The sequence below is a fragment of the Zestomonas carbonaria genome (assembly GCF_904061905.1).
In the GTDB taxonomy this organism is placed as follows: domain Bacteria; phylum Pseudomonadota; class Gammaproteobacteria; order Pseudomonadales; family Pseudomonadaceae; genus Aquipseudomonas; species Aquipseudomonas carbonaria.
Map to the genome: position 1 here is coordinate 55,474 of NZ_CAJFCI010000037.1, position 49,125 is coordinate 104,598.

Annotated in this window: 42 protein-coding genes (1 of these 42 only partly in view); 31 read left to right on the plus strand and 11 right to left on the minus strand. The window is 66.9% G+C overall.

Annotated elements, in window-relative coordinates:
• From PSEWESI4_RS09075 to PSEWESI4_RS09090, 4 genes are all read left to right on the plus strand, one after another.
• A protein-coding gene (locus tag PSEWESI4_RS09075) for a hypothetical protein (RefSeq protein WP_187670875.1) crosses the window boundary here: on the plus strand, positions 1-360 show its 3' portion. 192 nt of this gene lie to the left of the window's left edge; only the last 360 of its 552 coding nucleotides appear in the window; the start codon falls outside the window, past its left edge; its stop codon occupies positions 358-360.
• A gap of 20 nt (positions 361-380) precedes the next feature.
• On the plus strand, positions 381-1,670 hold the full coding sequence (locus PSEWESI4_RS09080) for a flavohemoglobin expression-modulating QEGLA motif protein (RefSeq protein WP_187670876.1): 1,290 nt from the start codon (positions 381-383) through the stop codon (positions 1,668-1,670).
• 212 nt (positions 1,671-1,882) lie between these two features.
• Complete coding sequence (locus PSEWESI4_RS09085) at positions 1,883-2,842, plus strand: alpha/beta hydrolase (RefSeq protein WP_328821830.1); 960 nt, start codon at positions 1,883-1,885, stop codon at positions 2,840-2,842.
• On the plus strand, positions 2,839-3,165 hold the full coding sequence (locus PSEWESI4_RS09090; RefSeq protein ID WP_187670878.1) for a hypothetical protein: 327 nt from the start codon (positions 2,839-2,841) through the stop codon (positions 3,163-3,165). The genes PSEWESI4_RS09085 and PSEWESI4_RS09090 overlap by 4 nt, the downstream gene beginning before the upstream one ends.
• 28 nt (positions 3,166-3,193) lie before the next feature.
• Here the strand turns inward: PSEWESI4_RS09090 and PSEWESI4_RS09095 are convergent, their stop codons facing one another.
• Positions 3,194-3,538 (minus strand): pilin assembly protein, encoded by a 345-nt coding sequence (locus PSEWESI4_RS09095; RefSeq protein WP_187670879.1) that lies wholly within the window; start codon positions 3,536-3,538, stop codon positions 3,194-3,196.
• Between the two features lie 251 nt (positions 3,539-3,789).
• Between PSEWESI4_RS09095 and ppc the strand changes: the two genes are divergently transcribed.
• The 8 genes from ppc to PSEWESI4_RS09135 all read left to right on the plus strand — a co-directional run bounded on the left by ppc (position 3,790) and on the right by PSEWESI4_RS09135 (position 12,571).
• Positions 3,790-6,426 carry a phosphoenolpyruvate carboxylase gene (gene ppc / locus PSEWESI4_RS09100; protein ID WP_187670880.1) on the plus strand — a complete coding sequence of 879 codons (2,637 nt, stop codon included), beginning with the start codon at positions 3,790-3,792 and terminating at the stop codon, positions 6,424-6,426.
• A gap of 170 nt (positions 6,427-6,596) precedes the next feature.
• The gene (gene adk, locus PSEWESI4_RS09105; protein ID WP_187670881.1) at positions 6,597-7,244 is read left to right on the plus strand and encodes an adenylate kinase; all 648 of its coding nucleotides are present in this window, start codon (positions 6,597-6,599) and stop codon (positions 7,242-7,244) included.
• A 288-nt stretch (positions 7,245-7,532) separates the two neighbouring features.
• The gene (locus tag PSEWESI4_RS09110) at positions 7,533-8,594 is read left to right on the plus strand and encodes an HAD family hydrolase (RefSeq protein WP_187670882.1); all 1,062 of its coding nucleotides are present in this window, start codon (positions 7,533-7,535) and stop codon (positions 8,592-8,594) included.
• Positions 8,595-8,747: 153 nt separating this feature from the next.
• On the plus strand, positions 8,748-9,425 hold the full coding sequence (tsaB, locus tag PSEWESI4_RS09115) for a tRNA (adenosine(37)-N6)-threonylcarbamoyltransferase complex dimerization subunit type 1 TsaB (protein WP_187670883.1): 678 nt from the start codon (positions 8,748-8,750) through the stop codon (positions 9,423-9,425).
• Between the two features lie 219 nt (positions 9,426-9,644).
• Positions 9,645-9,953, plus strand: a complete 309-nt coding sequence (locus PSEWESI4_RS09120; protein ID WP_187670884.1) for a hypothetical protein — start codon at positions 9,645-9,647, stop codon at positions 9,951-9,953.
• The gene (locus PSEWESI4_RS09125; RefSeq protein WP_187670885.1) at positions 9,916-10,818 is read left to right on the plus strand and encodes a DUF72 domain-containing protein; all 903 of its coding nucleotides are present in this window, start codon (positions 9,916-9,918) and stop codon (positions 10,816-10,818) included. Before PSEWESI4_RS09120 ends, PSEWESI4_RS09125 begins: the two co-directional genes overlap by 38 nt.
• 51 nt (positions 10,819-10,869) lie before the next feature.
• Positions 10,870-11,700, plus strand: coding sequence for an isocitrate lyase/PEP mutase family protein (locus PSEWESI4_RS09130; protein ID WP_187670886.1), 831 nt, complete (start codon positions 10,870-10,872; stop codon positions 11,698-11,700).
• Between the two features lie 97 nt (positions 11,701-11,797).
• Positions 11,798-12,571: a class I SAM-dependent methyltransferase gene (locus PSEWESI4_RS09135; protein WP_187670887.1), complete on the plus strand. Its 774-nt coding sequence runs from the start codon at positions 11,798-11,800 to the stop codon at positions 12,569-12,571.
• A gap of 269 nt (positions 12,572-12,840) precedes the next feature.
• Here PSEWESI4_RS09135 and PSEWESI4_RS09140 read toward each other — a convergent pair whose 3' ends face one another.
• Positions 12,841-13,476, minus strand: coding sequence for a TetR/AcrR family transcriptional regulator (locus tag PSEWESI4_RS09140; RefSeq protein WP_187670888.1), 636 nt, complete (start codon positions 13,474-13,476; stop codon positions 12,841-12,843).
• Positions 13,477-13,580: 104 nt separating this feature from the next.
• On the opposite strand from PSEWESI4_RS09140, the gene PSEWESI4_RS09145 reads away from it, so the two are divergent.
• The 6 genes from PSEWESI4_RS09145 (at position 13,581) to PSEWESI4_RS09170 (ending at position 25,190) form a co-directional block, all read left to right on the plus strand.
• Positions 13,581-14,684, plus strand: coding sequence for an efflux RND transporter periplasmic adaptor subunit (locus tag PSEWESI4_RS09145; RefSeq protein ID WP_187670889.1), 1,104 nt, complete (start codon positions 13,581-13,583; stop codon positions 14,682-14,684).
• A gap of 6 nt (positions 14,685-14,690) precedes the next feature.
• Positions 14,691-17,759 carry an efflux RND transporter permease subunit gene (locus PSEWESI4_RS09150; RefSeq protein WP_187670890.1) on the plus strand — a complete coding sequence of 1,023 codons (3,069 nt, stop codon included), beginning with the start codon at positions 14,691-14,693 and terminating at the stop codon, positions 17,757-17,759.
• 123 nt (positions 17,760-17,882) lie between these two features.
• Entirely contained in the window at positions 17,883-19,034 is a 1,152-nt protein-coding gene (gene wecB / locus PSEWESI4_RS09155; protein ID WP_187670891.1) for a non-hydrolyzing UDP-N-acetylglucosamine 2-epimerase, read from the plus strand.
• Complete coding sequence (gene nfrB, locus PSEWESI4_RS09160; protein WP_187670892.1) at positions 19,031-21,208, plus strand: cyclic di-3',5'-guanylate-activated glycosyltransferase NfrB; 2,178 nt, start codon at positions 19,031-19,033, stop codon at positions 21,206-21,208. Before wecB ends, nfrB begins: the two co-directional genes overlap by 4 nt.
• Positions 21,205-24,354: an NfrA family protein gene (locus PSEWESI4_RS09165; RefSeq protein ID WP_187670893.1), complete on the plus strand. Its 3,150-nt coding sequence runs from the start codon at positions 21,205-21,207 to the stop codon at positions 24,352-24,354. Before nfrB ends, PSEWESI4_RS09165 begins: the two co-directional genes overlap by 4 nt.
• Positions 24,354-25,190 carry a DUF4434 domain-containing protein gene (locus PSEWESI4_RS09170; protein ID WP_187670894.1) on the plus strand — a complete coding sequence of 279 codons (837 nt, stop codon included), beginning with the start codon at positions 24,354-24,356 and terminating at the stop codon, positions 25,188-25,190. The genes PSEWESI4_RS09165 and PSEWESI4_RS09170 overlap by 1 nt, the downstream gene beginning before the upstream one ends.
• A gap of 54 nt (positions 25,191-25,244) precedes the next feature.
• Here PSEWESI4_RS09170 and PSEWESI4_RS09175 read toward each other — a convergent pair whose 3' ends face one another.
• Together PSEWESI4_RS09175 and PSEWESI4_RS09180 are read right to left on the minus strand one after the other, a co-directional pair.
• The gene (locus PSEWESI4_RS09175) at positions 25,245-27,029 is read right to left on the minus strand and encodes an AMP-dependent synthetase/ligase (protein ID WP_187670895.1); all 1,785 of its coding nucleotides are present in this window, start codon (positions 27,027-27,029) and stop codon (positions 25,245-25,247) included.
• A gap of 135 nt (positions 27,030-27,164) precedes the next feature.
• A complete protein-coding gene (locus tag PSEWESI4_RS09180; protein ID WP_187670896.1) occupies positions 27,165-27,998 on the minus strand; it encodes a crotonase/enoyl-CoA hydratase family protein in 834 nt (277 codons plus the stop codon).
• Between the two features lie 105 nt (positions 27,999-28,103).
• Here PSEWESI4_RS09180 and PSEWESI4_RS09185 point away from each other — a divergent pair, with 105 nt between their 5' ends.
• The 4 genes from PSEWESI4_RS09185 (at position 28,104) to PSEWESI4_RS09200 (ending at position 32,260) form a co-directional block, all read left to right on the plus strand.
• Complete coding sequence (locus PSEWESI4_RS09185) at positions 28,104-28,697, plus strand: TetR/AcrR family transcriptional regulator (RefSeq protein ID WP_187670897.1); 594 nt, start codon at positions 28,104-28,106, stop codon at positions 28,695-28,697.
• A 124-nt stretch (positions 28,698-28,821) separates the two neighbouring features.
• A complete protein-coding gene (locus PSEWESI4_RS09190; protein WP_187670898.1) occupies positions 28,822-29,970 on the plus strand; it encodes an aromatic ring-hydroxylating oxygenase subunit alpha in 1,149 nt (382 codons plus the stop codon).
• 405 nt (positions 29,971-30,375) lie between these two features.
• Positions 30,376-31,035, plus strand: a complete 660-nt coding sequence (locus PSEWESI4_RS09195) for a 7-cyano-7-deazaguanine/7-aminomethyl-7-deazaguanine transporter (protein ID WP_187670899.1) — start codon at positions 30,376-30,378, stop codon at positions 31,033-31,035.
• Positions 31,036-31,147: 112 nt separating this feature from the next.
• Entirely contained in the window at positions 31,148-32,260 is a 1,113-nt protein-coding gene (locus PSEWESI4_RS09200) for a polyamine ABC transporter substrate-binding protein (protein WP_187670900.1), read from the plus strand.
• A 43-nt stretch (positions 32,261-32,303) separates the two neighbouring features.
• On the opposite strand, the gene PSEWESI4_RS09205 is transcribed toward PSEWESI4_RS09200, so the two are convergent.
• On the minus strand, positions 32,304-33,056 hold the full coding sequence (locus PSEWESI4_RS09205; RefSeq protein WP_187670901.1) for a 3-oxoacyl-ACP reductase family protein: 753 nt from the start codon (positions 33,054-33,056) through the stop codon (positions 32,304-32,306).
• A 153-nt stretch (positions 33,057-33,209) separates the two neighbouring features.
• On the opposite strand from PSEWESI4_RS09205, the gene PSEWESI4_RS09210 reads away from it, so the two are divergent.
• Both PSEWESI4_RS09210 and PSEWESI4_RS09215 read left to right on the plus strand, forming a co-directional pair.
• Positions 33,210-34,148, plus strand: coding sequence for a LysR family transcriptional regulator (locus PSEWESI4_RS09210; protein WP_187670902.1), 939 nt, complete (start codon positions 33,210-33,212; stop codon positions 34,146-34,148).
• 67 nt (positions 34,149-34,215) lie between these two features.
• A complete protein-coding gene (locus PSEWESI4_RS09215; protein WP_187670903.1) occupies positions 34,216-34,539 on the plus strand; it encodes a hypothetical protein in 324 nt (107 codons plus the stop codon).
• Positions 34,540-34,575: 36 nt separating this feature from the next.
• On the opposite strand, the gene PSEWESI4_RS09220 is transcribed toward PSEWESI4_RS09215, so the two are convergent.
• Positions 34,576-35,283, minus strand: coding sequence for a glutathione S-transferase family protein (locus tag PSEWESI4_RS09220; RefSeq protein ID WP_187670904.1), 708 nt, complete (start codon positions 35,281-35,283; stop codon positions 34,576-34,578).
• A gap of 118 nt (positions 35,284-35,401) precedes the next feature.
• Here PSEWESI4_RS09220 and PSEWESI4_RS09225 point away from each other — a divergent pair, with 118 nt between their 5' ends.
• The 4 genes from PSEWESI4_RS09225 to PSEWESI4_RS09240 all read left to right on the plus strand — a co-directional run bounded on the left by PSEWESI4_RS09225 (position 35,402) and on the right by PSEWESI4_RS09240 (position 39,509).
• Complete coding sequence (locus PSEWESI4_RS09225; protein WP_187670920.1) at positions 35,402-36,286, plus strand: LysR family transcriptional regulator; 885 nt, start codon at positions 35,402-35,404, stop codon at positions 36,284-36,286.
• A 313-nt stretch (positions 36,287-36,599) separates the two neighbouring features.
• On the plus strand, positions 36,600-38,039 hold the full coding sequence (gene ccoN, locus PSEWESI4_RS09230) for a cytochrome-c oxidase, cbb3-type subunit I (protein WP_187670905.1): 1,440 nt from the start codon (positions 36,600-36,602) through the stop codon (positions 38,037-38,039).
• A gap of 10 nt (positions 38,040-38,049) precedes the next feature.
• Positions 38,050-38,256 (plus strand): hypothetical protein, encoded by a 207-nt coding sequence (locus PSEWESI4_RS09235; protein ID WP_408004293.1) that lies wholly within the window; start codon positions 38,050-38,052, stop codon positions 38,254-38,256.
• Between the two features lie 110 nt (positions 38,257-38,366).
• Positions 38,367-39,509 carry an HPP family protein gene (locus PSEWESI4_RS09240; protein ID WP_187670907.1) on the plus strand — a complete coding sequence of 381 codons (1,143 nt, stop codon included), beginning with the start codon at positions 38,367-38,369 and terminating at the stop codon, positions 39,507-39,509.
• 78 nt (positions 39,510-39,587) lie between these two features.
• On the opposite strand, the gene PSEWESI4_RS09245 is transcribed toward PSEWESI4_RS09240, so the two are convergent.
• The gene (locus PSEWESI4_RS09245; protein ID WP_187670908.1) at positions 39,588-40,451 is read right to left on the minus strand and encodes a LysR family transcriptional regulator; all 864 of its coding nucleotides are present in this window, start codon (positions 40,449-40,451) and stop codon (positions 39,588-39,590) included.
• A 50-nt stretch (positions 40,452-40,501) separates the two neighbouring features.
• A complete protein-coding gene (locus PSEWESI4_RS09250; protein WP_187670909.1) occupies positions 40,502-40,906 on the minus strand; it encodes a YbaY family lipoprotein in 405 nt (134 codons plus the stop codon).
• 231 nt (positions 40,907-41,137) lie between these two features.
• On the opposite strand from PSEWESI4_RS09250, the gene PSEWESI4_RS25550 reads away from it, so the two are divergent.
• Positions 41,138-42,763 (plus strand): HAMP domain-containing methyl-accepting chemotaxis protein, encoded by a 1,626-nt coding sequence (locus PSEWESI4_RS25550; RefSeq protein WP_187670910.1) that lies wholly within the window; start codon positions 41,138-41,140, stop codon positions 42,761-42,763.
• Between the two features lie 3 nt (positions 42,764-42,766).
• Here the strand turns inward: PSEWESI4_RS25550 and PSEWESI4_RS09260 are convergent, their stop codons facing one another.
• Complete coding sequence (locus PSEWESI4_RS09260; RefSeq protein WP_187670911.1) at positions 42,767-44,530, minus strand: ABC transporter ATP-binding protein; 1,764 nt, start codon at positions 44,528-44,530, stop codon at positions 42,767-42,769.
• Between the two features lie 96 nt (positions 44,531-44,626).
• Here PSEWESI4_RS09260 and PSEWESI4_RS09265 point away from each other — a divergent pair, with 96 nt between their 5' ends.
• Together PSEWESI4_RS09265 and PSEWESI4_RS09270 are read left to right on the plus strand one after the other, a co-directional pair.
• A complete protein-coding gene (locus PSEWESI4_RS09265) occupies positions 44,627-44,881 on the plus strand; it encodes a YdeI/OmpD-associated family protein (RefSeq protein ID WP_187670912.1) in 255 nt (84 codons plus the stop codon).
• 145 nt (positions 44,882-45,026) lie between these two features.
• A complete protein-coding gene (locus tag PSEWESI4_RS09270; RefSeq protein ID WP_187670913.1) occupies positions 45,027-45,692 on the plus strand; it encodes a hypothetical protein in 666 nt (221 codons plus the stop codon).
• A gap of 24 nt (positions 45,693-45,716) precedes the next feature.
• Here the strand turns inward: PSEWESI4_RS09270 and PSEWESI4_RS09275 are convergent, their stop codons facing one another.
• Together PSEWESI4_RS09275 and plsB are read right to left on the minus strand one after the other, a co-directional pair.
• Positions 45,717-46,163, minus strand: a complete 447-nt coding sequence (locus tag PSEWESI4_RS09275) for a hypothetical protein (protein ID WP_187670914.1) — start codon at positions 46,161-46,163, stop codon at positions 45,717-45,719.
• Between the two features lie 84 nt (positions 46,164-46,247).
• The gene (plsB, locus tag PSEWESI4_RS09280; RefSeq protein ID WP_187670915.1) at positions 46,248-48,728 is read right to left on the minus strand and encodes a glycerol-3-phosphate 1-O-acyltransferase PlsB; all 2,481 of its coding nucleotides are present in this window, start codon (positions 48,726-48,728) and stop codon (positions 46,248-46,250) included.
• Between the last annotated feature and the right edge of the window lie 397 nt (positions 48,729-49,125).

The window sequence follows — 49,125 nt, forward strand, 5'->3', positions numbered from 1 at the left end:
GTCACCTACGTGAACAGCCCGGACGATATCGACAGCCTCAGGGAATACGGTTTCACCGTCGCCCACCACGGCGACCGCTGGTACATCTCCGTCGGCCTGCCGAAGAGCCTCGGGGCCAACTTCGCCCTCGCCGGCTTCGAACTGACCAAGGACAACGAGCTGGTGCTCTACAACATCGATGTCGACCGCATCCACCAGGAGATGGAAGAGGGCGCCTTGCAGGGGCGCCGCTTCGAGACCCCGGAAGGCGACGGCGCGCTGCTCACCAGCCCGCTGGAGCGGGTATTCGACTACCTGGACGACCCGGCCAATGCCGATGTGTTCATCGAGGCGGCGCGCTTCCAGCGCAGTGGCCAGTGACTGGCGAGCGAGGCCGAGGGATGAACGACCATATCGTGCTCGATGAATACCAGTTGACCATCCGCTCGCTGTCCGACCGGCTGGTCGAGGCCCAGGCGCCGATCCGTGTGCTGGATGCGGTGAAGTGGGACGAGAACATCCGCCAGGACTTCTTCAAGCACAAGGGCAAGCAGCCCCCGGCGGTGGACCGCGCCTACTATGAAGGACGCCCGCTGGCCTTCGACCCGGAGGCGAAGAAGCAGGAATTCCAGAACATCGAGCGCGACATCACCCGACGGCTCGGCCAGTTCAACCCGGTCGGGCAGATCATGCGGCGCATGTGCAAGGAATACCGGATGGTCATCCGCATGCTCCAGGCGCGCGGCACATCCGACTTCGGGCTGATCTCCCAGGAGCTCTACGGCGCGGCCTCGGATGCCTTCCACGCCGGCGACCCGACCCTCGCCGACCTCGGCCTGATGCTCTCCGACTACCTGAACAACATCGCTGCCCGTGGCGACCTCGAGGACGAGCCCAAGTCGCTCACCGCCAAGGAAGCCGTGGCCATGCTGCAGAGCCGGCTGAGCGCGGTGTTCGGCGACGACACCATCCGCGTGCTCGAATCCGACGGCATCGTCGCCGACGCGGCGGCCGGCGCCGACTACATCAAGGTGCGCGCCGACGCGCTGTTCAATACGCGCGACGTGCGCGCCCTGGAGGTCCACGAGGGGCTGGTCCACGTCGGCACCACGCTGAACGGCCTGAACCAGCCGATCTGCACCTTCCTTTCCAAGGGCCCACCGTCCTCGACCGTGACCCAGGAAGGCCTGGCCATCCTCATGGAAGTGATCGCCTTCGCCTCCTACCCGACCCGCCTGCGCAAGCTGACCAACCGCACCCGCGCCATCCACATGGCCGAGGAGGGCGCGGACTTCATGGAGGTCTACCGCTTCTACCGCGAGCAGGGCTACGGCCTGGAGGAGAGCTACGGCAGCGCCAGCCGGGTGTTCCGCGGCTCGACGCCGAGCGGCCTGCCGTTCACCAAGGACCTGTCCTACCTGAAGGGCTTCATCCTGATCTACAACTACATCCAGCTCGCGGTGCGCAAGGGCAAGCTGGAGCAGATCCCGCTGCTGTTCTGCGGCAAGACCACCCTGGAAGACATGCGCACCCTGCGCCAACTGGTCGACGAGGGCCTGGTGATCCCGCCGATCTACCTGCCCCCGCAGTTCCGCGACCTCAACGCGCTGTCGGCCTGGATGTGCTTCTCCAACTTCCTCAACCACCTGAGCCTTGACCGCATAGAGGCGGATTACGCCAATATTCTGTAGGTTCTGGCCGTAGGGTGTGCCGTGCGCACCGCTTGCCGGGAGGTGGGGAGGTTCGGGGCATAAGGAGACACCGCCCCTCACCCCAGCCCTGGCTGCGTGCCCCGCTCCAGAGGGAGAGGGGCATTCGGAGCATGGATCAAGCATCGAGCTTGCCGGCCACGCCGAACAAGTCCCCTCTCCCTCCGGGAGAGGGTTAGGGTGAGGGGCGGATCATGAGACCGACTCCGTGGCCAGAATCGAGCACACCCACCCACGCCACCCGGCGAGATAGCCACCCGATGACCAGATCGCTTCTCCACACCTTGCCCCTGCTGCTCGTCATCCTGCTGTCCGGTTGCAGCCGCCTGCTGTTCTACCCCGAGCCTGGCCTGCCGTTCACTCCGGAAAGGGTCGGCCTGGCCTACCGCGACGTCGAGCTGACCGCCGCCGACGGCACCCGCCTGCACGCCTGGTGGCTGCCGGCCAAGTCCGGCGTGGCGGTCAGGGGCACCGTGCTGCACCTGCACGGCAACGGCGGCAATATCGCCAGCCACCTCGGCGGAAGCTGGTGGCTGCCCGAGCAGGGCTACCAGGTGCTGCTGCTGGATTACCGGGGCTACGGGCTTTCCGAGGGCACGCCGGAGCTGCCGGAGCTGTACCAGGACATCGAGGCCGCCTTCGCCTGGCTGGAGCGGGCGCCGGACGTGCGAGGCAAGCCGCTGGTCCTGCTCGGGCAGAGCATCGGCGGTGCCCTGGCGGTGCACTACCTCGCCGAAAACCCACGGCGCTACCGCGCGCTCGAGGCGCTGGTGCTCGATGGCGTGCCGGCCAGCTACCGGGATGTCGCCCGCCACGCGCTGTCCGGCGCCTGGCTGACCTGGCCGCTGCAAGTGCCGCTGAGCTGGCTGGTGCCGGACGGCGACAGCGCCATCCGCTCGATCCACCGGCTGGAAGGCGTGCCGCTGCTGGTCTACCACAGTGCCGAGGATCAGGTGGTCCCCCTTTCCAACGGCGTGCGCTTGTATCAAGCTGCGCCCCCGCCCCGGGCATTCCAGCCGACCCGTGGCGGCCATGTGCAGACCTTCGCCGAGCCGGCCTGGCGCGAAGTGATGCTGCACTTCCTCGATGACCCGAAAGGCTTCATCGACCTGCAACGGCTGGCCGAACTTCCCAATCCCGAGAGTCCGCAATGAGTGCAGAACGCAACGCCATCCCCCTGATCCTCACCGCCATCGCCAGCGTCATCGTCACGGTCGGCTCGCTCTGGTACTACGGCTACCTGCATTTCGCCAAGCCGGAGGACGCCCGCCTGCTGGCCGAGTTCACCATGCTCAAGACGGTGCCGGGCGAAGACGTCAAGCTGTCGCTGGAGCCGGCGCGCCAGGTGGCGATGTGCATCGATGGGGTGCTGGTGCTGTTCGATACCCAGCAGAAAGGTCTTTCCGGCGTGCTGGTGGACGATCGCAAGAAGGCAGTGCGCTGCGCCGGCCAGGAAACCCCGCAGGAAATCAAATGACACGCGCCCTCCGGGGGAGGGCGGAGACTCAGTGCTTGGCGCTGTCGTTCTGCAGGCTCAGTTCGTGCAGGTACTTGCGCGACAGGGCCAGGAAGCGCGGCGTCGGGCCGATGTCCTCGTAGAGCGGGTCGCCCATCTCGTCGGTGGCCACCACCTGGCTGCCCTTGACGTAGGGCAGGCTGGTTTCCAGCTCTTCCAGGGCGGAGCTGACCAGTTCGCCGAGCAGTTCCTCGACATTGCGCTTGGGATACATCTCGGCCAGCGCGGCGAGCCGGGCGGCCGACTCGAGGTCGAGATGGAGCTGGTAGGTGCTGCGTGTCAGGCGTCCCTTGGCGTTCTGTTCCCAATGGCGAATCAGTTCGCGGATTTTCATATACACCTCTTCCGGCGTCCCGCGGTCGGCGGGCGACAATGAGCTTTCCCCGTCCCTTCCGAACGGCGGCGAAGTCCTTCTGGAACCCGCCTGTCTTCAGCCTAGTTCGCTCCCGCGCGGCCAGCGGCCATTCTGTCGCGCGCTTGTAAGAACTTGGCGCGCTGGGCCACTCTAGGGGTTGCCGACGTTTCGCCGTGGCTGTGACGGCGCGGCGGCAGGCCCTGGCCCGAGGCATCGAGGAGAGAACGGACATGGCGGAAATCGACGCGCGCCTGCGCGAAGACGTGCACCTGCTCGGCGAACTGCTTGGAGACACCATACGGGCGCAGCATGGCGAGGCTTTCCTCGACAAGATCGAGCGCATCCGCAAGGGCGCCAAGACCGCCCGGCGCGGTTCCGCGGCCGGCGCCGAGCAGCTTGCCAGCACCCTGAACGGCCTCGCCGAGGACGAACTGCTGCCGGTGGCGCGGGCGTTCAACCAGTTCCTCAACCTGGCCAACATCGCCGAGCAGTATCACCGCGTGCGGCGACTGGCTCCCGGCGAGCCCGAACCGTTCGAGGCGCGGGTGCTGCCCGAGTTGCTCGAGCGCCTGCTCGCCGATGGCCACGACGCCGAAGCCCTGGCCCGGCAACTGGGCCGGCTGGACATCGAACTGGTGCTCACCGCCCATCCCACCGAGGTGGCGCGCCGCACGCTGATCCAGAAATACGACGCCATCGCCGCGCAACTGGCGGCCCAGGACCATGCCGACCTCAGTCCGCGCGAGCGTCAGCAGGGGCGTGAGCGCCTGCGCCGGCTGATCGCCGAGGCCTGGCATACCGAGGAAATCCGCCGCAGCCGTCCGACTCCCGTGGACGAGGCGAAATGGGGCTTCGCGGTGATCGAGCATTCGCTGTGGCAGGCGGTCCCGGCCTTCCTGCGCGGCGTGGATGCCGCGTTGCGGGCCGTCACCGGTCTGCGCCTGCCGTTGCAGGCGGCGCCGGTGCGTTTCGCCTCGTGGATGGGCGGCGACCGCGACGGCAACCCCAACGTCACCTCCAAGGTGACCCGCGAAGTGCTGCTGCTGGCGCGCTGGATGGCCGCCGACCTGTACCTGCGCGACGTCGACGAACTGGCCGCCGGGCTGTCCATGCAGCAGGCCAGCGAGGAACTGCGGTTGCAGGTCGGCGTGCATCCCGAGCCGTATCGCTCCGTGCTCAAGCTATTGCGCGAACGCCTGCGCGCCACCCGCGCCTGGGCCCAGGCGGCGCTGGAGGCGGATATCCCGCCTGGCCCCGAGGTGCTGCACGACAACCGCGAACTGCTCGGGCCGCTGGAGCTCTGCTATCAATCGCTGCATGCCTGCGGCATGGGCGTGATCGCCGATGGGGCGCTGCTCGACTGCCTGCGCCGCGCCGCCACCTTCGGGCTGTTCCTGGTGCGCCTGGACATCCGCCAGGACGCCGCCCGCCACGCCGCGGCGCTCGACGAAATCACCGATTACCTGGGACTCGGCCGTTACGCCGAATGGGACGAGGACACCCGTGTCGCTTTCCTGATGCGCGAGCTGGACAACCGCCGCCCGCTGCTCCCGAGCCAGTACCGGCCTTCGGCGGATACCGCCGAAGTGCTCGCCACCTGCCGGGTGGTGGCAGCGGCGCCGGCGGCCTCGCTGGGTTCCTACGTGATCTCCATGGCCGGCGCGCCCTCCGACGTGCTCGCCGTGCAATTGCTGCTCAAGGAGGCCGGCCTGCAACGGCCGATGCGTGTGGCGCCGCTGTTCGAGACCCTCGACGACCTGGACAACGCCGGCCCGGCGATCGACCGCCTGCTCGGCCTGCCGGGCTACCGGGCGCGCCTGCACGGCCCGCAGGAGGTGATGATCGGCTACTCCGACTCGGCCAAGGACGCCGGCACCACGGCGGCGGCCTGGGCGCAGTACCGCGCCCAGGAAGCGCTGGTGGATATCTGCCGGCGCCACGATGTCGAGCTGCTGCTGTTCCACGGCCGTGGCGGCACGGTCGGGCGTGGTGGCGGGCCGGCCCACGCGGCGATTCTCTCGCAGCCACCGGGTTCGGTGGCCGGGCGTTTCCGCACCACCGAGCAGGGCGAGATGATCCGCTTCAAGTTCGGCCTCCCGGACATCGCCGAACAGAACCTCAACCTCTACCTGGCCGCCGTGCTGGAGGCGACCCTGCTACCGCCACCGGTGCCCCGTCCCGAGTGGCGCGACCTGATGGATCGCCTGGCCGCCGACGGCCTGGACGCCTATCGCTCGGTGGTGCGCGAACACCCGCAGTTCGTCGCCTATTTCCGCCAGGCCACACCGGAACAGGAACTGGCCCGCCTGCCGCTCGGCAGCCGGCCGGCCAAGCGCGGGCAGGGTGGGGTGGAGAGCCTGCGGGCGATCCCCTGGATCTTCGCCTGGACCCAGACCCGCCTGATGCTGCCGGCCTGGCTGGGCTGGGAAAGCGCGCTGGGCAATGCCCTGCAGCGTGGTGACCAGGCGCTGCTGGAGCGCATGCGCGACGACTGGCCGTTCTTCCGCACCCGCATCGACATGCTCGAGATGGTGCTGGCCAAGGCCGACGCGGAAATCGCCGCGCTCTACGACCAGCATCTGGTGGAACCCGCCCTGCAACCGCTGGGCGCGCATCTACGCGACCTATTGTCGCAGGCCTGTGCCGCGGTACTGGGTCTGACCGGCCAGTCGCAACTGCTCGGACACAGTCCGTTGACTCTGGAGTCAATCAGCGTTCGAAACACCTACCTGGACCCGCTGCACCTGCTTCAGGTGGAGCTTCTGGCCCGGTCCAGGCAGTCAGGAAATCAGTCCGGCGGCCCCCTGGAGCAGGCCCTTCTGGTGAGTGTCGCGGGGATCGCCGCGGGGTTGCGCAACACCGGCTAGAGGCCATTTCGTTCCGACTTTCGGCGGCTTGTGCAGCCTAGGGGTGCTGTGTATCTTGATCAGCCTTTTGGCACGCCCAGCGCGCCGTGACGGATATCGAAAGACCCTACTGAGATGAGCCCCACGAGGCGAGTCCGACGACCGAATAATTACTCTTGAGGAGCACATCAATGCGCGTGATTCTGCTGGGAGCGCCCGGAGCCGGCAAAGGTACTCAGGCTGGCTTCATCACCAAGAAGTTCGGCATTCCGCAAATCTCCACCGGCGACATGCTGCGCGCTGCGGTCAAGGCCGGCACCGAACTGGGCCTGAAGGCCAAGAGCGTCATGGAAAGCGGTGGCCTGGTGTCCGACGACCTGATCATCAACCTGGTCAAGGAACGCATCGCCCAGCCCGATTGCGCCAATGGCTTCCTGTTCGACGGCTTCCCGCGCACCATCCCGCAGGCCGAAGCGCTCAAGGAAGCCGGCGTGACCATCGACCACGTGGTCGAGATCGCCGTGGACGACGAGGAAATCGTCGGCCGCATCGCCGGTCGTCGCGTGCATCCGGCTTCCGGCCGCGTCTACCACGTCGAGCACAACCCGCCGAAGGTCGCCGGCAAGGACGACGAAACCGGCGAGGACCTGATCCAGCGCGACGACGACAAGGAAGAGACCGTGCGTCACCGCCTGTCGGTCTACCACTCGCAGACCAAGCCGCTGGTCGATTTCTACCAGAAGCTCGCTGCCGCCGAAGGCACCCCGAAGTACAGCGCCGTCGCTGGCGTCGGCTCGGTGGAAGAGATCACCGCCAAGGTGTTTGCCGCGCTGAGCTGAGCCCCCTCGCGTCTTGCCAACGGCCCGCCTTTGCGGGCCGTTGTCGTTTCCGCGCCATTGATTCCCCGTAGGATGGGTGGAGCCTGCGAAACCCATCATGGAGGGCACAGCCCTCCCGCCGGGCGGAGCTTGATGGGTATCGCTTCGCTCAACCCATCCTACGGATCGGGTCTCTCCTGCCTATGCGGATGTCGTTCTCAGGCTGGTCCGCTTCGAATCCGCTCCTAGTATCGATGGTTCGGGGTGTCCGCCGGGTGCCCCGACCATTCAAGTGCAAAGGAGAACGCCATGGAATGCATTCAGCGCTGGATGCTGGGACTTGGGCTGGCCGTCGCGGCTTTCTGCGCCAGCGCCGCCACCGAGCTGCGCCACTGGCCGGACGAGGCGGCCGCCGAACTGGAGAAGCTGATCACCGCCAATGCCAATCAGGGTGCCTATGCGGTGTTCGACATGGATAACACCAGCTACCAGTTCGATATCGAGGAGTCCCTGCTGCCCTATCTGGAGGCGAAGGGCGTCCTCAGCCGCGAAAAGATGGACCCCTCGCTCAAGCTGATCCCGTTCAGGGACCGCGACGGTTTCCGGGAAAGCCTCTTCAGCTACTACTACCGGCTGTGCGAGATCGACGACCAGGTCTGCTATCCCTGGGTGGCGCAGATCTTCTCCGGCCTGACCCTGCGCGAGCTGAAGGGCCATGTCGATGCCTTGATGGCCAGCGGCGAACCGGTGCCCGTCCGCTACTACGATGGCGACAAGGTAGTCGAGGGCAGTGTCACCCCGCCCAGGCCTTTCGCCGGCATGCAGGAGCTGTACAACCGCCTGCGCGAGGAGGGCATCGAAGTCTACGTGGTGACCGCTGCCAGCGAAGAGATCGTGCGCATGATCGCCAGCGATCCGAAGTACGGCTACAACGTCAAGCCGGAGAACGTCATCGGCGTCACCCTGCTGCTCAAGGATCGCGCCAGCGGTGCGCTGACCAGTTCGCGCCTGCAGATCCGGCAGGGTGACTACGATCCGGTGGGCAACCTCGACCTGGAGCTGCCCCCCTACCTGACGGGCCCGATGACCTGGTACGAAGGCAAGCTCGCCACCATCCTCGCCTGGGTCGACCAGTGGCGAAAGCCGGTGCTGGTGGCCGGGGACACGCCATTGTCCGACGGCTACATGCTGTTCAACGGCACCGACGTCGACAAGGGCGGGCTGCGCCTGTGGGTCGACCGCAAGGACAAGTACACGAGCCAGGTCGCGGATTGGCAGGGTTCGGCGGCCCGGCGCCAGGCCGAGCTGGGGCTGGCGGTGACGGCGGACAGGAACTGGCTGATGGTCAAGCCGGAGCAACTGCACCGCTAGGATCTGTTGATGTTTCGTCGCGGCCGCGCCGAAACGTCAACAGACCCTATCCGCCTGATCCGGGATAAAGGGCGCGGCGGGCCGCGCGGCTGGCAAAAAGGGTCGCAAACCGTTTTAATGCCCGCCCCGTTCCGTTTGCCTGTGCGAATCACGATGACCACCCTGCTGGCCCTGGATACCGCCACCGAAGCCTGTTCCGTCGCCCTCCTGCATGAAGGGCGTGTACTCAGTCACTACGAGGTGATTCCGCGCCTGCATGCCCAGCGCCTGCTGCCGATGATCAAGGCGCTGCTCGCCGAGGCCGGGGTCGGCCTGGGTGCCCTGGACGCCATCGCCTTCGGGCGCGGGCCGGGCGCCTTCACCGGGGTACGTATCGCCATTGGCGTGGTCCAGGGCCTGGCCTTCGGGCTGGACCGGCCGGTGCTGCCGGTTTCCACCCTGGCCACCCTGGCCCAGCGCACCATGCGCGAGCGCGGCGTGCGGCAGGTGGCGGCGGCCATCGATGCGCGCATGGACGAGGTCTACTGGGGCTGCTACCGGGCCGAGGAGGGCGAGATGCGCCTGCTCGGCGGCGAGGCGGTATTGCCGCCGGAGCGTGCGGCCTTGCCGCGCGGCGTCGGTGGCGACTGGTTCGGCGCCGGCACTGGCTGGGGCACCTTCGCCGACCGCCTGGCGGTGCCGGTGACCAGCAAGGACGGCAACCTGTTGCCCCATGCCGAGGATGTGCTGAGTCTGGCGACCTTCGCCTGGGCGCGCGGCGAGGCGCTGCCGGCCGACCAGGCGCAACCGGTGTACCTGCGCGACCAGGTGGCTACCCCCAAGGGGGGCTGAGCCCTGTCATTGGGTCCCCGCGTTCGCGAGGACGACGGTGGCACGGCAATGATCCAGCCGAGTCATCCCCGCGAACGCGGGGACCCAGAAACTGCGGGGACCCAGAAAACCAACCACCACCGACCACCACCCAACTCACGACAATTGCCTTGGCTCTGACCGTTGGTTAGATTGTCGGATCAGCAACGCTGAATCGTTCCCCGATTCCCGGATTTCCCGATGCGCATCGACGGCTTTTCCTCTTCTTCCTACTCGCTGGACCGCAGCGCCCGCACGGGCACGGCGGTAACGCCCTATGGCGAGGTGAAGAAGGGAGTCGAGGCGCGTCCCGAGACGCCGAAACCCGCCCAGCCGGCCAGGGTCGAGGCGAGCAGCGAGGATCGTTTGCCGATCACGGCCCAGTCGCTCACCTACCAGCGCCCGCTGAACGCCTACGCCGCCCAGGCCCTGGCCAGCTACGGCAGCACCGCCAGCTACTCCACCGACGTCGATGCCCTCGAGGTGCTCGGCCTCGATCTTTACGCCTGATTTCCCCGTGTTGCCTTACTACCTCGGCTGCCCGTCGTGGAACGAGCCGGCCTGGCGCGGCAGCTTCTATCCCGCCGACCTGCGCCCGGCCGACAGCCTCGAACACTACGCCCGGGTGTTCAACGCGGTGGAGGGCAACACCACTTTCTACGCCCGCCCGTCTTCGGCAACGGTACAGCGCTGGGCCGAGCTGATGCCGGCGGACTTCCGCTTCTGCGCCAAGCTGCCGCGCGACATCAGCCACGGCGGTGACCTGCGCGACCAACTGGACGCCACCCAGGCCTTCCTCGACCTGCTGGCGCCGCTGGGGGAGCGGGTCGCGCCATTGTGGCTGCAATTGCCGGCCGGTTTCGGCCCACCGCGTCTCGCCGAACTGGCGGTGTGGCTGGAAGCCCTCGCCCATCGGCGCATCGCCGTGGAAGTGCGCCACCCGGCGTTCTTCGCCAAGGGCGACGAGGAGCGGGCGCTCAACCGCCTGCTGCACGAGCGCGGGGTGGAGCGCATCTGCCTCGATTCGCGGGCGCTGTTCGCCTGCCGTTCGGACGATCCGGCGGTGCTGCACGCCCAGTCGAAGAAGCCCAGGGTGCCGGTGCGCCCGGCAGCCTTCAGCCAGAGTCCGCAGGTGCGTTTCATCGGTGGCCCCGACCTGGACGCCAACCAGGCCTACCTCGAGCCCTGGCTGGACAAGACCGCCGCCTGGATCGAGGAGGGCCGCACGCCCTACGTGTTCCTGCATACCCCGGACAACCACCTGGCGGCCGCCCAGGCCCTGCGCTTCCATGAATCGCTGATGACCCGCCTGCCCGGGCTGCCGGCGCTGGCGAGTTGCCTCGACGGAGAGGTGGAGCAGCTCGGTCTGCTGTGAGCCTGCTGTTATCCGCTAACCTCGTGGACATCGTCGGAAACGGAGGTGGGTATGCTTTCTCGGAGCGAACGCGGTGAGATTTTCCGGGCCTTGCATCGGCGCGAGGGGCTGCTGGTGCTGCCCAATCCCTGGGACGCCGGGTCGGCGAAGATGCTCGCCGCCCTGGGCTTCGAGGCCCTGGCCACCACCAGCGCCGGGTTGGCGTTTTCCCTGGGCCGGCGCGATGCGGAGGGGGCGGTCAGCCGCGAGGAAGCGCTGGCCAACGCCCGGGCGATAGTCGAGGCGACCGACCTGCCGGTGGCCGCCGACCTCGAGAACGGCTATGGCGATGCCCCGGAACAATGCGCCTCGACGATCCTCCAGGCGGCGCGTGTCGGCCTGGTCGGCGGCTCCATCGAGGACGCCACGGGGCGGTCGGATGCGCCGATCTACCCCTTCGAACTGGCGGTCGAGCGCATCCAGGCGGCGGTGGCCGCCGCGCGCTCCCTGCCATTCGCCTTCACCCTGGCGGCGCGGGCGGAGAACTTCCTGCATGGCCGGCGTGACCTGGACGACACACTGCGACGCCTGGTGGCCTATGCGGAGGCCGGCGCCGACGTGCTCTATGCGCCGGGGCTGACCACCCGCGAGGAAATCCGCGCGGTGGTCGAGGCCGTGGCACCGCGTCCGGTCAACGTGCTCGTGGGATCGCCGCAGTTGCGGCTGTCGCTGGACGAACTGGCCGAGCTGGGCGTCAAGCGGGTCAGTCTTGGCTCCAACCTGGCGCGGGTGGCCTACGGGGCATTCTTCACGGCTGCCGAGGAATTGATCGGGCAGCGCAGCCTGGCAGCCGTCGGACGCGCCATGCCGTTCGACCGTATCAACGACCTGTTCAAGTCCTGATGCGACGCCGCCCATCGTGCTCGTTTCCACCTGGCTATGGGGCTGTTCCGCATGTGTCGGTAGAATCGCCGGCGCATTCCGGACAGGCGATACGACGATGGGCGAAGAGCAGGTGAGGGTAAGGGTCGAGGCGCTGGCGCCGGTATACGAAGCGCAGGCGGCAGCCTGGGCGGCGCGGCTTGGCCTGCCGCTGGACGGCGAGGCGGAGTTCGCCCTGCAACTGGGCGACGACGGCCTGCAACTGGCCGAGCTGGGCCCGCAGGCGCCGGGGCCGGTACGGGTGGACTTCGTCGAGGGAGCGACGGCGCACCGGCGCAAGTTCGGTGGCGGCAGCGGGCAGATGATCGCCAAGGCGGTCGGCGTGCAGTCCGGCATCCGTCCGCGAGTGCTGGATGCCACCGCCGGGCTCGGTCGCGATGCCTTCGTGCTGGCCACACTCGGCTGTGAACTGACCCTGATCGAGCGCCAGCCGCTGGTCGCCGCGTTGCTGGAGGATGGCCTGGCGCGTGCCGCCGGCGATTTCGAGGTGGGGCCGATCGTTGCCCGCATGCGCCTGCTGGGCGGCAATGCCATCGAGCGGATGAAGGGCTGGGAAGGGGAGGCGCCGCAGGTGATCTACCTCGACCCGATGTTCCCGCATCGCGACAAGAGCGCGCTGGTGAAGAAGGAAATGCGCCTGTTCCGCCCGCTGGTGGGCGACGACCTGGACGCCCCGGCGCTGCTCGAGGCGGCGCTGGCGCTGGCGACGCACCGGGTGGTGGTCAAGCGCCCGCGCAAGGCGCCGATCATCGAAGGCCCGAAGCCCGGCTACAGCCTGGACGGCAAGTCCAGCCGCTATGACATCTATCCGTTGAAGAAGCTGCAGGCGTGACCTGTGGGGTGGGCTTCAGCCCACCGAGCGGGGTTCGTCCTTTTCTGGTGGGCTGAAGCCCACCCTACGCACGGGGGAAATTCGGGCCATGGCGCTGGGGTATGGCGCGGCCCCTCACCCCGGCCCTCTCCCGGAGGGAGAGGGCGTTCACGTGCCAACCCTTGGCTCCGTGCTTGAATCCCAACCCCGAACAGTCCCCTCTCCCTCCGGGAGAGGGGCGGTGCTGCTAGCCCACCCGAAGGTTACCCATGGACACCAGGCCATACCCCCTACGGCCTGTACGCCCGAATGAACAACTCCACCACCTCCCGCACGTGGGCTTCGGCGTCTTCCGTTTCCATCGGCTCGGCGCAGCCGCACATCAGCCGGAAGTTGTGGCCGCCCTTGATCAGGCAGAAGAAGTGCTCGGCGGCGTGGACCGGGTTGTCGATGCGCAGCAGGCCGTTGCGCTGCACCTGGCCGAGCAGGTCGGTCATCTCGTCGATGACGCGCTGCGGGCCGGCGGCGAAGAAGATGTGGGCCAGCTTGGCGTCCTGGGCGGCCGAAGCCACCATCAGGCGGTGCAGTTCGATCGACTCTCGGCTGCTGATCAGCACGTGGAAACCGCGCCCGATGTTCAGCAGCACCGTCTCGATCGGCACCCCTTCGGCCAGCTCGAACAGCAGTTCGGGCAACTGCTCCTCGCACTTGGCCTTCACCGCGGCGGAGAACAGCGTCTCCTTGTCGGTGAAATGGCTGTACACCGTGAGCTTGGACACCCCGGCCTCGGCGGCGATGGCGTCCATGCTGCTGCCATCGTAGCCGTGGCGCAGGAACAGGGTTTTCGCCGCCTCAAGGATCGCCTGGCGCTTGGCCGGGTCCTTCGGGCGACCGGGGCCGCTGGGTGGTAATAACTTGTCTGACATTCCGCGATTTTTTCTCTATGAGAATACTGGACTGGGTAGTTCTGTATTTTTACTATACCCGGCAGTATAAATATTCAAGCTCCCCGAGCGGAAGGTCAGCCATCATGTCGCGCCATGCTTTGCCTCGCATCCTGCCGTTAACCCTTGCCCTGCTGCTGGCCGCTTGCGGCAATGGCGAGCAAGTCCAGCAGTCCATCCGGCCCGCCATGGTCGTGCAGCCGCAGCCGGCCGCCGACGCGGTCGAGGCCTATCCCGGCGAGGTGCGCGCGCGCTTCGAGTCGGAGCTGGCGTTCCGTATCGGCGGCAAGGTCAGCAAGCGCCTGGTGGACAGCGGTGCGCGGGTGAAGAAGGACCAGCCGCTGGCCGAACTGGACCCCGAGGACGTGCGCCTGCAACTGGAAGCGAGCCGCGCCCAGGTGGCCGCCGCCGAGGCCAACCTGAAGCTGGTGCGCGCCGAGCGTGACCGCTACCGGACCCTGCTCGACCGCCAACTGATCAGCCATTCGCAGTTCGATACCGTGGAAAACCAGTACCGCGCCGGCGAGGCGCGGCTGAAGCAGATCCGCGCCGAGTTCAACGTCGCCAACAACCAGGCCGGTTATGCGGTGCTGCGTTCCCAGGCCGACGGGGTGATCTCCACCCGCCGGGTCGAGGTCGGCCAGGTGGTCGCCGCCGGACAGACGGTATTCACCCTGGCCGCCGACGGTGAGCGCGAGGTGCTGATCAGCCTGCCGGAGCAGTCCATCGACCGCTTCCGCATCGGCCAGGACGTCTCGGTGGAGCTGTGGTCGCAGCCCGGCCAGCGCTTCCCCGGTCGTATCCGCGAGCTGTCGCCGGCCGCCGATCCGCAGTCGCGTACCTATGCCGCGCGGGTTTCCTTCAAGGACGCCAAGGTGCCGGCCGAGCTCGGCCAGAGCGCGCGGGTGTTCGTCCAGGTCAATGGCGAGGTGCCGCTGTCGGTGCCGCTGTCCGCGCTGACCGCCGAGGCCGGCTCTCCCTATGTCTGGGTGGTCGATCCGGAGAGCTCCAGGGTCAAGCGCACGCCGGTGCGCATCGGTGCCTACGGCGAGGACCGCGTGCCGGTGCTCGAAGGCCTCAAGGCGGAGGACTGGGTGGTTGCAGCCGGTGTCCAGGTGCTGCGTGAGGGACAGGAGGTGCGTCCGGTGGATCGCGCCAACCGTGCGGTGAAAATGCTGGCCAAGGAGTAAGGCACGGTGAATTTCAATCTCTCCGCATGGGCGCTGAAGAACCGTCAGATCGTCCTCTACGTCATGTTGCTGCTCGGCATCGTCGGGGCCATCTCCTACACCAAGCTGGGCCAGAGCGAGGACCCACCGTTCACCTTCAAGGCCATGGTGGTGCAGACCAATTGGCCGGGGGCGAGCGCCGAGGAGGTGTCCCGCCAGGTCACCGAGCGCATCGAGAAGAAGCTGATGGAGACCGGCGAGTACGACCGCATCGTCTCCTTCTCGCGGCCCGGCGTGTCGCAGGTGACCTTCATCTCCCGTGACTCCATGCGTTCGTCGGAGATTCCCGAGCTCTGGTACCAGATACGCAAGAAGGTCAGCGACATCCGCCACACCCTGCCGCAGGGCATCCAGGGGCCGTTCTTCAACGACGAGTTCGGCACCACCTTCGGCAATATCTATGCGCTGACCGGCGAGGGCTTCGACTACGCGGTGCTCAAGGACTACGCCGACCGCATCCAGTTGCAACTGCAACGGGTCAAGGACGTCGGCAAGGTCGAGCTGCTGGGCCTGCAGGACGAGAAAGTGTGGATCGAGCTGTCCAACACCAAGCTGTCCACCCTGGGCCTGCCGTTGGCTTCCGTGCAGCAGGCGCTGGAGGAGCAGAACGCGGTGGCCACCGCCGGCTTCTTCGAGACCGCCAGTGACCGCGTGCAACTGCGGGTCAGCGGCAAGTTCGATTCGGTGAAGGAAATCCGCGACTTCCCGATCCGTGTGGGCGACCGCACCTTCCGCATCGGCGACGTGGCCGAGGTGCATCGCGGTTTCAACGATCCGCCGGCGCCACGCATGCGCTTCATGGGCGAGGACGCCATCGGCCTGGCCGTGTCGATGAAGAGCGGCGGCGACATCCTGGTCCTCGGCCAGGCGCTGGAAAGCGAGTTCGCCCGCCTGCAGGAAACCCTCCCGGCCGGCATGCAACTGCGCAAGGTTTCCGACCAGCCGGCGGCGGTGAAGATGGGCGTCGGCGAGTTCGTCCGCGTGCTCACCGAGGCGCTGGTCATCGTCCTGCTGGTGAGTTTCTTCTCCCTCGGCCTGCGCACCGGCCTGGTGGTGGCGCTGTCCATCCCGCTGGTGCTGGCGATGACCTTCGCCATCATGTATTACCTGGGCATCGGCCTGCACAAGATTTCCCTCGGCGCGCTGGTGCTGGCGCTGGGGCTCCTGGTGGACGACGCGATCATCGCGGTGGAGATGATGGCGATCAAGATGGAGCAGGGCTACGACCGGCTCAAGGCGGCCAGCTTCGCCTGGACCAGCACGGCCTTCCCGATGCTCACCGGTACGCTGATCACCGCCGCCGGCTTCCTGCCGATCGCCACCGCGCAGTCCGGCACCGGCGAATACACCCGCTCGATTTTCCAGGTGGTGACCATCGCCCTGGTGGTGTCGTGGATCGCCGCGGTGATGTTCGTGCCCTACCTGGGCGACCGCCTGCTGCCCGACCTGGCCAAGCGTCATGCGGCGAAGCACGGCGGCAGCGACAAGGGCCACGATCCCTATTCGACGCCGTTCTACCGCCGCGTGCGCGGCACGGTGGAGTGGTGCGTGCGCCGCCGCAAGACGGTGATCCTGCTGACCCTGGTGGCCTTCGTCGCCTCGGTGGCACTGTTCCGCTTCGTGCCGCAGCAGTTCTTCCCATCCTCCGGCCGCCTGGAGCTGATGGTCGACCTCAAGCTGGGAGAAGGCGCCTCGCTGAGCAACACCGAGGTCGAGGTCAAGCGCCTGGAACGACTGCTCAAGGAGCATCCGGGGATCGACAACTACGTGGCCTACGTCGGCACCGGTTCGCCGCGTTTCTACCTGCCGCTCGACCAGCAACTGCCGGCCGCCAGCTTCGCCCAGTTCGTGGTGCTGGCGAAGACCATCGAGGAGCGCGAGGAAATCCGTAGCTGGCTGATCCAGACGATGAACGACGAGTTCCCCAGCCTGCGCTCGCGTATCTCGCGGCTGGAGAACGGCCCGCCGGTCGGCTATCCGGTGCAGTTCCGCGTCTCCGGCGAGCATATCGACGAGGTCCGCGCGCTGGCCCGCCAGGTGGCCGACAAGGTCCGCGAGAATCCCCATGTGGTGAACGTGCACCTGGACTGGGAGGAACCCAGCAAGGTGGTGCGCCTGCACATCGACCAGGAGCGCGCCCGCGCCCTCGGGGTGAGCACCGCCGACCTGTCGCGTTTCCTGCAGAGTTCGCTGACCGGTGCGCCGGTCAGCCAGTACCGTGAGGACAACGAACTGATCGACATCCTCCTGCGTGGCACCGTGCACGAGCGCAAGGAGCTGGGCCTGCTGCCGAGCCTGGCGGTGCCGACCAGCGCCGGCAAGAGCGTACCGCTGTCGCAGATCGCCACCCTCGAGTACGGCTTCGAAGAAGGCGTCATCTGGCACCGCAACCGCCTGCCAACCGTCACTGTGCGTGCCGATATCTACGGCAAGCAGTTGCCGGCCAGCGTGACCGCGCAGATCAACCCGACCCTCGATGAAATCCGCGCCGAGCTGCCGTCCGGCTACCTGCTGGAAATCGGCGGCACGGTGGAAGATTCCGCGCGTGGGCAGAAGTCGGTAAATGCCGGTATCCCGCTGTTCATCGTGGTGGTGCTGACCCTGCTGATGCTGCAATTGAAGAGCTTCTCGCGCTCGGCCATGGTGTTCCTCACCGCGCCGCTCGGGCTGATCGGCGTGACCCTGTTCCTGCTGCTGTTCCGCCAGCCCTTCGGCTTCGTCGCCATGCTCGGCACCATCGCCCTGGCGGGGATGATCATGCGCAACTCGGTGATCCTGGTCGACCAGATCGAGCAGGACATCGCCGCCGGCCTGGACCGCTGGCACGCGATCATCGAGGCTACCGTGCGGCGCTTCCGGCCCATCGTGCTGACCGCCCTGGCGGCGGTGCTGGCGATGATCCCGCTGTCGCGCAGTATCTTCTTCGGGCCGATGGCGGTGGCGATCATGGGCGGCCTGATCGTCGCCACGGCGCTGACCCTGTTGTTCCTGCCGGCGCTGTACGCGGCCTGGTTCCGGGTCAAGCCGGAGCGCTAGTATTGGCGGCGTTGCATGGAAAACCGGCCCCGAGGCCGGTTTTCTTTTTGGGCCTGGAGGCCTGAAAAGCTTGGTCTAGACTGCTGTAGTCCGTACTCCGACAGGGTCGAGGAGTCAGCAGCCATGCCATATCGCGTGATGATGGTCTTCGGCACCCGCCCCGAGGCGATCAAGATGGCGCCTCTGGCGCGTACCTTGCGCGGACGCTCGGAGATCGAGCTATACGTCTGCGTCACCGGCCAGCACCGGGAGATGCTCCAGCAGGTACTGGATGCCTTCGAGTTGCAGGTCGACGAGAATTTGCAGGCGATGACCGAAGGGCAGACCCTCAACGGCCTCAGCCAGCAACTGCTGGGCCGGCTGGACCAGGTGTACGCGGAGCGGCAGCCGGAGATCGTGCTGGTGCATGGCGACACCACCACCAGCTTCATCGCCGCATTGGCTGCCTTTCACCGGCATATCCCGGTCGGTCATGTCGAGGCCGGCTTGCGCACCAACGACATCAACTCGCCCTGGCCGGAAGAGGCCAACCGCCATTTGACGGCGGTGATCGCCAGCCTGCATTTCCCGCCTACCCGGGTGGCCCGCGACAACCTGTTGCGCGAGTGGGTATCGCTGGAGCAGATGGAGGTCACCGGCAATACGGTTATCGATGCGCTGCTGTGGATGCGCCAGCACCTGGAAGATATCGGCTGGCAGCCGCCGACCGGCTCCCCGCTCGCCGCGTTGCCCGGGGAGGGCCGCCTGGTGCTGATCACCGGACACCGCCGGGAGAACTTCGGCAAGGGCTTCGAGCGCATCTGCCAGGCCATCGCCGCGTTGGCCGACAAGTATCCCGATGCGACCTTCGTCTACCCGGTGCATCTCAACCCGCAGGTGCAGCAGCCGGTCCATGCGCTGCTCGGCGGGCGTGGCAATGTCCGCCTGATCCCGCCGCAGGACTATCCGGCGTTCGTCTGGCTGATGGGGCGGGCGCACCTGATCCTCACCGATTCCGGAGGCATCCAGGAGGAGGCGCCGTCGCTGGGCAAGCCGGTGCTGGTGATGCGCAACACCACCGAGCGCCCATCGGCAGTGGCGGCCGGAACGGTGCGGCTGGTTGGCACCAGTGTCGAGCGCATCGTCGGGGAGACCAGCCTGCTGCTCGATGACGAGACGGCCTACCGGCAGATGAGCCAGGCCAGTAACCCCTATGGCGATGGCCACGCCAGCGAGCGCATCGCCGCCCGGCTCGTCATCTGGCTGCAGGAGCGAAGCAAGGATACCGCCGCATGAGTCTGGAGCTGGTCAACATACTGGTCCATGTCCTGTATGTCCTGAAGGTCCTGGCCATCCTGCTGGCCACGCTGATGTTGCTGCTGGGGCTGGACGATCTGTTCATCGACATCGCCTACTGGGTGCGCCTGCTGATCCGCCGCTATCGCGTCTACGGCAAGTTCGAGCGCGCAGACGAGCGGCGTCTGTTCGCCGTGCCGGAGCAGCCGTTGGCGATCATGGTGCCGGCCTGGCACGAGGTTGGCGTGGTCGGCGAGATGGCGAGCCTGGCGGCGTCGACCATGGACTACGAGAACTACCAGATATTCGTCGGCACCTACCCCAACGACCCCGAGACCCAGGCCGACGTCGATGCCGTGTGCCAGCACTTTCCCAACGTACACAAGGTGGTTTGCGCGCGACCGGGGCCGACCAGCAAGGCCGACTGCCTGAACAACGTGATCGACGCCATACTGCGCTTCGAGGCCGAGGCCAGGGTGCAGTTCGCCGGCTTCGTCATGCACGACGCCGAGGACGTCATCTCGCCACTGGAACTGCGCCTGTTCAACTACCTGTTGAACGAAGGCAAGGATATGATCCAGATCCCGGTCTACCCCTATGCCTCGGAGTTAGGGGGGATGACCGCCGGTCACTACGTCGACGAGTTCGCCGAGAACCACGGCAAGGACGTGGTGGTGCGCGAGGCGCTGACCGGCCAGGTGCCGAGCGCCGGGGTGGGTACCTGCTTCAGTCGCAAGGCGATCACCGCGCTGCTGGAGGACGGCAACGGCATCGCCTTCGACGTGCAGAGCCTCACCGAGGACTACGACATCGGCTTCCGCCTCAACCGGAAGGGCATGAAGACCATCTTCGCCCGTTACTCGGTGGAGGATCCCAGGCTGGCCCTGAACCGTCACTGGGCGCTGGGCATGGACCGTCACTTCGCCCGGGTCATCTGCGTGCGCGAGCACTTCCCGCGGACCTGGAGCCATGCGATCCGGCAGAAGTCGCGGTGGATCACCGGCATCGTCTTCCAGGGCACCAGCAACCTGGGCTGGAGCTCCAGCCTGGCGCTCAACTACTTCCTCTGGCGCGACCGCCGCGGGTTGTTCGCCTATGCCCTGGGCTTCCTGGTCAACCTGCTGTTCCTGGTCCTGCTGGCAATGTGGCTGGTGACCCTGCTGCTGCCCGACGCCTGGCACTTTCAGTCGATCCTCGCCGATAACTGGTTCCTGTCGGCACTGTTGCTGATCAATGGCTTCCTGCTGTTCAACCGCTTGTTCCAGCGTTTCTGGTTCGTCAGTCGCTACTACGGCGTGATAGAGGGACTGCGTTCGGCACCGCGGATGATGTGGAGCAACTTCATCAACTTCTTCGCCAACGTGAAGGCCCTGCGCCAGGTGCTGGCGATCGGAGATGCGCGGCGTGTCGCCTGGGACAAGACCACCCATGAGTTCCCCTCCCTGGACAGGCCACAGCGCGTACCGCTGGGGCGGCGGCTGGTCGAACAGGGGGTGATCAGCGAGGAGCAACTGGAGGCGGCGATCACCAGCCCGGTGCGCCGCCGACTCGGCCGCGAGCTGCTGCTGCGCGGACTGGTCGACAGCCAGCAAGTACTGCAGGCCCTGGCCGGGCAACTGGAGATGGAAACCGTGTCGTTCGATCCCTTTGCACTGGACCGTAGGTTGATCGAGGATTTCCCGCGGCGCCTGGCCCTTCGCTACGCCGTGCTGCCGGTGGCGGAGGAGGGTGACGCCCTGGTGCTGGCCTGCGAGCGGGCGATCAGCCAGGTTTCCCTCGGCGCCATCAGTCGTCAACTCCAGCGTCCGGTGCGTTGCCGGCTGGCGCCGCAGGGGCGGGTGACCCTGGGGCTGCGCTACTGGTATCCCGGCCGGCACCAGAGCGAGGAAAGCCGGCTGGTGCTGGAGGTGCTGGAGCGGCATCGGGGCGACGCCGAGCTGATGGAGCGTATCTGTCGCCATCAGGTACAGCTCGGCGATCTGCTGCAAACGCGTGGCATGGTGCCGGTTTCGTTGTTCCGCCAGGCGATGATCGACTTCGATCCGAGTCGTGAGTCGCTCGGTGAGCATCTCGTCCAGCGCGGAATGATCACCCAGGAAGTGCTCGACCAGGCCCTGCGGGACCAGGCCCAGGAGCAACATGTGGCGTACCTGATCGCGAGGGAGACCGCATGAGAACGGCGCGAGGAGTGGTGCTGGGCGCGCTGCTGGCGCTGGGAACGGGCCATCTGCTGGCGGCCGAGCCGCTGAGTGACTTCGAGCGCTTTCGTAGCTTTCCCTATCTCGATCGCGCCTACCGCGAGGCGGATCGGCAGAACTGGGCAGAGGTCGAACGGCTGATGCGCTTTCTGCTCGACAAGGTGCCCGGCAACGCCGAGGCGCGCGCCCTGCTGGTCCGGGCGCTGGTCAAGCAGCGGGACTATGACGGGGCGCTGGAGACCGCCGGTGAATCGGGCTCCCGGGATGCGCTGGATATCCGCCTGGCCTGGATCGAGCAGGAACCGCCGTCCGCGACGGTCATGGACCAATGGCTGGCGCAGGCCGACAGTGTCCAGCGCATGCGTTTGTGGAAAGCCTACAGCCTCGCCCTGGCCAAGCGCGGTGGACCCCAGGAGGCGCTCGCTTGGCTGCGCCAGGTGCCCGATCGCGGCGACGGCCCGGCACTGCGACAGGCGCGAGCCAATTGGGCCGAACAGTTGCACGACAGCCAGGCCACCATCGATGAACTGGCGCCACTGGCGGTCAATCGGGAACTTTCGGCGGAAAGCTGGCGGCGTCTGGCCAATGCCTATGTCCAGCAACTGGACGAGAGCGCCCTGCGCGAACTGCTGCGCCAGGCCCCCTACGAGAGCGACGCCCGGCGCGCTCGCCAGGCCATGGCCGAGCGCGCTATCGCCGTCGGCAAGACAACCCTGGCCAAGCGCTGGCTGGAAGAGTTGCCCCTGGAAGAGCAGCGTGATCCCGAGCGGCGCCGGCAGCTCTGGGAGCTGGCCCGGCAGAGCGGCGACAGCCCGCTGGTGCGTCGCCTCGGCGACGAACTGCAACGGCCTTGCCTGGAAACCGCCGACTGGCTGTCCACCCATGACCGCGCGGCGGCCCTCGAGCAGTTGCGTGGCTGCAACCCGCGGAGCGATCCGCAGACCTGGCTGATCCTCGCCCAGCGCCTGCAGGCCGCCGACCTGCTGGAGCGCCAGCATTTGCCCGAGCCCTGGGATACCGCCCGGCGCGACCGGTTGCTCGATCTCTGGCGGCGCCAGGGGCGTACCGACCAGGCCCTGGCCTGGCTGGCTGCCCAGCCGCAGACCCCGGCGACGCTACGCAAGCGCGCGGAACTGCTTCAGGCCGGTGGGCGCGGCGCCGAGGCGGAGACGTTATGGGAGCGCGAATACCGGCAGACCGGCAGCCTCGCGGCACTGGACCAGGCCAGCTTCCTGCTCCTGCGCGATGGCCATACCGCCCGTGCGCAACGCTTGCTGGAGGATGCCCTGGAGCGACATGGTGGGCGCCTGGCACCGGCCCTGACGCAACGCCTGGCGGGCATTTATGCCCAGACCGACAGCCCGCTGGACGTGGCGCGTGCCGAACGGTTGCTGGACCGGCTCGACCCCGCGTCGCGGGCGCAGTTGCTCGGCCGCCTTGCCGAGGCCGGACACTGCGACGCGGTGCTCCGGCACCTGTCGGCGACACCGCGCGAGGCGGGGGAACTGCGGGTGCTCGGCCGCTGCGCCATGCCGGCCCGTCCTGGAGAGGCGGCGGTCTACTACCAGGCGGCGCTGGCCCAGGGAGATACGGCGAGCCGCCTGCCGCTAGCCTACGCCCTGGAGGCAGCCGGAGATTCGGAAGAGGCTTGGCGTGCCTGGCAAGAGTTCGACGAGCGCGAACTGAACGACAACGCCCTGCTTACCGCCAGCCGCAGTGCCCTGAACGCTGGAGCGCCGCAGGAGGCTGAGCGCTACTGGCAGCGGGCCCGGCATTCCAGCGCCGACGATTGGGCGCTTGGTGCAGCCATCGCCCAAGGCAACGATGACGTTTCCCTGGCCCTGCAACGCCAGCACGATGCGCTGCGTCACCAGCCGCGTGCCGATCACTACTACGCGGCGGCGGCCACCGCCCAGCAGGCCGGCGATAGCGCGCAAAGCACCGCCTGGCTGGCCGAGGCTGTGCGCCTGGCACCCGATGAGCCGCGCTATCGGGCCGACTACGGCATGCGCCTGGCCGGCGCTTCGAGCAAGGACGAGCGCCACCAGGCAATCCCCTATCTGGAGCAGGCCAGCCGTGACTACCCGGAGGACTACCGCATCGCCGAAACTCTCGCCTGGCGCTACGACGAGGCAGAGGACAGCGCCGCCGCGCGCCGCGAGCTGCGCCGGGCGATCGACCTCGAGCAGCAGCCGGTGGCCGGCGACGACGAGTACGGCAGCCTGGAGGCACGTCGTTACCGTCAGCGCCGGGCCCACCAGGTTCTTTCCCAGCGCGACAATCTGACCCTGGCCAGCACCTGGTCGCCAGCCGGGGTTTCGACCAACGACCTGCTCAACGAGCGCGGCGAGCGGCGTGGCGAGGATCGTCGCCCGGCATCGCAGAATGTGCAGATGTTCATCTGGGACCATGCCCTCGGCGAGGAGCCGACCCGCGCCGGCAGCAGCCTGTCCGTCTATGGCCGGGCGCTGATGGGGGGCGATGGGCGTAACCGCTACGGGCGCTCGCTGGCCGCGGGGCTCGGCCTGCGCTACAAGCCGTGGGGCACGCTCAATCTCAACCTCTACGGCGAGCTATACGGTCAGAGCCAACTTGCCGACGAGGATTTCAGCGGCTTCAGCCTCGGCCAATGGCTGAACCCTGGTGCCGTCGACGACGATCTCGACGATCACCGCCGCGATGGTCGTACCAGCACCGATTTCCTCCTGCGCGCCACCGCCTCGTTCTTCGACCAGGGTGCCTACCGAAACGATTGGCGCGTGGACGAAGATCAGTGGAACGAGCGCTTCCTCTACCTGGACGCCGCCTGGTGGACCCGCCACGGCGACCACGCCTGGGTGTCGCGCTACCAGCACGGCCATGTCTGGAAGCTGCCAGTGGATAGCCCGCAGACCCTGATGGCCTATGGCTTCGGCGAGTTCTCCACGCAGGACCCGCACAACGACTGGCGCCAGGATCTGCGCGCCGGCGTCGGCCTGCGCTGGCAATACTGGTATGGCGATGACCGCTACAACGCCTACCGGGCCAACCTGAAAGTGCGTACCGAGTACCAGTGGGGGCTGGCCGGCAACCTGTACGAACGGGCCGATGGCATTCTTCTGGGCATCGAGGTGAATTTCTGATGCGTCCTCTGCTGCTGGCATTCTGCTTCTGTCTGGCCGCGTTCCAGGTTGGGGCTGAAGAGCGGCTGTTCTTCCAGCCGCTGAATTCCGATGCCGCGCTCGGCCAGGAGGACTGGCGGCATCTCTGGCGGGACAGCGCGGGGCAGGGCGTGCGGACCCTGATCGTGCAGTGGAGCGCCTATGGCGACAGCGATTTCGGCGGTCGCGACGGCTGGCTGGCGCAGGCCTTGCGCGAGGCCCGGGAGCAGGGGCTCGAGGTGGTGCTGGGCCTGTACTTCGACCCGGCGTACTTCCAGCGCCTGAAAGAGCTGGATGGCCCTGGCCTGGCGGCTTACTGGCAGTACCAACTGGGTCGCTCGCTGGCCCAGGCGCAGGCCATCCGCGACTGGGAACTGACGGTGGCCGGCTGGTACCTGCCGATGGAGCTGGATGACTTCCACTTCCACGACCCCGAGCGGCGTGCCACGTTGCGCCGGCAACTCGCCGACTTCTCTGCCCGGCTGGATGCGCCACTGCACCTCAGCGCCTTCAGTGGTGGCCACCTGGCGCCACGGGTACTGGCCGCCTGGCTGGACGATCTGGCCGGGCTAGGCATCCATGTCTGGTGGCAGGACGGCGTCGGCACCGCCAGCCTGCCTGCACCGGTGCGCCAGGCCTACGAGACGGCCTTGCCGTGCCGGGTCGGGGTGGTGCGCGAGGCGTTCCGCCAGACCAGTGCACAGGGGCTGCCGTTCAAGGCGGTGCCTGCCGAGCCGCAAGCACTGGACTCTGGCTGCCGACCTGCGGCCGTGTTCGAGTTGCGCTATCGGCCGTGGGGGCAGCGACTGTTGCGGTGACGAGTGCAGCGCCGAGCGCAAGGCGAACCGATCCACGGCGATATCCACTTGCCTTCAATCCGGCCTGCGTTGCTCCTCGACCGGATACAGGCTGTTCAGCAGCTCGGCGAAGTGCTGCTCGATCACCGGCCGCTTTAGCTTCTGGGTCGGGGTCAGCTCGTCCTCGTCCTGGCTGAGCAGGCGCGGCAGCAGGGCCCAGGCCTTGATCCGCTCGACCTGTGCCAGGTCGGCGTTGACCAGGTCGATATGCGCCTGCAATTCGTCCCGTAGCGCCTGCGTCCGCAGCCAGTCGGCATGCTCGCCGCCGAGGCCTTTTCGGCGCGCCCAGGCGGCCAGGCGTTCGGGGTCGAGGGCGAGCAGGGCGACCAGGTACTTGCGGCGGTCGCCGTGCACCAGCGCCTGTTCCACCAGCGGTTGTTGCTTGAGCAGCGCCTCGATCGGCGTCGGCGCGATGTTCTTGCCGCCGGCGGTGATGATCAGTTCCTTCTTGCGGCCGGTCAGCCACAGGTAGCCGTCCTCGTCGATCCGGCCGATGTCGCCGCTGCGCAGCCAGCCGTCTTCGTCGAAGGTTTCGGCGGTCTTGTCCGGCTGGCCGAAGTAGCCCTGGAACACCAGCGGGCCGCGCACCAGCACCTCGCCGTCCTCGGCGATGCGCAGTTCGGTGCTGGGCAGGGCCTTGCCGACCGATCCGGCCTTGGCGATGCTGGCTTCGTTGCTGGTCAGGAAGGCGGTGGACTCGGACATGCCCCAGCCTTCGCAGAGCGGCAGGCCGAGCGCAGCATAGAACTCCACCAAGGCCGGATCGAGCGGCGCGCCGCCGCCGACCAGCGTCGTGATGCGTGGCCCGAACAGCTTGGCGCGCAGCTTGTCGAGCACCAGCCGGCGCGCCAGCCAGCCGCTCAGCGCGTTGCCTTCCCCGCGAGCGCGCTGGATGCCGGTCCGCAGCGCCCAGTCGAGCAGGCCCCGCTTGCCGGGCGGCAGGGCGGCGCGCTGGGCCATGACCGCCGCGTGGAACTTCTCGAACAGGCGCGGCACGCTGCCGAAGAAATCCGGCTGCACCTCGGCCAGCGTTCGCGGTACCTCGTTGATATCCGCCACATAGGTGGCCTGCGCGCCGCACCAGAGCCGCAGGTAATGGCCGATCACCCGTTCGCCGACATGTGCCATGGGCAGGAACGCCAGGCTGCTGAAGCGTGCCGGCGGGAGCGTGTAGCGGCTGACGAAGGCCAGCAGGTTGCCGTGGCCGAGCATCGCGGCCTTGGGGTCGCCGGTGGTGCCGGAGGTGAATACCAGGTTGGCCAGGGATTGCGGGCCGAGTGCCTGCCAGCGCTGCTCCACCTCGTCGGCCGGGATGTTCTCTGCGCCGGCCAGGAACTCGTCGAGGTGCAAATGGCCGCTGCCGTCCAGCGCGTCGTCGATGCACACCACGGCCAGTTCGTCGAAGGTGCCGTGCAGGGGCAGCGCCTGGCTGGAGTGCTCGACGAACAGCAGCTTGCAACCAGCGCGTCTCAACTGCTGGCCGGCCTGGCCGGGGCTAAGGCTGGGATAGAGCCCGACGCTGACCGCGCCGACATTGAGGATGGCGAAATCGAGCAGGCTCCATTCGACCCGGGTGCGGCTCCAGACCACCACCCGGTCGCCAGGTTGCACGCCCTGGGCCAGCAGGGCACGAGCCAGGTGCTCGGCCCGCTGGGCGACCTCGCCCCAGGTCAGGCCCTGCCACTGGCCGGTATCCAGGCGCTGGCGGGCGGCTGGCCAGTCCGGGGTGTTCGCCGCCCGCCAGGCGAGCAGGGCGGGGATGCTGGGCAGGTCCTTGGGCGGCTGGGGCTGGGTCGTCATCGAACACTCCTTGTGTTTCTTGTCGTTCTGGCAGGAACCGCTGTCTTGTTCTTTTCTGGGTTCCCGCGTTCGCGGGAATGACGTGGAGTTCATCCCCGCGAACGCGGGGAACCAGCAAACAAAACAGGTTAGCCGCTACGGTATCGGCTCTCCGGAGTCGCGCTCGCGCACCGCCTGGTTGAAGCCGACCTCCTCGCAGCGCGCCTTGAAACGCACGCCTTCCGGGCTGTGGCGGGTGATGCCGTCGAACAGGGTGGCGAACATCTGCGTCGTTTCCAGGCCCATGTTGTGGTAGGCCTGATTGATCATCAGCTTCTGCATCATCAACTGGTTCCGGGGGATGCCCTGCATGCGCGCGGCCAGCGCGTCGACCGTGGCGTCCAGGTCGGCCAGCGGCACGCTCTGGTAGACCAGGCCGAGGCGCTGGGCCTCGCGGCCGTCGATCAGGTCGCCGGTCAGCAGCATGCGCTTGGCCTTCTCGGCGCCGAGGCGGTAGACCCACATGGCGGTGGTCGGGCAGCCCCAGACCCGCGCCGGCGGATAGCCGATCTTCGCTTCCTCGGCCATCACGATCAGGTCGCAGCACAGCGCGATGTCGCTGCCGCCGGCCACCGCCGGGCCGTTGATCTTGGCGATCACCGGCTTGTAGCTGCGGAACAGGCTCATGAACTGCTCGGTGTTCCGCTTCATCAGCGCGTAGTCGACCATCGGGTCCCAGGGCATTTCCTGGCTGCCGTAGATGCCGCGCGGCTGCTCGGCGAAGAACTTGAGGTCGTAGCCGCTGCAGAAGCCGCGTCCGGCGCCGGTGAGGACGATGACGTGCACGGCGTCGTCGGCGTTGGCGCGCGCCACGGCGGCGGCGATGTCGTCGGGCATGCGGTCGTCGATGGCGTTGAGGCGGTCCGGGCGGTTGAGGGTGAGGGTGGCGACGCGGCCGTCGACACGGTAGAGCACGCTGGATTCGGACATGGCGGAAGGCTCCGGGAGATTATTTTTGTCGGGATGGCTTGGCACCGCTTCCCAGATAAGTAAACTGAGTTCACTTTTATTGTCCAGCAATTTGTTTGGTGTGCGATGCCCGACCTGTCCCCGAAAGCCCAGAGAACCCGCGCCAGCCTGCTGGAGTCCGCCCGCAGCGAATTGCTGGAATACGGCGGCGGGCTGGAGGTCGGCAGGGTGGCCGAGCGGGCCGGGGTGTCGGTGGGGCTGATCTACCGCTACTTCAATTCCCGCGCCGGGCTGCTGGCGGCGGTGGCCGAGGATTTCTACGACCGCTACCAGCGCCAGGTGATGGCCGCCGACCCGCTGCCGGATGCCGACGACTGGTCCAGCCGCGAGGAGCAGCGCGTGAACCGCGCGGTGGAGTTCGTCTACGCCGAGCCGTTGGCGCCGCTGGTGCTGGTCAGCCTGGCGCGCGAGCCGGAAGTGGCCGCGCTGGAGACCCAGCGCATCACCGAGAACGTCCGCCAGGGCGCCGACAACATCCGCCGTGGCCAGGCCGCCGGGCAACTCAACGCCAGCCTCGACCCGGAACTGGTCTCGGCGATGATCCTCGGCGGCATGCACCAGGCGCTGCTCGAAGCCCTGGCGCGCAACCCGCGGCCGCCGGCCGAGCAACTGGCGCGGCAGCTCTGGCACTTCATCCGGGGTGCCCTGGCGCCGTTGTAGCCTGGATGGAGTTGTTCATTGGGTTCCCGCGTGCGCGGGAATGACAGGAAGGCCTCGCGCGTAGTGCGCCATTCACGTGCATGCGGGAATCCAGCAACAAGAACGACAACACGAGGAAACCACCATGCAGCACAGCACCCAGGTCGAACTGCTCAAGCGCACCCTGGCGTTGGTCGAGAAAGGCCGCAGCGATTGTGCGCCGGCGCCATCGGCGCTGCCGGTGGAGGTCTATCTCGACGAGGAACGCTACCGCCGCGAGCGCGACGAGATCCTGCGCCGCGAGCCGGTGCTGGTGGCGCGCTCCAGCGAGATTCCCGCCGGGCACTTCCTGACTCGCGAACTGCTCGCGCCGCTGCTGCTGACCCGTGACGAGCAGGGCCGCCTGCGCGGTTTCCTCAACGTCTGCAAGCATCGCGGCACCCAACTGGTCGGCGACGCCAGCGGGAAGAACCGGGTGTTCGTCTGCCCCTACCACGCCTGGGCCTACAACCCGGACGGCCAGTTGCGCGGCATCCCCCATGGCTACGGTTTCGAGGGCATCGACCGGAACTGCCTGAACCTCACCGAAGTGCCGGTGGCCGAGCGCTTCGGCGCGGTGTGGGCACGCTTGTCGCCGGGGCCGGCGCTGGATCTGGACGCCTTCTTCGGACCGGAGATCATCGCCGACTTCGAGGGCTTCGCCATCGACGACCACGTGATCTTCGATCCCCAGGACATCCGCCGACCGGTGAACTGGAAGCTGACCATCGACACCTTCCTCGAGAACTACCACGTGCAGAAGGCCCATCAGGCCACCATCGACCACCTGTTCTGGCCCAACCTCGGGCTGTTCGAGCGCTTCGGCCGACACATCCGCAACTACTACGTGAAGCGCAACCTGGGCGAGATCGCCGACCAGCCGGAAAGCGCCTGGAACCTGCGCCGCCACGGCAACCTGTTGTACTACCTGTGGCCGAACACCCTGGTGCTGGTGGAACCGGACCATATCGATTTCTCCACCGTATTCCCTGATGGTCCGTTGGCCACCCGGGTGCTCGGCCACACCCTGCTGGCCGAGGAACCGGTGACCGACAAGGCGCGGCGTTATTTCGAGAAGAACAACGCGATTCTCTATTCGGCGCTGGAAGAGGATTTCGCCCTGGCCGCGAGGGTGCAGACCGGCATCCAGGCCGGCGCCAGCGACCTTCTCTGGCACGGCAGCTTCGAGCCGGCGCTGAAGTGGTTCCACCAGAACCTCGACGAGGCGCTGGGGGATCGGCGGGTGATCGCGTAGCCCGGATGCAATCCGGGACTGGTGGCTTCGTTTTCCCCGGGTTGCATCCGGGCTACAGGGGGGATTGGTGTGTGGGGTGAGTCCCGTGGCCCTCTCCCCAGCCCTCTCCCATGAATGGGAGAGGGGGCCGTTCGAGCTTGCCTGATACGCCGGGGCATCATCCGCAGTCACCCCTCTCCCGTTTACGGGAGAGGGGCCGGGGGAGAGGGGCTCTTGATTGAAGCCAGGTAAGGCGCTTGCGACGATACCTTTCCGGGCCCTCCCCATTCCACGAAGCCTGACTCCCGAGACAGAAAGTTGCCCGGCGGCTCTGTTCCTGCCGCCAGCGAACCGCTAGAATGCGCGCCGCCTCCATCCCGGACGGCATGGGTTCCCTCACCCCATCGATCAAAAAGGTCCGTATCCATGACTCTGCTTTCCTCGCGCCGTCAGCGCCTGGCGTTGCCCGCGCTGATCGCCTTCCACATCCTGATCATCATCGCCAGCAACTACCTGGTGCAGTTGCCGATCACCCTGTTCGGCTGGCATACCACCTGGGGGGCGTTCAGCTTCCCGTTCATCTTCCTGGCCACCGACCTGACCGTGCGCCTGCTCGGCAAGGGCCCGGCGCGGCAGGTCATCGCCCGGGTGATGGTGCCGGCGCTGCTGGCCTCCTACGTGGTCTCGGTGCTGTTCCAGGAGGGCGCGTTCCGTGGCCTGGCGTCGCTGACCCAGTTCAACGACTTCGTCCTGCGCATCTCGCTGGCCAGCTTCCTCGCCTACGTGTGCGGGCAACTCCTCGACATCCAGGTGTTCGACCGCCTGCGCAAGCTGCCGCAGTGGTGGATCGCGCCGAGCGCGGCGATCACTGTCGGCAACCTGCTGGACACCTTCGTGTTCTTCTCGGTGGCCTTCTGGCAGAGCAGCAACCCGTTCATGGCCGAGCACTGGGTGGAGATCGCCACGGTGGACTACGGCGTCAAGCTGGCGATCAGCCTGATGCTGTTCGTGCCGCTCTACGGCATGTTGCTCAACGCGCTGCTGCGCCTGCTGGCTGGCCGCGCCATGGCGCCCGCGGCCCCCTGAGCGGGCGCCCGCCGCACACTTTGCCCGGCATTGGTGCATCGCTTCCCAAACATCGATGGGGAGCGATGTCAGATTGGCGGCTTTGGCATATTTCCCGGCCGGGAATCGCCGCATGATCGGTCCACCCACCGTCTGGAGAGGATCGACCGTGAAACCGAGCATACTGCCCCTGCTGCTGACCCTGGCTCTGCCGCTGCACGCGGAAGAGAAGGTGCTCAACATCTACAACTGGAACGAATACGTCGGCAAGCAGGCGCTGAAGGACTTCGAGGCCGAGACCGGCATCAAGGTGCACTACGACATCTTCGACAACGTCGACATGCTGGAAAGCAAGGTGCTGACCGGCCGTAGCGGCTATGACGTGATCTTCCCCACCATCGCCATGGTCGGCCGTTTCATTCCCGCCAAGGCGCTGCAGCCGATCGATCCGCAACGACTGGGGGGCTTCGCCAACCTCGACCCGCAGGTGCTCGGGGAAATGGCCGCCGCCGATCCGGGCAACCGCTACGCCGTGCCCTACACCTGGGGCACCACCGGCCTGGCGATGAACCGCCAGGAGGTGGAAAAGCGCATCCCCGACGCGCCGCTGGACAGCCTCGACCTGTTGTTCAAGCCCGAATACGCCAGCCGGCTGAAGGACTGCGGCATCGCCATCGTGGACGCGCCGCAGGAAGTGATCAGCATCGCCCTGCATTACCTGGGCAGGCCGCCCTATAGCCAGGACTCCGCCGACCTCGAGGCGGCTGGCGACCTGCTCGCCGCGCTCAAGCCCAACCTGCGCTACATCGGCTTCGGCACCCAGACCAGCGATCTGGCCAACGGCAACCTGTGCCTGGCGCTGACCTTCAACGGCGACGCCAGCATGGCGCGGTTCCAGGCCGAGGAGGCTGGCAAGCCCTACGAGATCGTCTACCGCATCCCGCGCGAAGGTACGCTCATGTGGGTCGACACCATGGCCGTCCCGGCGGACGCCCCGCATCCGGAAGCGGCCAGGGCCTTCATCGAGTTCATGCTGCGTCCGGAGTCGATGGCCGAGCTGAGCAACGGCATGTTCTTCGCCAATGCCAACCAGGCCGCCACGCCGCTGCTGGACGAAGCCGTCAGCGGCGACCCGAACATCTACCCGCCCCAGGAAGTGCGCGCCAAGTTGTTCGGCGAGGAACTGATCGCGCCGAAGCTGCTGCGCGAGCGCACCCGGCTGTGGGCGCGCTTCCGGGGGATGTGAACCACCCACATTCGGGCTGTCGGTCGTCCCTGGCGGGTTGGGATCAGGCCGTGAAACCGCCATCCACCAGCAGCTCGGCACCGGTGACGAAGGACGCCTGCGGGCTGGCGAGATAGGCGACGGCGGCGGCGATGTCGGCGCCTTCGCCATAGCGGCCCACGGCGATGTTCGGTCGCACGAAGTCGGCGACCGGGCCGTCCGCCGGGTTCATGTCGCTGTCGGTCGGGCCGGGGTGCACGGTGTTGACGGTGATGCCGCGCGGGCCGAGGTCGCGTACCAGCCCGCGGGCGAAGCCGGCCACCGCGCCTTTGCTCAGGGTGTAGGCCGAGGCGGTGCCGAAGGCGGCGTAGCGCACCATCGAGCTGCCGATGTGGATGATCCTCCCGCCCTGGCCCATGTGCCGCAGGGCTTCCTGGGTGGCGACGAACACGCCGGTGACGTTGACCGCGAGGATGCGCTGGAAGTCCTCCAGGGCGATCTCCTCCGGGGCACCGAGCACGCTGATGCCGGCGTTGTTGACCAGGATGTCGATCCTGCCGAAGGTCGCGGCGACCCGGGCGACAGCGGCGCGCACCGCCTCGGGATCGCCGGAGTCGGCCTGGATCGCGATGGCGTTGCCGCCGGCGGCGGCGATTTCGCCGACCACGGCGTCGGCCTTGTCCGGAGAAGCGTGGTAGGTGATGGCGACGCTGGCGCCATCGGCAGCCAGGCGCTTGGCAATGGCGGCGCCGATGCTGCGCGATGCGCCGGTGACGATGGCAACCTTGCCGTGCAGGAGAAGGGTAGTGTTGTTCATGTTGCGGTCCTCGGATGGATTGGGTTGGTGAGGCCTATGAAACGCCCATCCGTTTTCGCGCAGTAGCCGGTAATGGCTGTAATCAATTTCAAGTGATGCTTGAATATCCTGGTTGATGGCGCGAATTCTGACCCTTTCGCCCAGGAGCAGCCCATGGAAACCCTCGCCAACCTGGAATCCTTCGTGCGCAGTGCCGAATCCGGCAGCTTTTCCGCCGCTGCCCGGCGCCTGGGCCTGACGCCGGCGGCGGTGAGCCGCAACGTTGCCCAACTGGAGTCCAACCTCGGTGTGCGCCTGTTCCAGCGCAGCACCCGGCGGTTGACCCTGACCGAGGCTGGCGAGCGTTTCCTGCACAGCGTCAGCGGTGGGCTCGACAGCATCCAGGCGGCCATCGCCGACCTGACCAGCAACGCCGGGCAGCCGGCTGGCGTGCTCAAGCTTGGCGCCGCGCCGGCCTTCGCTCGCGACTACCTGCTGCCGCTGATGCCGACCTTTCTCGAATGCTTCCCGGCGGTCACTCCGGACTGGCACCTGGACAACCGCCAGGTGGACCTGATCGCCGAGGGCTTCGACGTCGCCATTGGCGGCGGCTTCGAGTTGACGCCCGGAGTGGTGGCGCGCCGACTGGCGCCGGCGCATCTGGTCGTGGTGGCGAGTCCCGGTTATCTGCGGGGCCGGCGCCTGCCGCGTTCCCCTGGGGAACTGACCGCGTTGGATTGCCTGGCGATGCGCTCCTCGAGCAGCGGGCGGGTGCGGTCATGGACCCTGCGTAACGCCGGCGGCGGCGAACACCCGCTGGAGTTGCGCCCCAGGATGACCCTCGACGATGCGGACGCGCTGTGCCGCTGCGTGTTGCTGGACATGGGCGTGGCCCTGCTGGCCGTACCCGACGTGCTGGCGCATCTGGAAAGCGGCGCGTTGCTGCGCCTGCTGCCGGACTGGTATGTAGACGCCGGGCCGATCTCGCTATATTTCGGCAGCCAGAAGCTGCTGCCCGCGAAGACGCGTGCCTTCGTCGACTTCATCGCCGCGGCGTTCAGGGAGCATGATTGGGAGACGCGTTTCGCCGCCGGAGCGGGAAAGCGTGGTTGATGGGAATGGCGGGTGAAAGGATCATTTCGCCTGGAAGTTTGGGAAACAGACACAAGGAAACGCAGGGATGTCCGCAATCAGGATTCTGCTGGGGGCGTTGTTGGTGGGAGTGGTGTGCTCGGCACAGGCGGGCAGGATCGATGACACGCGGGAGAGGGCGAAGGAGATGGAGGCGCGCTGCGAGGCCGAGCGTACCGAGAAGCTGAAGCCCATCCAGGAAGCGAAGGTCCGGGAATGCATCGCGGAAGGGCGAAAGGCCGATTGGTGCCAGCGGTATTTCCGGGACTATGGCTGGGGTCGTGCCCGTGGCGGAACCCGGGCGGAAAACCTGTTCTACGACTTGCCGGTGTGCGAGGAAGCCTTCCGGCTGAGGAAGCAGATCCAGCCTTGATGGGAAGCGGCCGTCCGACCGCTCCCCAGCGGTCCTTCAGGCGACCTTGCGCAGCTCTTGCAGCACCTGTTCCAGCTCGGCTTCTCCGACGAAGCCGCCGGCGCTGACGGCCGGTTGCCGCTGCTCTATGGCGTGGGCGAAGCGCACTGCCGGGTCCGCTTCCAGCTTTTCGTAGAGACGTTGCAGGCCGGGATAGTCGCGGCGATCGACCACCTCGTGATAGCGGGTCCAGCGGGCGATGCCGATGAAGTAGGCATCGGCCAGGCTGCGCTTTTCGCCGAGCAGCCAGGGGCTGTCGCCCAGCATCGCTTCGAGGTCGGCATGGGCCTTGGTCACGCTGGCCTGCCCGTAAGCGCGCAGCGCCTGCTTTTCTTCGCCCTCGCTACCGTGTTCGAAGGCGTACCACAGCGGGGCGAAGGCCGAGAAGAAGCTGGTGTTGAGGTAGGCGAGCCTCTGGTTCAGGCGGTCGAAGCCGGCGCTGCCCTGGGCGAAGCCGAGGCCCTTGGCGATGCCCTGGGCGCCGAGGTGGTTGAGGATCGCCAGGCTTTCGCTGAGCAGGCGGCCGTCCGAAGTCAGCAGCGCAGGGGTTTCCGCCACCGGGTTGATCTGCCGGTAGGCGTCGCTCGATACGACCTCCGGCATCTCGATGCGGCACAGCCGGTAGGGCAGGCCGAGCCATTCCAGGGCGACGATGGAGCCGAAGGAGCAGCCGGAGGGAACGCCGTAGAAAAGGACAGGGGTCATGTTGTTCTCCAGGTGGAATGACCGTCAGGTCGATGGGGAGAACGTTACTTTCGTGGACGATGGTCGAGTAGATGGTAAAAATGGGAAGCATCGTCCACGGATGTGAACCTTGCCGGTCATGCTCAACCTCAACGATCTCGCCCTGTTCGTCGCCGCCATCGAGCATGGCGGCTTTGCTACCGCGTCCCGCCGCCTGGGGATTCCCAAGTCGACGCTCAGCAAGCGCGTCGCCGAGCTGGAGAGCAGCCTGGCCGCGCGACTGATCCAGCGCACCTCGCGCAGCTTCGTGCTGACCGACGCCGGTCGTGATTTCTACGAGCACGCGCGCGCCGCGCTGATCGAGGCGGAGGCCGCCGAGGAAGTGGTGCGCCGGCGTGTCGCCGAACCGAGCGGCCGGGTGCGGATCAGCGCCTCGGTGCCGACCGCCCAGCTCTACCTGGCCGAGCACCTGCCCAGGCTGGCCCAGGCCTATCCACGCCTGCACGTGCAACTGGACGTCAGCGACCGCTTCGTCGACCTGGTGCAGGAAGGCTACGACATTGCCGTGCGCAGTCACTTCGCGCCACTGCCCGATTCCGGCCTGGTGCAGCGTCCGCTCACCGTCGAGCCGATCGTCCTGGTGGCCGCGTCGGCCTATCTGGAGCGCCACGAGCCGCTGCTGGAGCCGCTGCAACTGGCACGGCACGACGGCCTGCTGACCGGAGCTGCGGCCGGCGCCTGGACGCTGGCTGCCGCGGACGGGCGCCAGGTGCGGGTGGAGCCCATCGCGCGAATGACCGCCAACGAGTCGGTCGTCCTGCTCAACGCGGCAGAGGCCGGCCTCGGCGTGGTCTGCCTGCCGGAGCGGATGTGCCGCGACGCCATCGCGGCGGGGCGGCTGGTTCGGGTGCTGCCGGACTGGCAAGCCGGGCAGGTCGCCACCACGCTGGTCATGCCGCACCGGCGCGGCCAGTTGCCTGGCGTGCGGGCGGTGGTGGAGTTCCTGGTAGAGTGTTTGGCTTGATGGAGGGCGATCGGTCAGGCAACGGTTTTGCTTGGTCTATCGACGAACGTTTCGGCAATCACATACCACCCCCGCTCCGGAGGGAGAGGGGGCAGTTCTGTGCCGGCCGGTTGGTATCCAGAACACTCTCGACCTTTCCATCAACAAAAGTGCACTAAAGCTTCATTATTATTAGTTAGTCATCGATCCAACCGGCCTGCACAATTCCGTTCCGCCGACCAGAACCCGCTTCGCAGAGCCCTGCGAGGCACCCGCCAGAGCGGGTGAATGAGAACAACTGGTTCGCGTTTCCTTGCGTGACGGAATTGCCCCCATGTCTGCCAGTACGACCTCCCTCGACAGCAACGCCTCCTATAATTATTCGATCGTCCGCCGCTTCACCCTGATGACCCTGTTCTGGGGGATTCTCGGGATGGGCATGGGCGTGTTCATCGCCGCCCAACTGGTCTGGCCCGAATTGAACCTTGGCCTGCCCTGGACCAGCTTCGGGCGCATCCGGCCGATCCATACCAACCTGGTGATCTTCGCCTTCGGTGGCGGCGCGCTGTTCGCTACCTCGCTGTACGTGGTGCAGCGCACCAGCCGGGTGCGGCTGGTTTCCGACCGGCTGGCGAACTTCGTGTTCTGGGGCTGGCAGGCGGCCGTGGTGGCGATGCTGGCCGGCTATCCGCTGGGCATCACCACCTCCAAGGAATACGCCGAGATGGAGTGGCCCATCGCCCTGTGGGTCACCATCGTGTGGATCGCCTACGCCTACCTGTTCTTCGCCACCATCGCGCGGCGCAAGGTCAAGCACATCTATGTCGGCAACTGGTTCTACGGTGCCTTCATCATCGTCACCGCCATGGTCCACGTGGTGAACCACATCGCCATGCCGGTCAGCCTGCTCAAGTCCTACCCGGTCTACTCCGGCGCCACCGATGCGATGATCCAGTGGTGGTATGGGCACAGCGTGGTGGGCTTCATCCTCTCGGTGGGTTTCCTGGGGATGATGTATTACTTCGTGCCGAAGCAGGCCGGGCGGCCGATCTACTCCTATCGCCTGTCCATCGTCCATTTCTGGACCATCATCGCCCTGTACATCTGGGCCGGCCCGCACCACCTGCACTACACCGCGTTGCCGGACTGGGCGCAGTCGCTGGGCATGGTGATGTCGGTAATCCTCCTGGCGCCCTCCTGGGGCGGCATGATCAACGGCATGATGACCCTCTCGGGCGCCTGGCATAAGCTGCGCACCGACCCGATCCTGCGCTTCCTGGTGGTGTCCCTGGCCTTCTACGGCATGTCCACCTTCGAAGGCCCGATGATGGCCATCAAGACCGTCAACTCGCTGTCCCACTACACCGACTGGACCATCGGCCACGTACATGCCGGCGCCCTCGGCTGGGTGGCGATGATCTCCATCGGCACGCTGTACCACATGATCCCCCGGTTGTACGGACGCGAGCAGATGTACAGCGTCGGCCTGATCAACGCCCACTTCTGGCTCGCCACCATCGGCACCGTGCTCTACATCGCCTCGATGTGGGTCAACGGCATCACCCAGGGCCTGATGTGGCGGGCGATCAACGACGACGGCACGCTGACCTACTCGTTCGTCGAGGCCCTCGTTGCCAGCCATCCGGGCTATATCGTGCGGCTGATCGGCGGGGCGACCTTCGCCAGCGGCATGCTGCTGATGGCCTGGAACGCCTGGCAGACCATGCGTGCCGGCGAGCGCGTCGAACACGCGCCGATTCCGGCGGCGGCCTGAGGAGATGGCGATGTTCCTTCTCGGTCTGCTGGTGTTCTGCGCCGGCCTCTACCTCTGCATCGGTCGCCGCTCGGCGCGCGACCTGGAGCAGGCCGCCCTGCAACCCTTCGCCGACGATCCCCAGGCGGCGCGCAACATGAGTCGCGCCACCGGGCGAGTCTGCGAACGGGTGGTCGACCCCACCCCCGACCCCTGGGCCGGGGACATGGAGGCCTGATCCTCTCCGAGTTTCCATACCCATGGAGGGGACCCGTGCCTGACCCCGGCGCGTTTCAGGGCTCACTCTGCTGAGCCCTGCTTTCTCGATTCCATCCTTGTCCGGACACCATGACCCAACCTCGTTCTGCCTTCCTCGACTGGCTGCACGCCTTCGTGCCCCATGCCATGACCACCCGCCCGCGCGAATGGCTGCGCGCGGGAATCGGCGCGGCCCTGGGCCTGCTATTGACCACCTGGCTGTGCCAGCGGCTGTTCGGCAACGCGGTGGCCGGCCATCTGATCGGACCACTGGCTGCTTCGGCGGTCCTGCTGTTCGCTGTCTCCTCCGGGGCGCTGGCGCAGCCCTGGTCGCTGGTCGGCAGCTACCTGACGGCGACATTGGTGGCGATGCTGGTCGTGCATTTCTGTGGCGCCTCGCTGGCCAGCGCGAGCCTGTCGGTCGGCCTGGCGCTGCTGCTGATGTGCCCGCTGCGCTGCCTGCATCCGCCGGGCGGGGCGGTGGCGTTCTGCGTGGCGACGGGCGGGCCGGACATCTCCGCCCTCGGTGCCTGGGTGTTCGCTCCGGTGCTGCTCAACGCCTTGGGCCTGCTGGCCTGCGCTCTGCTGTACAACAACCTGACCCGCGTCCGCTATCCCAAGCCCCACGGGCCGCCGCCCGCCGATGTGCATCACACCCGCGATGTCGCGCCGCAGGAGCGGGTCGGCATCACCTCGGCGGACCTCGACCAGGCGCTGGACGAGCTCGGCGAGTTCGTCGACGTGACCCGCGAGGATCTGGAGCTGATCGTCCGTGCCACCGAGAAGCACGCCCTGCGCCGCAGCATGGGCGATATCCGCGCCGGGCAGATCATGTCGCGTGACGTGCAGTGCGCGACGCCGGACACCACGCTGGAGCAGGCCCTGCGCATGCTCGAATACCATCATCTGAAGGCGCTGCCGATCCTCGACGAGGAGCGTAGCCTGGTGGGCATCGTCAGCCTGATCGACCTGCTCGGCCACTCGCGCCGGGCACCCCGTTCGGACTTCCTGGGTCGCCTGGGGCTGCGTCGCGACGTGCCGCTGAGCCGGGTGATGAGCAGCCCGGTGACCTGCGTGGACAGCGCCACCCACGTGACCGAGCTGATCCCGCTGCTGTCCGGCCAGGGGTTGCATTGCCTGCCGGTGCTGGAGGCCGGCGAGCTGGTGGGCGTCGTCACCCAGACCGACCTGATCGCCGCGCTGCATCGCGACCTGATCGCGCATCTGGAATAGGTCCGACCTTCAGCCCGCCAATGGAGATCCGCTAGATCGGTGGGCTGAAGCCCACCCTACGTCAAGTGCAGCGTCTGGCTAGATCATCGGGTCCCAACGCTGCGACCAGTCGCTGTCGCGCCTGACCACTTCGCGCAGCAACTGGAAGGCCTGCTGCAACACGTCGGAATCGCGTTCGCGGGAGTACACCAGGTAGGTCGGGTAGCTGAACTCCGGCGCCTTGGGGACGCGTTCCAGGGCGCCGCTGTCTAGGTAGCTCTGCACCACACGGGTCCGGAAATAGCCGGCGCCACCCTGGTCGAGGATGTATTGCAGGGCCAGAGGGCCGAGGTTGAAGCTCAGCGCCGCCTTGGCCTTGTCCGGCAGCGCCGCGTCGTGCTGGCGGCGGAAGCCCTCGCCCCAGTCGATGTACACGTAGGGTTCGGGGTTGGCCGGCGAGCGGATCTGGATCAGCTTTTCCTCCAGCAGCTCCTCGACCTGCAGGCCCGGCCAGTAGGTCGGCTGGTAGACCAGCGCCGCGTCCAGCACGCCGATCTCCAACTGGCGCAGCAACTGCTGGGCGTCGCCGACCTCGGCGCGGATCGCGTGGCTGGGAATCTCCTCGCGCAGCGCGCGCACCCAGTCGAGCATCAGCGGGTTGCACAGGCTGACCTCGCCGCCGACGTGCAGCACGTTGCGGTAACCCTTGAGCAGTGGCAGGTCGCGCTGGGCGGTTTCCCAGGTCTGCACCATCTGGTTGGCGTAGACCACGAACGCCTCGCCGTCGGCGGTCAGCCGGGCGCCGGCGCGGTTGCGCACGAACAGCTTGCAGTCGAGCTGGCTCTCGAGATTCTGCACGCGTGCGGTGATGGCGGTCTGGGTGACGTGCAGGCGTTCGGCGGCGGCGATGAAGCTGCCACAGCGGACGATTTCCAGGAAGGTGCGGGCGAGCTCGATATCCATGGGCTACCCCGGAGTGAAGGGGTAGCCATTGTAGCGGCTGGAGGCGGTCGTCAGCGCACCGGGTCGACCTTCACCCGCAGCGGCCGTGGGTCGTTGCCGCTGCCGTCGAGCTGCACCGCATGCTGCTCGGTGGTGATGAACAGCAGGCGGCCGTCGGCCTCGATCCGGGCACTCACCGCATAGCGATGCCCGGGCTTCACCTCGGCGCTGTCGTATTCGAGCGTGAACGGTAGCGGGACTTGTCCCTGCACGGTGCCGCTCTGTCTGGCCAGCTCGCGGGCCGGCGCATCGGCCAGGGAGACATCCTGCAGGCTGACGCTCAGCGTAGCGTTCGGCGGCAGGGCGCTGCGCTGCAGGTAGAAGACTTCACCGGTCAGGCGGTTCATGTTCGGGGCTCCGGTGCTGGTGCAGGCGGCGAGCAGGGCGCTCGCCAGCAGCAGGGAAAGACGCTTCATGGGGACTCCTTTTCTCGATGATGCCAGTCTGACAGTTATGTACAGGAAAAGTTGGCGGTTCGACGCTCCTTGTAGTGATGACCGTGGCCCTGTGAAAAGTACAGAACGGCTCTTTGGATGATTCTGAAAACCCCCGCCAAGAGATGCAGTAATCGCTTCTGGAAACCAGAATCCCCTGGCCAATAGCCACAACGTCTGTGGGCTGTCTATTGATACGTGGGGAATAAGAGAATGTTGAATCAAATAAGCGTGCGTACCCGTCTGCTGTTGCTGGCGTTGTTGCCATTGCTGGTGCTGGTGGGGGTGATGGGGCTGGCGGCGTCGAATACCGGGCAACTCAACGATGACTTCGAGGAGCTGTTCACCGATCGCATGCAGCCCGTCAACCGGCTCAATGAAATATCCAATGCCTATACGGTGAGCATGGTCGATGCCATGCACAAGCACCGCGCCGGGCTGGTCGAGGCGGAGGAACTGCGACGGATGATCGCCAGCGCGCGCCAGCGTATCGAGCACTCCTGGCGGGCCGTCGTCTCGACCAAGACGTCGGCGGCGGAGAACGAGGTGATAGACCGCATCAAGGTGCGCATGGCGGAGGTCGACTCGCTGGTCGAGGAACTGCTGGCGCTGGCCGGTGAGCCGTTGCGTGCCCAGGACCCGACGAGCTTCAACCGTCGCTTGTACGCCGCCTTCGATCCACTGGGCGAAGAACTGGAGACCCTGGCGGGCATGCAACTGGCCGAGGGCGACAAGCTGAACCAGGAGTCCACCAGCAGCTACCAGGCGATGAAGAGCAGCTTCGTCATCATCGGCATCGTGGTGGTGGTTGCGATGCTGCTGCTCAGCCTGCTGATCAGCCGCTCGATCAGCCGCCCGCTCGGGGACCTGAGCCGGGTGATCGGCACGGTGCAGCGTTCTTCCGACCTCACCCTGCGCGCCATGGCCGTGGGCAAGGACGAACTGGCGCAGACCGCCACGGCGTTCAACGCCATGCTCGAGCATTTCCAGCAACTGATCCGCCATCTCGGCGATTCCTCCACCCAGTTGGCCACTGCTTCCGACCAGATGAGTTCCATCAGCGCCCAGGTCAGCGATGCCGCCACCAACCAGGGCGACCAGACCGCCATGGTCGCCACCGCCGTGCACGAGATGAGCGTGGCGATCCAGCAGGTGGCGCAGAACGCCCTGGACATGTCGCGCATCGCCGGCGACGCACGTGAGGAAGCCCATCAGGGCACGGCCCTGGTCGAGGCCAACCTGCAAGCCATCGAGCTGCTCTCGCAGTCGGTGCAGGAAGGCGCCGAGGTGATCGACCGCCTGCACAGCCAGAGCGACGAGATCGGCAGCGTGCTGGGGGTCATCCAGAGCATCGCCGAACAGACCAACCTGCTGGCGCTCAACGCCGCCATCGAAGCGGCGCGCGCCGGTGAGGCCGGGCGCGGCTTCGCCGTGGTGGCCGACGAGGTGCGCAGCCTGGCGAGCAACACGCAGAGGGCCACCGAGTCGATACGCGGCATGATCGATGCGTTGCAGGATGGCGCCCGCCAGGCGGTGAGCTCCATGCAGCAATCGCGCGAACAGGCCGAGAAGAGCGTCAGCCATGCCCGCGAGTCCGGCGAGGCGCTGATGCACATCGCCAACGCCATCGATGGTATCGCCGACGGCAATGCGCAGATATCCACCGCCACCGAGGAGCAGACCGCGGTGGCCCACGAGATCAGCCAGAACATCACCCGCCTCAACGACAGCATCCAGGAAGTGGTCGGCAGCGCCGAACAGAGCGCCACCGCCAGCCGCGACCTGGCCCGCCTGGCCACTGGCCAACAGCAGCAGGTGGCGTGCTTCAAGGCCGGATAACGGTCATTCGTCCCGTGGCAGGGCAGTGGGTCGCTCGCCGATCTGCTGCCGCCACATCGCGTGGTACAGGCCGTTGCGTTCCAGCAGCACGCCGTGGTTGCCGCTTTCCACGATGCGTCCCCTCTCGAGCACGAAGATGGTATCGGCGTGCATGATGGTGGAGAGGCGGTGCGCGATCAGGATGGTGATCTGGGAACTGCGCGTGGAGAGGCTGCGGACGGTGGCGGTGATCTGTTCCTCGGTCAGCGAGTCGAGCGCCGAGGTCGCCTCGTCGAAGATCAGCAGGCGCGGCTGGCGCATCAGGGCGCGGGCGATCGACAGGCGCTGCTTCTCGCCGCCCGACAGCTTGACGCCCCGTTCACCGATCAGCGTGTCGAGCCCTTCCGGCGACTTGTCGATCAGGTAGGCGCAGGACGCCTGCTCCATCGCCGCCAGCATCTCCGCGTCGCTGGCATCCGGTTTCACCAGCAGCAGGTTCTCGCGGATCGTGCCGGCGAACAGGTAGGCCTCCTGGGTGACGAAGCCGATCTGCCGGCGCATCGGGTTGTAACGCAGGTCCTGGGTCGAGATGTCGTTGTAGAACACCTCGCCGCTGGCCGGGGTGTACAGCCCCACCAGCAGCTTTACCAGCGTCGATTTGCCCGATCCAGAGGGGCCGACGAAGGCGATGGTCTCGCCGAGCCCGGCCGAGAAGGACACGCCGTCCAGCGCGTTGTCCGGCGCACCGCGATGGCGGAAGCGCACGTCCGTGAAACGCAGGTGGCTGATCGGCCCGATATCCACCGACGACTCCGGCCGCCGCTCGATGGGTTTCTGCATCAGCGCATCGAAGTTCTGTAGCGACGCATCGGCTTCCCGGTAGGCGAGGATGATGTTGCCGAGTTCCTGGAGCGGCACGAAGATCGCCACCGAGATGAACTGCATGGCGATCAGCTCTCCCGGGCTCAGCACATGGCGGAAGATCAGCCAGAGCAGGGCGAACAGCACCGCCAGCTTCAGCAGGCTCAGCGTGGTGCCCTGCAGGAACGACAGCAGGCGGATGCGCCGCACCTTGCGCATTTCCAGGGCGAAGATATCGACGGTCTGCGCCTGCAACCGGCGGATTTCCGGGAAGGTCAGGCCCAGGCTGCGGATCAGCTCGATGTTGCGCAGCGACTCGGTGATGAAGCCGGCGCTGCGGTTGGTCTCCCGCACGATCGAGCGCTGCTGGCTCTTGATCTCGCGGCTGAGCAGCCCGGTCAGCCCGCCGAGCACGGCCACGCCGACCAGGAACACCGGCACCAGCAGCCAGTGCTTGGTGACGGCGTACCAGGTCAGGAAGGCGACGCCGACCACCGCAGCGAACACGGTATTGATGAAGGCGTTGATGAAGCGCTCGCTGTCGGAGCGCACCTTCTGCAGCAGCGACAGCACCTCGCCGCTGCGCAGGTCCTCGAATTCCTGGAATTGCAGGCGCAGCACCTGGCGCAATCCGTCGTTGAACAACCGGGTGCCGAATTTCTGCACCACCAGCCGCGTCACGTATTCCTGCAGCGCCTTGGCCAGTCGCGACGCCACCGCCACCAGCACCGCCAGGCCGAGCAGCGCCAGCACGCCGGAGACCAGCTCGTCATCGGTCTTCCCGGTGCGGTCGACCACGTAGTCGTCGATGATCATGCCGAAGATGATCGGATCGATCAGCGCGAGCACCTGGCTGGCCGCCGCCAGCAGCAGGGCGAGCGCGGCGAGCAGGAGGTGGGGGCGCAGGTAGGTCCAGAGGATGTGCATGGGGCTTTCCTTGGCTTCGATCTCGGGTAAGCCTAGTCTTGATGCGGCGGCGACATTGGCGACACTCCATACTCGCTCCTTTGCGGAGGAAGCAGCATGACCACCGATTTCTCCACCTTGAAGCGGCCGAGGTACCCCATGCCGGCGTTCGTCCGGCACGCACTGGACGGGCGTGGCCTGATGGCCGCCTACCGGGAGCGCCCGGCCTATCAGCAGAACGACTACCTCGGCTGGATCGAGCGGGCCAAGCGGCAGGAAACGAAGGAAAAGCGGCTGCGGCAGATGCTCGATGAGCTCGAGACCGGTGGCGTCTACATGAACATGAGGCACGCTTCGTCGGAGAAGCAGTGAATCGTGGCCCCCGGAGCGAATTTCCTTGCCTGGGAAAGTAGCGCTGGCCACGGCAGCGGCTATGGTTTGGTTCGAGATACCCGGAGACGGCAAGCGGGGCGCCCGGTTGCCGGGAACTTGAACGCGGGTCTGGAGGAGATGAACCATGGCTACCGATCCAGCGCAGGTTCTACGGGATGCCTGGCCGTGGTTGAGAGCGGAATACCAGAAGCTCGACGACAACCTGCGCGAGCTGACCGCAGCACTGTCCGACCCGACGGCTTCCGGCGCGGAGCGGGATAACGCGCTTATCGCGTCCGCCGAGTTGCTGTGCCGCACCATCCGCGCCTGTCGCCAGAAGGATCTGTTCAGCGCCGTGGGCGAAGACCTTGCCGCGCAGGGCGTGCACGTCAAGGCGTTGCAGCGGGAGATCCAGGAGCACCTGGAGAACATCCTGAAGCGGGAAGAGGCGGTGCTTGTCGTCGCCGGGCTGGACCATCGTGCCGCGCAGTCGTTGATGCAGGAAGTCAGCCAGGCTCCGCGCCATATCTGGGGTATCGACCCGCTGCACTACACGATGCTCGACAGGAAGGTCATGCTCGCGACCGAGGATATTTGCCATCGCTTTCCCAAGACCAGGCTGGAGCTCCGGGAGCTTGAGTTCAGGAACCTGGTCAAGCGCGTGAAAGCCAAGTACGGGATCGTCGGAGGGCTCGCCATCGCGGCTGCCAACACCACGATCACCGTTCTCGTCCCGGAGCCCGTCAGCATTACCAAGTTCTCGGGGTTGATCGGTGCCGCCTATATCTCCTACTCGGCTGGAGACGACTGACCGACCGGAATCGCTTCGTGAAGGCTACCTGGGCAGGAACAGCCAGGTGTCCTGGCGCTTGATGAAGCGTCCCTGGGCGTGGTCGCCCTGGCGCATGAGGTCACCCATGCCGCGGCCCATGAGCGGGTTGCCGGATGACAGGACGATGAAGTAATCGCAGACATGGCCGGGCTGCCCCTCGGCCTTCGCGCAGGCGATCTTCTCGAAGCGGCCGATCTGCAGTTCGAGCCCCTCGTCGCTGCCGGCGATGCCCGTCACGGACAGGCATTGCACGACCAGCGCGGGATTGTGGTGGTTGCTGTATTCGCGATAGGCGCAGCGCCGTTGCAGTTCCTGCATCTGCGCATTGGCGGCGTCGTAGTGCTGGCGGATGGCGGCCAGCATCTCGGCGTCGGAGGGTTCGCCTTCTTCGGCGCAGGCCAGTCCCCAGAACATGATGGGCAGCAGAGCCCAGATGCTGGACGTTTTCATGGCGTGCGTCCCTCCCGGTTTCCAGGAAGGATGGCAGCTCACGACAGGTGCTGCGGCCCGCCGCGCGGCGGGCCGACGGGTGGTCTAGAGCGCTTCCCCTTCCTCGTTCCGATCCAGCGCCACCTGGCGGATCGACAGGCGGATCTCCGCCGGCAGCATGCGCTTGGCCACGCCTTCGACGACTTCCGCCAGTTGCGGATGGTGGCTGAGCTTGCCGGCTTCGTCGCGGCGCAGCACGCCTTCGTCGAGCAGGGTCTGGATGAAGTGGCGGAACAGCGTCTTGTCGAAGAACTCCGGGGCGTTGAGGCCATGGAGGATCGACAGGCGCTGGGCCATCACGGTGGAGAGGTCTTCCAGCTCCTCGGCGCTGAGCGCGTTCTGCCCGGCATTCAGCAGCAGGGCGATGGCCATGTAGAAGCGCTGCAGGGTCTGGGCGATGGCGCGCGACAGCAGGGTGAGCAGCACGAACTGCCGGGAGCTGGGCGCCGGGCGCACGTAGACGTCAGCCTCGACCTTGAGCAGGCCCTGCTCGACCAGCGCGGCCAGCCACTGGTCGACCACCGCGTCCAGCTCTTCCCGCGACCAGCGGATGAACAACTCGGACTGCAGGTAGGGATAGAGCGCGCGAACGAAGCGCAGGATCTGTTCGCGGCCGATCCGCGCGCTGCTCTGGAAGAAACTGGCGAGCAGCGCCGGCAGGGCGAAGATGTGCAGCACGTTGTTGCGGTAATAGGTCATCAGGATGGCGTTCTGCTCGTCCAGGTAGCAGATATTGCCCAGCGCATCCTTCTGTTCGGCGACCAGTTTCATGCCTTTGACGAACTCGATCAGCGCGTGGCCATCGCCGTCCGGCAGGGTGGTATGGGGCGAGTAGGGCACCTGGCGCAGCAGGGCCAGGTAGAGGTCGAGCACGCGCACCAGGGCCTTCTCGTCGAGCGCCAGCCTGGGGGTGGAAAGCAGGGCCAGGGCCACCAGGTTGACCGGGTTGACCGCCGCCGCCTCGTTGAGGTGCTGCGCCACGCGCCCAGCCAGGCGGTTGGTGGTGTCGTTGAGCCAGGCCGGGCGGTACTGCGGGCCGAGCTCCTGCTCGCGCCAGCCGGGTTGCTGCTGGTCGAGGAATTCGGCCAGCTTGATCGGCTCGCCGAAGTTGACCCACACCTGGCCGAAGCGTTGCTTGAGGGCGCCGATCACCTTGAACAGGTCGAAGATCGACTCCTTCTTCTTCGCCGCGCCGCGCAGCTCGCCCAGGTAGGTGCGGCCTTCCAGCACGCGCTCGTAGCCGATGTAGACCGGCACGAAGACCACCGGCAGGCGGTGCGAACGCAGGAAGCTGCGCAGGGTGATGGCCAGCATGCCGGTCTTCGGTTGCAGCATCCGCCCGGTGCGCGAACGGCCGCCCTCGACGAAGTACTCGACCGGGAAACCCTTGGTGAACAGGGTGTGCAGGTATTCGTTGAACACCGCCGTGTACAGCGGGTTGCCCTTGAAGGTGCGGCGCATGAAGAAGGCGCCGCCACGGCGCAGCAGGCCGCCGATCACCGGCATGTTGAGGTTGATGCCGGCGGCGATGTGCGGCGGGGTCAGGCCGTTGCGGAACAGCAGGTAGGAGAGCAGCAGGTAGTCGATATGGCTGCGGTGGCAGGGCACGTAGATCACCTCGTGGCCCTGGGCGATCTCCTGCACGCTGTCGATGCGGTTGACCTTGATGCCGTCGTAGATCTTGTTCCAGAACCAGGACAGCACCACTTCGAGGAAGCGCACGGCGGTGTAGGCGTAGTCCGAGGCGATCTCGTTGCCGTAGCGCAGCGCGGCGGCCTCGGCCTTCTCCAGGGTGACCTTCTCGCGCTCGGCTTCTTCGATGATCGCCTGGCGCACCAGCGGCGCGTGGATCAGGCCCTTGACCAGGTTGCGGCGGTGCGAGAGGTCCGGGCCGATCACCGCGGTCTTCTGGTTGCGGAAGTGCACGCGGAGGATGCGGTGGACCATGCGCAGGGTGCGCTCCTGGCCCTTGCCCTGTTCGACCAGCTCGCGCAGGTGGATCGGGGCGGAGAACTGCACGCGGGTCTTGCGGCCGAGGATGAGGATATTGATCAGCTTGCGCAGCCGCCCGGTGACCGCCCAGGTGTCGGCGAACAGCAGCTTCCAGGGGCTGGTCTCGCGATCCGGCGATTGCCCCCAGAACACGCTGACCGGGATGATCTGCGCATCCTCCACCGCGTGCTGGCCGATGGCGTTGACCAGCCGTACCAGCGCCGGCGAAGCGCCGCGCTTGTCCTGGCGGCCGAACCAGCCGGGCTCGCGGTTCAGGTAGAAGAAGCCGGCCGGCTCGAGCAGGCCGCCAATCGCCACCGGCAGCACCGGGCGCGGGAGCCCGGCCTTGCTGCATTCATGGTCGACCACCGCCAGGTCGCTCACTGATGGCTGCTGCATCACGTAGAACACCGGTTTGCCGCGGTCGAGCTTCAGGCTGAAGGCGGATTGGTTGATGGTCTCGGAGCGCACCCAGAGATAGAGCAGGCGGCGCAGGATGCCGAAGGCCAGGCGGCGGAACGGGGAGCGGGTCATACGGGTTCTGCTGTGGATAGGTGAAACGAGCGATTGCTCGGGGCGGCTAGTGTGCCGGATTCGCGATTCAGCGGCAAAAGTGGGGGAGAGGGGGGAGGGTGGTCAGCGAGGTTTTCTCAAGGAGTTTCCAAGGGGACTTACCCACGTAGGGTGCGCCGTGCGCACCGCTTGCCTGGGGCTTGGTTGGCGGGAGGTCGTGCCAGATCGATAGGCCGCTCCCTCACCCCAACCCTCTCCCGGAGGGAGAGGGGGCTGTTCGGCGTTGCGGGAGAGCACGGAGCCCGATGGTACGCACGGATACTCCCCTCTCCCTCCGGGAGAGAGGTTGTCCGGTGTTGTGGTGGGCTCATGGGGCAAGACCGGCTCCGTAGACTCCCCTCTCCCTCCGGGAGAGGGT

Bases quoted from the DNA above. Each gene is read 5' to 3' on its own strand.
- PSEWESI4_RS09080 (WP_187670876.1), top strand. From the start codon at position 381: ATGAACGACCATATCGTGCTCGATGAATACCAGTTGACCATCCGCTCG.
- PSEWESI4_RS09085 (WP_328821830.1), top strand. From the start codon at position 1,883: ATGAGACCGACTCCGTGGCCAGAATCGAGCACACCCACCCACGCCACC.
- PSEWESI4_RS09090 (WP_187670878.1), top strand. From the start codon at position 2,839: ATGAGTGCAGAACGCAACGCCATCCCCCTGATCCTCACCGCCATCGCC.
- PSEWESI4_RS09095 (WP_187670879.1), bottom strand. From the start codon at position 3,538: ATGAAAATCCGCGAACTGATTCGCCATTGGGAACAGAACGCCAAGGGA.
- ppc (WP_187670880.1), top strand. From the start codon at position 3,790: ATGGCGGAAATCGACGCGCGCCTGCGCGAAGACGTGCACCTGCTCGGC.
- adk (WP_187670881.1), top strand. From the start codon at position 6,597: ATGCGCGTGATTCTGCTGGGAGCGCCCGGAGCCGGCAAAGGTACTCAG.
- PSEWESI4_RS09110 (WP_187670882.1), top strand. From the start codon at position 7,533: ATGGAATGCATTCAGCGCTGGATGCTGGGACTTGGGCTGGCCGTCGCG.
- tsaB (WP_187670883.1), top strand. From the start codon at position 8,748: ATGACCACCCTGCTGGCCCTGGATACCGCCACCGAAGCCTGTTCCGTC.
- PSEWESI4_RS09120 (WP_187670884.1), top strand. From the start codon at position 9,645: ATGCGCATCGACGGCTTTTCCTCTTCTTCCTACTCGCTGGACCGCAGC.
- PSEWESI4_RS09125 (WP_187670885.1), top strand. From the start codon at position 9,916: ATGCCCTCGAGGTGCTCGGCCTCGATCTTTACGCCTGATTTCCCCGTG.
- PSEWESI4_RS09130 (WP_187670886.1), top strand. From the start codon at position 10,870: ATGCTTTCTCGGAGCGAACGCGGTGAGATTTTCCGGGCCTTGCATCGG.
- PSEWESI4_RS09135 (WP_187670887.1), top strand. From the start codon at position 11,798: ATGGGCGAAGAGCAGGTGAGGGTAAGGGTCGAGGCGCTGGCGCCGGTA.
- PSEWESI4_RS09140 (WP_187670888.1), bottom strand. From the start codon at position 13,476: ATGTCAGACAAGTTATTACCACCCAGCGGCCCCGGTCGCCCGAAGGAC.
- PSEWESI4_RS09145 (WP_187670889.1), top strand. From the start codon at position 13,581: ATGTCGCGCCATGCTTTGCCTCGCATCCTGCCGTTAACCCTTGCCCTG.
- wecB (WP_187670891.1), top strand. From the start codon at position 17,883: ATGCCATATCGCGTGATGATGGTCTTCGGCACCCGCCCCGAGGCGATC.
- nfrB (WP_187670892.1), top strand. From the start codon at position 19,031: ATGAGTCTGGAGCTGGTCAACATACTGGTCCATGTCCTGTATGTCCTG.
- PSEWESI4_RS09165 (WP_187670893.1), top strand. From the start codon at position 21,205: ATGAGAACGGCGCGAGGAGTGGTGCTGGGCGCGCTGCTGGCGCTGGGA.
- PSEWESI4_RS09170 (WP_187670894.1), top strand. From the start codon at position 24,354: ATGCGTCCTCTGCTGCTGGCATTCTGCTTCTGTCTGGCCGCGTTCCAG.
- PSEWESI4_RS09175 (WP_187670895.1), bottom strand. From the start codon at position 27,029: ATGACGACCCAGCCCCAGCCGCCCAAGGACCTGCCCAGCATCCCCGCC.
- PSEWESI4_RS09180 (WP_187670896.1), bottom strand. From the start codon at position 27,998: ATGTCCGAATCCAGCGTGCTCTACCGTGTCGACGGCCGCGTCGCCACC.
- PSEWESI4_RS09185 (WP_187670897.1), top strand. From the start codon at position 28,104: ATGCCCGACCTGTCCCCGAAAGCCCAGAGAACCCGCGCCAGCCTGCTG.
- PSEWESI4_RS09190 (WP_187670898.1), top strand. From the start codon at position 28,822: ATGCAGCACAGCACCCAGGTCGAACTGCTCAAGCGCACCCTGGCGTTG.
- PSEWESI4_RS09195 (WP_187670899.1), top strand. From the start codon at position 30,376: ATGACTCTGCTTTCCTCGCGCCGTCAGCGCCTGGCGTTGCCCGCGCTG.
- PSEWESI4_RS09200 (WP_187670900.1), top strand. From the start codon at position 31,148: ATGATCGGTCCACCCACCGTCTGGAGAGGATCGACCGTGAAACCGAGC.
- PSEWESI4_RS09205 (WP_187670901.1), bottom strand. From the start codon at position 33,056: ATGAACAACACTACCCTTCTCCTGCACGGCAAGGTTGCCATCGTCACC.
- PSEWESI4_RS09210 (WP_187670902.1), top strand. From the start codon at position 33,210: ATGGAAACCCTCGCCAACCTGGAATCCTTCGTGCGCAGTGCCGAATCC.
- PSEWESI4_RS09215 (WP_187670903.1), top strand. From the start codon at position 34,216: ATGTCCGCAATCAGGATTCTGCTGGGGGCGTTGTTGGTGGGAGTGGTG.
- PSEWESI4_RS09220 (WP_187670904.1), bottom strand. From the start codon at position 35,283: ATGACCCCTGTCCTTTTCTACGGCGTTCCCTCCGGCTGCTCCTTCGGC.
- PSEWESI4_RS09225 (WP_187670920.1), top strand. From the start codon at position 35,402: ATGCTCAACCTCAACGATCTCGCCCTGTTCGTCGCCGCCATCGAGCAT.
- ccoN (WP_187670905.1), top strand. From the start codon at position 36,600: ATGTCTGCCAGTACGACCTCCCTCGACAGCAACGCCTCCTATAATTAT.
- PSEWESI4_RS09235 (WP_408004293.1), top strand. From the start codon at position 38,050: ATGTTCCTTCTCGGTCTGCTGGTGTTCTGCGCCGGCCTCTACCTCTGC.
- PSEWESI4_RS09240 (WP_187670907.1), top strand. From the start codon at position 38,367: ATGACCCAACCTCGTTCTGCCTTCCTCGACTGGCTGCACGCCTTCGTG.
- PSEWESI4_RS09245 (WP_187670908.1), bottom strand. From the start codon at position 40,451: ATGGATATCGAGCTCGCCCGCACCTTCCTGGAAATCGTCCGCTGTGGC.
- PSEWESI4_RS09250 (WP_187670909.1), bottom strand. From the start codon at position 40,906: ATGAAGCGTCTTTCCCTGCTGCTGGCGAGCGCCCTGCTCGCCGCCTGC.
- PSEWESI4_RS25550 (WP_187670910.1), top strand. From the start codon at position 41,138: ATGTTGAATCAAATAAGCGTGCGTACCCGTCTGCTGTTGCTGGCGTTG.
- PSEWESI4_RS09260 (WP_187670911.1), bottom strand. From the start codon at position 44,530: ATGCACATCCTCTGGACCTACCTGCGCCCCCACCTCCTGCTCGCCGCG.
- PSEWESI4_RS09265 (WP_187670912.1), top strand. From the start codon at position 44,627: ATGACCACCGATTTCTCCACCTTGAAGCGGCCGAGGTACCCCATGCCG.
- PSEWESI4_RS09270 (WP_187670913.1), top strand. From the start codon at position 45,027: ATGGCTACCGATCCAGCGCAGGTTCTACGGGATGCCTGGCCGTGGTTG.
- PSEWESI4_RS09275 (WP_187670914.1), bottom strand. From the start codon at position 46,163: ATGAAAACGTCCAGCATCTGGGCTCTGCTGCCCATCATGTTCTGGGGA.
- plsB (WP_187670915.1), bottom strand. From the start codon at position 48,728: ATGACCCGCTCCCCGTTCCGCCGCCTGGCCTTCGGCATCCTGCGCCGC.